This is a genomic window from Streptomyces sp. 2131.1 (genome assembly GCF_900105515.1).
Taxonomy (GTDB): Bacteria; Actinomycetota; Actinomycetes; order Streptomycetales; family Streptomycetaceae; genus Streptomyces; species Streptomyces drozdowiczii.
On sequence record NZ_FNSY01000001.1, the window covers coordinates 5308703 to 5366373 of the forward strand.

The window sequence follows — 57671 nt, forward strand, 5'->3', positions numbered from 1 at the left end:
ATCGCACCCGTGGCATCCATCACACCTGAACGCCCGAACATGGAGAAGAACGCACCGGTGATCATGCCCAAGGTCGTGTCCGAGCGGGAGCCCTACCGGATCACCACGCTGCACCCCAGGACCTACAACGAGGCCCGTACCATCGGGGAACACTTCCGTGAGGGCACTCCGGTGATCATGAATCTCACGGAGATGGACGATACGGACGCGAAGCGACTTGTCGACTTTGCCGCGGGACTCGTCTTCGGTCTCCATGGCAGCATTGAACGAGTGACACAGAAGGTGTTCCTGCTGTCTCCTGCTAACGTCGATGTCACGGCGGAGGACAAGGCCCGTATCGCAGAGGGCGGATTCTTCAACCAGAGCTGAGAACACGACACCGGGAACGACCCGGCCGAGAGGCCGGCGCTACGAGAGCCAGGGGAGAGGGAAGCGCGAGAGATGGGCGTCGCACAAAGTGTTGTCTACATCGCGTTGATGTGTTTCCTCATCGTGCTGATCTTCCGGCTCGTCATGGACTACGTCTTCCAGTTCGCACGTTCATGGCAGCCGGGCAAGCCGATGGTGGTCGTCCTCGAGACCACGTACACGGTCACCGATCCACCGCTCAAGCTCCTGCGGCGGTTCATCCCGCCGCTGCGTCTCGGGGGCGTGGCACTCGACCTGTCCTTCTTCGTTCTGATGATCATCGTTTCCATCCTGATCAGCATCGTGATCAGGCTGTGAGCGATACGGTCCTGCCGACTGCCGACGACTACGTAGAGGTGAAGAAGAGATGCCGCTGACTCCCGAGGATGTGCGGAACAAGCAGTTCACGACGGTCCGCCTCCGAGAGGGCTACGACGAGGACGAGGTCGATGCCTTCCTCGACGAGGTCGAGTCGGAGCTGACCCGCCTGCTCCGTGAGAACGAGGACCTGCGCGCCAAGCTGGCCGCCGCCACGCGTGCCGCCGCGCAGAACCAGCAGCAGGGTATGCGCAAGCCGCCGGAGCAGCAGGACCGGCCGGGTGCCCCGGTGCCCGCCGCCATATCGGGCCCGCCGGTCCAGCAGCAGCCCCCGCAGATGGGTCCCCCCCAGCTGCCCGGTGGTGCTCCGCAGCTGCCCGCCGGTCCCAGCGGCCACGGCCCCCAGGGTCCGCACGGTCCCGGTCCGCAGGGCCCCCACGGCCCCGGCCCGATGCAGGGCGGTCCCATGGGCGGACCGATGGGCGGCCCCATGGGCGGTCACAACCCGCAGCAGCAGATGCAGCAGATGCAGCAGCCGCCGCAGATGCAGCAGCAGGGCCCCGGTGGCGACAGCGCCGCCCGTGTCCTGTCCCTCGCCCAGCAGACCGCCGACCAGGCGATCGCGGAGGCCCGTTCCGAGGCCAACAAGATCGTCGGCGAGGCCCGCAGCCGCGCCGAGGGCCTGGAGCGGGACGCCCGCGCCAAGGCGGACGCGCTGGAGCGGGACGCGCAGGAGAAGCACCGCGTGGCGATGGGCTCGCTGGAGTCGGCCCGCGCGACGCTGGAGCGCAAGGTCGAGGACCTGCGCGGCTTCGAGCGCGAGTACCGGACCCGTCTGAAGTCCTACCTGGAGAGCCAGCTGCGTCAGCTGGAGACCCAGGCTGACGACTCGCTGGCTCCGCCGCGCACCCCGGCCGCCGCTTCGCTGCCGCCGTCGCCCTCGCTGGCTCCGGCCGGTGCGGGCGCCATGGGTCACACCATGGGCGGCAACCATGGCGGTCAGCCGATGGGCGGCGGCAACCCGTCCATGGGCGGTGGCCCGTCGTACGGCGGTCAGCAGCAGATGTCCCCGGCGATGACGCAGCCGATGGCGCCGGTGCGGCCGCAGGCGCCGCAGCCGATGCAGCAGGCGCCGTCGCCGATGCGGGGCTTTCTGATCGACGAGGACGACAACTGAGCGGGGCGCGCTCGTTGGGCGCGTAGCCGTCGGCAGGCTGAGGGCCGGGCCCCGGGGTTTTCCCCGGGGCCCGGCCCTTTTGCGTACGCGGCCCGCTGCTCGGGGCTTGTTCCCCACCCCGCCCCTTCCCGTAACCGGGGCTCCGCCCCGGACCCCGCGCCTCAAACGCCGCGAGGCTGAAGGTTGCGGCGGGGCCGGAACGGGAGAGGGCCCGGCCGGAACGTTCTCCGGCCGGGCCCAGGGCGCGGGTTACGCCTGCGTCTTGCGGAGGCGGAACGTCAGGGACAGGCCCTCGTCCTCGAACGGGGCACCGTACGCGCCGTCCGCCTCGCCCTCCGCGTAGTCCAGCGCCAGCACCTCGTCCGCGATGAGCGCCGCGTGCTCGGTGAGGGCCTCCGTCGTCGCGGGGGACGTGGAGGTCCACCGGACGGCGATGCGGTCCGCGACGTCGAGGCCGCTGTTCTTGCGGGCCTCCTGGATCAGGCGGATCGCGTCACGGGCCAGGCCCGCCCGCCGCAGCTCCGGGGTGATCTCCAGGTCCAGGGCGACCGTCGCGCCCGAGTCGGAGGCGACGGACCAGCCCTCGCGCGGGGTCTCCGTGATGATGACCTCGTCGGGGGAGAGGGTGACCGTCTCGCCGTCGACCTCCACCGAGGCCGTGCTCTCGCGCAGGGCCAGCGACAGGGCCGCCGCGTCCGCGTTCGCGACCGCCTTGGCCACCGCCTGGACGCCCTTGCCGAAGCGCTTGCCGAGCGCCCGGAAGTTCGCCTTGGCCGTGGTGTCGACGAGCGAGCCGCCCACCTCGGAGAGAGAGGCCAAGGAGGAGACGTTCAGCTCCTCCGTGATCTGCGCGTGCAGCTCCGGCGAGAGGCGCTCGAAGCCCGAGGCGGCGACCAGGGCGCGGGAGAGCGGCTGACGGGTCTTGACGCCCGACTCGGCACGCGTGGCCCGGCCCAGCTCCACGAGGCGGCGTACGAGCGCCATCTGCGCCGAGAGGGCGGGGTCGATCGCCGCCGGGTCCGCCTTCGGCCAGGACGACAGGTGCACCGACTCCGGCGCGTCCGGGGCGACCGGCACGACCAGGTCCTGCCAGACCCGCTCGGTGATGAACGGGGTCAGCGGGGCCATCAGCCGGGTCACCGTCTCGACGACCTCGTGCAGCGTGCGCAGCGCCGCCTTGTCGCCCTGCCAGAAGCGGCGGCGGGAGCGGCGCACGTACCAGTTGGACAGGTCGTCGACGAACGCGGACAGCAGCTTGCCGGCGCGCTGGGTGTCGTAGCTCTCCAGCGCCTGGGTGACCTGGTCGACCAGGGTGTTCAGCTCGCCGAGCAGCCAGCGGTCCAGGACCGTGCGGTCGGCGGGCGCCGGGTCCGCGGCCGAGGGCGACCAGTCGGTCGTACGGGCGTACAGGGCCTGGAAGGCGACCGTGTTCCAGTACGTGAGGAGCGTCTTGCGGACGACCTCCTGGATCGTGCCGTGGCCCACCCGCCGGGCCGCCCAGGGCGAGCCGCCGGCCGCCATGAACCAGCGCACCGCGTCGGCGCCGTGCTGGTCCATGAGCGGGATCGGCTGGAGGATGTTGCCCAGGTGCTTGGACATCTTCCGGCCGTCCTCGGCGAGGATGTGGCCCAGGCAGACGACGTTCTCGTAGGACGACTTGTCGAAGACCAGCGTGCCGACGGCCATCAGCGTGTAGAACCAGCCGCGGGTCTGGTCGATGGCCTCCGAGATGAACTGCGCCGGGTAGCGGCTCTCGAAGATCTCCTTGTTCTTGTACGGGTAGCCCCACTGCGCGAACGGCATCGAGCCCGAGTCGTACCAGGCGTCGATGACCTCCGGGACGCGGTACGCCTCCAGTTGGCAGCTCTCGTGGGTGCAGGTGAACGTGATCTCGTCGATGAACGGCCGGTGCGGGTCCAGGCCCGAGAGGTCCGCGCCCGACAGCTCGCCCAGCTCCGCGCGGGAGCCCACGCAGGTGAGGTGGCCGTCCTCGCAGCGCCAGATCGGCAGCGGGGTGCCCCAGTAGCGGTTGCGGGAGAGCGCCCAGTCGACGTTGTTGGTCAGCCAGTCGCCGAAGCGGCCGTGCTTGACCGAGTCCGGGAACCAGTTGGTCTTCTCGTTCTCCTGGAGCAGCCGCTCCTTGACCGCCGTCGTACGGATGTACCAGGAAGGCTGCGCGTAGTACAGCAGCGCGGTGTGGCAGCGCCAGCAGTGCGGGTAGCTGTGCTCGTACGGGACGTGGCGGAAGAGGAGGCCGCGGTCGTTCAGGTCCTCGGTCAGGGCCTCGTCGGCCTTCTTGAAGAAGACGCCGCCGACCAGCGGCAGGTCCTCCTCGAAGGTGCCGTCGGGGCGGACCGGGTTGACCACCGGCAGGCCGTACGCCTTGCAGACCAGGAGGTCGTCGGCGCCGAAGGCGGGGGACTGGTGGACCAGACCCGTACCGTCCTCGGTCGTCACGTACTCGGCGTTGACGACGTAGTGCGCCTCGGCCGGGAAGTCCACGAGGGCGAAGGGGCGCTCGTACGTCCAGCGCTCCATCTCGCGGCCCGTGAACGACTGGCCGGTGAGCTCCCAGCCCTCGCCGAGCGCCTTCTCGACCAGCGGCTGCGCGACGACGAGCTTCTCCTCGCCGTTCGTCGCGACGACGTAACGGACTTCGGGGTGCGCGGCGACGGCGGTGTTGGAGACCAGGGTCCACGGGGTCGTCGTCCAGACCAGCAGCGCCGCCTCGCCGGCCAGCGGGCCCGAGGTGAGCGGGAAGCGCACGAAGACCGAGGGGTCGACGACCGTCTCGTAGCCCTGCGCCAGCTCGTGGTCGGACAGGCCGGTGCCGCAGCGCGGGCACCAGGGGGCGACACGGTGGTCCTGGACCAGCAGGCCCTTGTTGAAGATCTCCTTCAGCGACCACCACACGGACTCGACGTACTCGGGGTCCATCGTGCGGTACGCGTCGTCGAGGTCGACCCAGTAGCCCATGCGGGTCGTCAGCTCGGCGAAGGCGTCGGTGTGCCGGGTCACGGACTCGCGGCACTTGGCGTTGAACTCGGCGATGCCGTACGCCTCGATGTCCTTCTTGCCGTTGAAGCCCAGCTCCTTCTCGACCGCCAGCTCGACCGGCAGGCCGTGGCAGTCCCAGCCGGCCTTGCGGCCCACGTGGTAGCCCTGCATGGTCCGGAAGCGGGGGAAGACGTCCTTGAAGACGCGGGCCTCGATGTGGTGGGCGCCGGGCATGCCGTTGGCGGTCGGCGGGCCCTCGTAGAAGACCCACTCGGGGCGGCCCTCGGACTGGTCGAGGCTCTTGTCGAAGACCTTGTTCTCGCGCCAGAAGTCGAGCACGGCGTGCTCGAGCGCGGGCAGGTCGACCTGGGCGGGTACCTGGCGGTACTGCGGCGATGTCATGTGCGGGCTTCCTCCGGCGGACGTCTTCCACTTCCGTCGGAGGGACGAGAACCGGCTCCGGTCCCCGCGGTACCACCCTCCTTGGCCCCGGGCGTGCGCCCCGGGCCCCCTCATTGGGGTGCGATGCCGGTTCTACTGGCCCCTCGGGGGCTTTCTTCCGGCGGCTCCGGGGTGATCTTCACGACGCGCTCGCCCCCGGGCTCCCACCGTCCCCGGGTCGCTGCTGGCTGCGTACGACGCTACTCGTCCCATCCACGCCTCTCGCTGGGGCCAGTGTACGGGCCCGGGGGCAGGGCGTCCGACCGGTTTACGCGGGGCCCGGCGTGACCCGAATGGCCACACGGGCCGTACGGACCCGGGGCGCGGCCCGGCGCGCGCCGGAAAGCCGGATTACCCGGCGGGGAGCTGGGCACAACGGATGCAGGCGCGCAGTGATCCGGAGACGGGGAGGGGCGGTGCGGCGGCGTGCCCCGTTGCCGCGGGGCCGGGGTCGACTTATCGTCCCAGCACGACTCGCGAGCAAGATCACAATGCGTGAAGGGGCCGCGGCCATGGTGGAGAAGAAGCCCGGCAGGAAGGCGCCGGCGAAGAAGGCCGCGGCGAGGAAGACGGCGTCCGCCGCTACGGCGGCGGACGGGAAGCCGGAGTCCGCCGGGCACGCGGAATCCGGCGGGGACACGGCGTCCACCGGGAAGAAGGCCTCCGCCGAGAAGGCGGCGGGCCGGAAGACCACGGCGAAGAGGACCGGGGCCGCCGAGGCCCCGGCGAACACGGGGGCGGCCGAGGCCGCCGAGCAGACGGGAGCCCACACGGTGGTAGCCAAGAAGAGCGCGGCCGGTACCCGGACCGCGGGCGGGGACACGGCACCCGTGCCGCCCGCCCGGGTCTCCACGGCCCCGGGAGACCTGGCCGTACGGCCGGGCGAGGACCCCTGGACGCCGGAGGAGGTCGCGTCCGCGCGGGACGAGCTGACCGGGGAGAGCACCCGGCTCCGCAACGAGCTGGAGGCGTCGGGACTGGCGCTGGCCGGGCTGATGCGGGACTCCGGCGACGGGGCGGGCGACGACGAGGCCGACACCGGCACCAAGAACATCACCCGCGAGCACGAGATGCAGCTCGCCGCCAACGCCCAGGAGATGCTGGACCAGACCGAGCGCGCCCTGGCCCGGCTGGAGGCCGGTACGTACGGGCTCTGCGAGGTCTGCGGCAAGCCGATCGGCAAGGCGCGGATGCAGGCGTTCCCCCGCGCCACCCTGTGTGTCGAGGACAAACAGAAGCAGGAGCGACGAGGCTGATCCGCACTGGTGTGTCGTACCCTCGTTCTCTGTCGGGAACTAGCTTGAGGGACTCACGTGGCAGAGGCGGAGCGCATCATCGGTACGCCGGACATCACCGGGGCTGAGGGAAGCGGAGAGACCGGGCCGGACGGCGCGGCCGCTTCCCCGGACCCGGTCGCGCCGGAGGCGGCGGACACCGGTGCCACGGCCGCGGACGCGGCGGTCGACCGTTCGCCGGCCACCCGCCGCCGGCGGATCATCCTGCTGTTCTGCGTCGCGGTCGTCGCCTACCTGCTCGACCTCGGCAGCAAGATGCTCGTCGTGGCGAAGCTGGAGCACCAGGAGCCGATCGAGCTCCTGGGCGACTGGCTCAAGCTCGACGCCATCCGCAACGCGGGCGCCGCGTTCGGCTTCGGCGAGGCGTTCACGATCATCTTCACGATCATCGCGGCGACCGTCATCGTGGTCATCGCGCGGATCGCGCGCAAGCTGTACAGCCTGCCGTGGGCCATCGCGCTCGGCCTGCTGCTCGGCGGAGCGCTCGGCAACCTCACCGACCGCATCTTCCGGGCGCCCGGCGTGTTCGAGGGCGCGGTGGTGGACTTCATCGCCCCCGCCCACTTCGCCGTCTTCAACCTGGCCGACTCCGCGATCGTCTGCGGCGGCATCCTGATCGTCCTCCTCTCCTTCAAGGGCCTGGACCCCGACGGCACCGTGCACAAGGACTAGTCGGCCGGGCACAGGACCGGCCCGGCGCGAGGACCGGCGGGCGCAAGGCATACTCGACTGGTGAGTACGCAACCCGAGGTCCGCACCCTGCCCGTCCCCGATGGCCTGGAGGGCGAGCGCGTCGACGCCGTCATCTCCCGGATGTTCGGTTTCTCCCGCACCAAGGCCGCCGACCTGGCCGCCGCCGGCAAGGTGCAGGTGGACGGCTCGGTGGTCGGGAAGTCCGAGCGGGTGCACGGCGGTGCCTGGCTCGAAGTGGAGATGCCGCAGGCGCCCGCACCGGTGCAAATCGTCGCCGAGCCCGTCGAGGGCATGGAGATCGTCCACGACGACGACGACATCGTGGTCATCGCCAAGCCCGTCGGCGTGGCCGCGCACCCCAGCCCCGGCTGGACCGGCACCACCGTCATCGGCGGCCTCGCCGCCGCCGGGTACCGGATCTCGACCTCCGGCGCCGCCGAGCGCCAGGGCATCGTGCACCGCCTCGACGTCGGCACCTCCGGGCTGATGGTCGTCGCCAAGTCCGAGCGTGCCTACACCTCGCTGAAGGCCCAGTTCCGCGACCGGGTCGTCGAGAAGAAGTACAACGCGCTGGTCCAGGGCCACCCGGACCCCATGAGCGGCACCATCGACGCCCCCATCGGCCGCCACCCCAACCACGACTACAAGTGGGCGGTCGTCGCTGACGGCAAGGCATCGGTGACGCACTACGACCTCATCGAGGCGTACCGGGCCGCCAGCCTCCTCGACATCAAGCTGGAGACCGGCCGCACCCACCAGATCCGGGTGCACATGTCCGCCCACCGCCACCCCTGCGTCGGCGACCTCACCTACGGCGCCGACCCCACCATGGCCAAGCGCCTCGGCCTGACCCGGCAGTGGCTGCACGCGGTCAGGCTGGGCTTCGAGCACCCCGCCGACGGGAGCTGGGTCGAGTTCACCAGCACCTACCCCGACGACCTCCGGCAGGCGCTGGACCGGATCGCGGCGGAGAGCCAGTGAGGGCCGGGCCGCTCGCGTACACCACCCGGACCGTCACGGACGAGCAGGACCGCGCCGCGTGCTTCCAGGTGCGCAAGGAGGTCTTCGTCGGTGAGCAGAACGTGCCCGAGGAGATCGAGTACGACGCCTTCGACGCGGACGCGGTGCACGTCATAGCCGTCGCGGCCGACGGCACCGCGCTCGGCACCGGCCGGCTGCTGCACGGCCCCGCCGCCGCGGCGCACAACGGCGTGGACACGACCGTCGGCTCGCTGGGCCGGCTCGCGGTCGGCAAGGAGGCGCGCGGCCTCGGGGTCGGCGCCGCCCTGGTGCGGGCCGTCGAGGACGCCGCCCGGAACCGGGGCCTGGCCGCCGTCGACCTGCACGCCCAGACGCACGCCCTCGGCTTCTACGAGCGCCTCGGCTACGAGCCGTACGGCCCCGAGTTCATGGACGCCGGCATCCCGCACCGGGCGATGCGCCGGGCGATCTGACGCCCCGCCGCACCCCCTGACCCCGGCGGGCAGGGGGCGCATGGCAGGGTGAGGGGCGACGGCGGGGCGGAGACCGGGCCCGGCCGGAGCGCTTCGGAAGGCACCCCGTGGACCAGATGTCACTGCTGCTCCTGCTGCTGCTCGGAGCCGTGGTCACGGTTCCGCTCGGCGACCGGCTGAAACTGCCCGCACCGGTCCTGATGACGCTCTTCGGGGTCGTGCTGGCCTTCGTCAGCTTCGTGCCGAACGTGGACATCCCGCCGGAGATCATCCTCCCCGCCCTGCTGCCCCCGCTGCTCTACGCCTCGGTGCAGCGGACCTCCTGGCGGCAGTTCGCGGCGAACAAGCGGCCCATCTTCCTGCTGGCCGTCGCCCTGGTCTTCCTCACGACCGCCGCCGTCGCCGCGGTGGCCCACACGATCGTGCCCGGGCTGCCGCTGGCCGCCGCCGTCGCGCTCGGCGCGCTCGTCGCCCCGCCCGACCCGGTCGCCGCGACCGCCGTCGCCGGCTCCGTCGGGCTGCCCCGCCGGCTCGTCTCCATCCTGGAGGGCGAGGGGCTCTTCAACGACGTCACCGCGATCGTTCTGTACCACGTGGCCATCGCGGCCGCCGTGAGCGGGACCTTCTCGCTGCCCGAGGCGTTCGGGCTGCTCGCGCTGTCCGCCGTGGTCGCCATCGCGGTCGGGATCGCGCTCGGCTGGCTCACCATCAAGCTGATGGGCCTGCTCGGCGACGCCACCCTCCAGGTCGGACTGACCCTGCTGGTGCCGTTCGTCAGCTACGTGCTCGCCGAGGAGCTGATGGGCTCCGGCGTGCTCGCCGTCCTGATGACCGCGATCTTCCTCGCCGAGCACACCGCGGACGCCGACGACGTCCTCGGCCGGCTCACCGGACGCACCTTCTGGGAGATCGTCGACACCCTCGTCACCGGGATCGCCTTCGGGCTGATCGGCCTCGAACTGCACAACGTGTTCGGCACGGCGGACGGCCGGGAGCTGGAGATGGTCGGCTGGGGCCTCGCCGTCGTCGCGGTCGTCGTCGGCGTACGGCTCCTCTATCTGCTCCCGGCCACCTGGCTGGCCAAACGGCTGCACACCCGGCGGGACGTCAGCGAGGAGATCCCCACCAGCTGGCGGGAGACCGTCATCATGTGGTGGGCCGGGATGCGCGGGGTGGCCTCCGTGGCGCTGGCCCTCGCGATCCCGCTGGAGACGGACGACGGCAAACCGTTCCCCGGCCGCGACGAGATCGTCTTCATCGCGTTCTCCGTGATCATGGTGACCCTGGTCTTCCAGGGGCTGACGCTGCCCTGGCTGGTGCGGAAGCTCGGGGTGCGCGCGGACACCGACGCCGAGGCGGCCCTGGAGAAGGACCTCGCGATCCGGGCGGCCAAGGCGGCCCGCCGACGGCTCAAGAAGATCGAGGAGACCGAGGACCTCCCCGAGGACGTCGTCGAGCGGCTGCACCGGCTCGCGTACGACGTGGGGGCGCGGATCAGCCCCGAGATGGTCGACGACGAACGGCGCGACGCCTACGCCAAGCGCGTCGAGCGGTTCCAGGCGGTCAGCCGCATCCAGCGCGAGATGATGTCGGCCGCCCGCCACGCGGTGCTCTCCGCCCGCAGCGAGCCCGGCTCGGACCCCGAGGTCGTCGACCGGGTCCTGCGGCAGCTGGACGTGCGCAGCCTGCGCTGAAGGGGCTCAGCCACGGCCCGTGCGCGGTGTCCTGTTCCAGCTGCTCATGGACTTCTCGTCCCGGCCGTTCAACGACACCGCCGGCCACGCGTCGCCGGGCGGGAGCACGGCGGGGGCCGTCGCCACCCGCGGCAGCGCGTACGGGTGGTGGTCGCGCAGCCAGCCGATCATCTGCTCCCGGACCGCGCATCGCGCCGTCCAGATGTCGTCCGCGTCCTTCGCCGTGACCACCGCGCGCACCTCGATCGTCGTCGGCGTGGTGTCCGTGACCGCCAGGGACCAGTTCCGGCCGTCCCAGGCGGCGCACTCGCCGAGGATGTCCCGCAGCTTGTCGCGCATCGCCTCGATCGGCGCCGAGTGGTCGAGATGGAAGAAGACCGAACCGGTCATCTGCACACCGCCGCGCGACCAGTTCTGGAACGGCTTGCCCGTGAAGTACGAGACCGGCATCGTGATCCGCCGCTCGTCCCACGTACGCACCGCGAGGAAGGTCAGCGTGATCTCCTCGATCGTGCCCCACTCCTCGTCCACCACCACCGTGTCGCCGATCCGCACCATGTCGCCGAAGGCGATCTGGAGTCCGGCGAAGAGGTTGCCGAGCGTGGACTGCGCGGCGACACCGGCGACGATGCCGAGGAGTCCGGCCGACGCCAGCATCGAGGTGCCGACGGTCTGCATCGCGGGGAACGTCAGCAGCATCGCGGACACCGCCACGGTCGCCACCACCGCGATGACCACTCGCTGGATCAGCGTCACCTGCGTGCGCACCCGGCGCACCCGCGCCGGGTCACGGTTGTGGGCCGCCGCGTAGCGCGCGTACACGGAGTCGACGACCGCGACGGCGATCCGCACCACCAGCCAGGCCGACGCCCCGATCAGCACCAGCGTCAGCATCCGGGCGATGCCCACCCGGTGGTCCCGGACCGCGCCGAGCCCCGTGTGGGCGTACGTACCGCGCAGCAGCGCCGCGCACATGACCAGCTGGAACGGGATCCGGCAGCGCCGCAGCATCCCCCACAGCGGGGTCTCGTGGTGACGGGCGTCGGCACGCCTGAGCAGCAGATCGAGCAGCCAGCCCGCCGCCAGGGTGATCACGATCGCCCCGCCGAGGACGATCAGCGGCCGCAGAACGTTCTCCATGCTGTCGCTCTCCATCCTTTCGAACGCAACTGGCACCATGGGCCTCATGAACATCATGCTTTTCCACTCGATGTACGGTCTGCGCCCCGCGGTCCACGCGGCAGCCGACCGGCTGCGCGCCGCCGGGCACGAGGTGCGCGTGCCCGATCTGTTCGAGGGGCACACCTTTGATTCGGTGGAGGAAGCGGAGGCGTTCCGGGAGGAAACGGGCAAGGAGGAGCTGCTGAAGCGGGCCGTGCTGGCCGCCGCGCCCTACTCCGACCAGGGCCTCGTGTACGCGGGCTTCTCGCTCGGCGCCTCGGTCGCCCAGACCCTGGCGCTCGGCGACGAGAAGGCGCGCGGGCTGCTGCTTTTCCACGGCACGTCTGACATCGCCGAGAACGCCTCGGTGGACGAACTGCCCGTGCAGCTGCACGTGGCGGACCCGGACCCGTACGAGACCCCGGACTGGCTGAACTCCTGGTACCTGGACATGCAGCGGACCGGGGCGGACGTGGAGGTCTACCGCTACCCGGGCGCCGGGCACCTGTTCACCGACCCTGAGCTGCCGGACTTCGACCGGGAGGCGGCGGAGCTGGCCTGGAAGGTCGCGATCGGCTTCCTCGCCACGCTGTGACGCGCGAAGGGCTCCGCGCGGATCGCGCGGAGCCCTTCGAGGGATGCGGGAGGGTCAGCCCTTCAGCGCGGCGGTCATCGCCGTGTTGTAGTCCTCGACCGTCATCGGTGCGTTCTTGCCGTCGCCGCCGGTGATCTTCTTGCCGTCCATGACGAGGGTCGGTGTGCCCGTCACGTCGTCCTTGTTCTCGTCGAAGCTCTTGGACATCTTCAGGGCCCAGGCGTCGTACGTGCCGTCCTCGACGGCCTTCTGGAAGTCCTTGTTGCCCTTGAGGTCCTTCACCGAGTCGGCCACCTTGATCAGGTAGCTGTCGTCCTTGAACTTGTCGTCCGACTCCTCCGGGTGGAACTCCGCCGAGTACAGGGCGCTCTTGTACTCCAGGAACGCGTCCGTGCTCACGTTCAGGGCGGCGCCGAGCGCGCTCAGGGCGTTCTTGGAGCCCTCGCCGCGGTTGCCGATGACGCCGTCGCCGAGGCTGTCGCCGTCGATGAACGACGCGCCTATGTACTGGATCTTGTACTTGCCGTCCGCGACGTCCTTGGTGACGGTCGGGCCGACGGTCTGCTCGAACGAGGCGCAGATCGGGCAGCGCGAGTCCTCGTACAGCTTGAGGGTCTTCTTGGCGCTGTCCTTGCCGATGACGACGGTGGTGCCGTTGGTGCCCGAGGTGTTCTTGGGCGCGACCACCGTCTTGTCGTCCTTGAGGGCGTCCCAGTGGTCCGGCTTGTTCAGCTGCGCCACCGCGAAGCTGATGCCCGCGACGACGGCGAGGCCGGCGACGACCGAGACGCCGACGACGACCTGCCGGCGGGCCTTGTCCTTCTTCGCCTGGCGCTCGCGCTCCGCGCGCAGCCGCTCGCGGGCGGCGGACTTGTTGGCGTGGTTGTTGCGCTGGCTCATGGTGGTGTTCTCCGTGGGGTGTGGGTCGTACGGTCCGGGGTTCGCATTGCTCAGAGGGCACAGGCCCCGAGCGGCGGACCCCTCCGTCCCACGGAGTGCACGAGCAGGCGGGCGTGGGCCGGCGTGCGCGGCCCGGACACGGCGGCGAGCGCCTTGCGGTGCACGGAGCGGCCGGCCGTGCCCACCACGGCCACGGCGATCAGCAGCGGGCGGAACGCCATCAGCGCGCACGCCCCCAGCAGCCCGGCGAGCGCCAGCTCACCGCGGTGCAGCCAGACGGCGGCGAGCAGCCCGACCGTGACGTGGGCGGCCAGCAGCAGCCAGGGCATCAGCGGACCGGGGGAGGCGAGCAGTGCGGCGGCGCCCCGGCCGCCCGCGGTCACCGAGGCCAGCGGGGTGCCGACGTCGCCGAGCTGTGCGGTGCCGACGTCGCCGCCGCCGCACAGGACGTCCACGCCGACCGAGCGCAGGGGGCCCGCTATCGGGCCGCCCGCCGCCCCGTAGCAGAGGTGCTGGCCGCTGGTGAAGAACGTGTCGGCGGCCAGCTCCAGCGGGACAAGGAGTCCGGCGATCGCCCCGAAGCCGCGCTGGCGTCCGGCCAGCGCGTAGGCCGCGGCGAAGACGGCGACGGCCAGCACGGCGACGGGCACCAGCGGCAGCGCGACCTGCGAGAGCAGGACGTGGGACGCGGCGGAGAGCGTCACGACGAGCGCTGTGAAAAGCGCCGCGCGTGCCGCTCTGAGCTGCGTCCCGGATATGTCCATCGCCCAGGAGTGTCGCATGCGAACCTGTAAGCGACCCCTAAAGGTTCTGTTTCTTGGGCGGCTACAGACCCGGGATGCGGCCGTTGCGGAAGAGGTCCACGAAGATCTGGTGGTCCGCGCGGGCCCGCGCCCCGTAGCTGTGCGCGAAGTCCACCAGGAGGTCCCCGAAGCCCTCCTCGTCGGCAGCGATGGCCGCGTCGATCGCGCGCTCCGTGGAGAACGGGACCAGCGAGTGGCCGCTCTCGTCGTCCGCCGCCGAGTGCATCGTGGCCGTGGCCCGGCCGAGGTCGGCGACGACCGCCGCGATCTCGTCGGGCTCGTCGATGTCGGACCAGTCCAGGTCGACCGCGTACGGCGAGACCTCGGCGACCAGCTGGCCGGCCCCGTCCAGCTCGGTCCAGCCCAGCCACGGGTCGGCATGGGCCTGGAGGGCGCGCTGCGAGATCACCGTGCGGTGGCCCTCGTGCTGGAAGTAGTCGCGGACGGCCGCGTCCGTGACGTGCCGGGAGACGGCCGGGGTCTGCGCCTGCTTGAGATAGATCACGACGTCGTTCTCCAGGGCGTCGCTGTTGCCCTCCAGCAGGATGTTGTACGAGGGCAGGCCCGCCGAGCCGATGCCGATGCCGCGCCGGCCCACGACGTCCTTGACCCGGTAGGAGTCGGGCCGGGTCAGGCTCGACTCCGGCAGCGTCTCCAGATAGCCGTCGAACGCGGCCAGCACCTTGTACCGCGTGGCCGCGTCCAGGTCGATCGCGCCGCCGCCCTCGGCGAACCGGCGCTCGAAGTCGCGGATCTCGGTCATCGAGTCCAGCAGCGAGAACCGGGTCAGCGAGCGGGCGACGCGCAGGGCGCCCAGGAGCGGGCCCTCGGCGGTGTCGAGGGTGAACGGCGGGACCTCGTCGTTCTTGGCGCCCGTCGCCAGGGCGTGGATGCGCTCCCGGTAGGCCGCCGCGTAGATCCGGACCAGCTCGGTGATCTGCTCGTCGCCCAGCGCCTTCGCGTACCCCAGCAGGGCGACCGAGGCGGCGAAGCGCTTGAGGTCCCAGGTGAAGGGGCCCACGTACGCCTCGTCGAAGTCGTTCACGTTGAAGACGAGGCGGCCGTTGGCGTCCATGTAGGTGCCGAAGTTCTCCGCGTGCAGGTCGCCGTGGATCCAGACCCGGCCGGTGCGGTCGTCCAGATACGGGCCGCCGTGCCGCTCGCGCTCCAGGTCGTCGTAGAACAGGCAGGCCGTGCCCCGGTAGAACGCGAAGGCCGAGCCCGCCATCTTGCGGAACTTGACCCGGAAGGCGGCCGGATCGGCCGCCAGCAGCTCACCGAAGGCGCTGTCGAAGACCTCGAGAATCTGCTCCCCGCGCCGCTCCGCGCCGGTCTGCGTGTCCGACATCTCTGGGTGCCTCCTGGTACCTGGCCTGGCTGATGACGTGCATGACAAAAGGGACGGGTGGCCCCGTCCTTCCAACGCGCGACCGTATCGCGGAGTGCCCGTCGCCGCGCTCCTCGGAGACGTAGACTTCCACGCTGTCCCCCCAGACATCCCGAGACGTCACCCGTCCCGTCATCCACATTTCCCCGGAGGCACAGCGCCGTGACCAAGCCGCCCTTCACGCACCTTCACGTCCACACCCAGTACTCGCTGCTGGACGGTGCCGCGCGGCTCAAGGACATGTTCAACGCGTGCAACGAGATGGGCATGTCCCACATCGCGATGACCGACCACGGCAACCTGCACGGGGCGTACGACTTCTTCCACTCGGCGCAGAAGGCGGGCGTGACGCCGATCATCGGCATCGAGGCGTACGTCGCGCCCGAGTCGCGCAAGCACAAGCGGAAGATCCAGTGGGGGCAGCCGCACCAGAAGCGCGACGACGTCTCCGGTTCCGGTGGTTACACCCACAAGACGATCTGGGCGGCCAACGCGACGGGGCTGCACAACCTCTTCAAGCTGTCCTCGGACGCCTATGCCGAGGGCTGGCTCCAGAAGTGGCCGCGTATGGACAAGGAGACCATCTCGCAGTGGTCCGAGGGTCTGATCGCGTCCACCGGCTGCCCCTCCGGCGAGGTCCAGACGAGGCTGCGGCTCGGCCAGTTCGACGAGGCGGTGCAGGCGGCCTCCGACTACAAGGACATCTTCGGCGAGGGGCGCTACTTCCTGGAGCTGATGGACCACGGCATCGAGATCGAGCGCCGGGTCCGCGACGGGCTCCTGGAGATCGGCAAGAAGCTCTCCATCCCGCCACTCGTGACGAACGACTCGCACTACACGTACGCCTCCGAGGCGACCGCTCACGACGCCCTGCTGTGCATCCAGACCGGCAAGAACCTCTCCGACCCGGACCGCTTCCGCTTCGACGGCACCGGCTACTACCTCAAGACCACCGAGGAGATGTACGGCGTCGACTCCTCCGACGCCTGGCAGGAGGGGTGCGCCAACACCCTGCTGGTCGCGCAGCAGATCGACACCGCCGGGATGTTCGAGAAGCGCGACCTGATGCCGAAGTTCGAGATCCCCGAGGGCTACACGGAGGTCACCTGGTTCCAGGAGGAGGTCCGGCTCGGGATGAACCGCCGTTTCCCCGGCGGCGTCCCCGAGGACCGGCAGAAGCAGGTCGAGTACGAGATGGACATCATCATCCAGATGGGGTTCCCGGGGTACTTCCTGGTCGTCGCCGACTTCATCATGTGGGCCAAGAACAACGGCATCGCGGTCGGCCCCGGCCGAGGCTCCGCGGCCGGCTCGATCGTCTCGTACGCGATGGGCATCACCGACCTCGACCCGATCGAGCACGGACTGATCTTCGAGCGGTTCCTCAACCCCGAGCGCGTCTCCATGCCCGACGTCGACATCGACTTCGACGAGCGCAGGCGCGTCGAGGTCATCCGGTACGTCACGGAGAAGTACGGCGCCGACAAGGTCGCCATGATCGGCACCTACGGCAAGATCAAGGCCAAGAACGCGATCAAGGACTCCGCCCGCGTCCTCGGCTACCCGTACGCCATGGGCGACCGGCTCACCAAGGCCATGCCCGCCGATGTCCTCGGCAAGGGCATCGACCTCAACGGCATCACCGACCCCAGCCACCCGCGCTACAGCGAGGCGGGCGAGATCCGGGGGATGTACGAGAACGAGCCGGACGTCAAGAAGGTGATCGACACCGCGAAGGGCGTCGAGGGCCTGGTCCGGCAGATGGGCGTGCACGCCGCCGGCGTCATCATGTCCAGCGAGCCGATCGTCGACCACGCCCCGGTCTGGGTGCGCCACACCGACGGCGTCACCATCACGCAGTGGGACTACCCGCAGTGCGAGTCGCTCGGCCTCCTCAAGATGGACTTCCTGGGGCTGCGCAACCTGACGATCATGGACGACGCCATCAAGATGGTGAAGTCCAACAAGGGCATCGACCTGGAGATGCTCGCCCTCCCGCTCGACGACCCCAAGACCTACGAGCTGCTCTGCCGCGGTGACACGCTCGGCGTGTTCCAGTTCGACGGCGGGCCGATGCGCTCCCTGCTGCGCCAGATGCAGCCCGACAACTTCGAGGACATCTCCGCCGTCTCGGCCCTCTACCGGCCGGGCCCGATGGGCATGAACTCGCACACGAACTACGCCGAGCGCAAGAACGGCCGCCAGGAGATCACCCCGATCCACCCGGAGCTGGAGGAGCCCCTCAAGGAGGTCCTCGGCCTCACCTACGGCCTGATCGTGTACCAGGAGCAGGTGCAGAAGGCCGCCCAGATCGTCGCCGGGTACTCGCTCGGCGAGGCCGACATCCTGCGCCGCGTGATGGGCAAGAAGAAGCCCGAGGAGCTGGCGAAGAACTTCGTGCTCTTCGAGGCCGGCGCCAAGAAGAAGGGCTTCTCGGACGCGGCGATCAAGGCGCTCTGGGACGTGCTGGTCCCGTTCGCCGGGTACGCGTTCAACAAGGCGCACTCCTCCGCGTACGGCCTGGTCACCTACTGGACCGCGTACCTCAAGGCGAACTACCCCGCCGAGTACATGGCCGCCCTGCTGACCTCGGTCAAGGACGACAAGGACAAGTCCGCGGTCTACCTGAACGAGTGCCGGCGCATGGGCATCAAGGTGCTCCCGCCGAACGTCAACGAGTCGGAGTCCAACTTCGCCGCCCAGGGCGACGACGTGATCCTGTTCGGGCTGACGGCCGTCCGCAACGTCGGCCAGAACGTCGTGGACTCGATCATCCGGTGCCGCAAGGCGAAGGGGAAGTACAGCACCTTCCCCGACTTCCTGGACAAGGTCGAGGCCGTCGTCTGCAACAAGCGGACCGTGGAATCGCTCATCAAGGCCGGCGCGTTCGACGAGATGGGCCACACCCGCAAGGGACTCGTCGCCCACCACGAGTCCATGATCGACAACGTGGTGCAGGTCAAGCGCAAGGAGGCCGAGGGGCAGTTCGACCTCTTCGGCGGCGGCGAGGAGGACAGCGACGAGCCGGGCTTCGGGCTCGACGTGGAGTTTTCCGACATCGAGTGGGAGAAGTCCTACCTGCTGGCCCAGGAGCGCGAGATGCTCGGGCTCTACGTCTCCGACCACCCGCTCTTCGGCATCGAGCACGTCCTGAGCGACAAGTCGGACGCCGCGATCTCGCAGCTCACCGGCGGCGAGCACAGCGACGGCGCGATCGTCACCATCGGCGGCATCATCTCGGGCCTCCAGCGCAAGATGACCAAGCAGGGCAACGCCTGGGCCATCGCCACCGTTGAGGACCTGGCCGGTTCCATCGAGTGCATGTTCTTCCCCGCCACCTACCAGCTGGTCTCGACGCAGCTCGTCGAGGACACCGTCGTCTTCGTCAAGGGGCGCCTCGACAAGCGCGAGGACGTGCCGCGCCTGGTCGCCATGGAGATGCAGGTCCCCGACATCTCCAACGCGGGCACCAACGCGCCCGTCGTCCTGACGATCCCCACCGTCCGGGTCACCCCGCCCATGGTCAGCAGGCTCGGTGAGGTGCTGAGCAGCCACCGGGGCGACACCGAGGTACGCATCCGGCTCCAGGGCCCCCGCAAGACCACGGTGCTCCGGCTCGACCGGCACCGGGTGAAGCCGGACCCGGCGCTCTTCGGCGACCTGAAGGTGCTGCTCGGGCCGTCCTGCCTGGCGGGCTGACTTCCGTTCACGCGAACGGGAGGGGCGGCTCCGCTCGCGCGGGGTCGCCCCTCCCGGTGTGCCGGCCCAGGGCCTTTCCGGCCGATCAGGGCCGGACAGGCCCTCACGGGAGTCCGGTCAGTTGTGGCCGAAGCGCCGCTGATGCTTGCGCGCAACATCGGCAGGGCTGCCCTGCGCCTGCGACTCCATCGAGCTCCGCGCCTCGGTGGCCGTAGCGCGTGCCTCCTGAGCACCGCGCTCCGACTGCGAAGCGCGGTCCTGCTGGCTGCCCTGCTTGCGGTTCTTGTTCTTGGCCATGGTGTTCCTCCTGTAAGGACTCTCGGGGCCAGGACACCGTCAGATTCACATAATCGGATAAACATCGCATGTCGGATCATTACCGTGCGTAGCGGCGAGGTATGATGCGCGCTTTTCGCGATCCGCCACGCCGATGATCGAGTTCCGGCCGTCAACCCCGGCGCCGTCGGGCAGACTCGAAGGAACCTTGAGAAAACCCGATCCCGAATGCCTGGAAGAGGGTGGAGCGCGTGGACCGTTGCGTCGTCCTGGTGGACGCCGGCTATCTGCTGGGCGCAGCCGCGAGTCTGCTGGCAGGAGAGCCCGCCCGGTCCCGCATCACCGTCGACCACGCGGCCCTCATCCAGCAGCTGCGCGAGCGCGCCGAGGCCGACACCGAACAGCCGCTGCTGCGGATCTACTGGTTCGACGGCGCCCCCGACCGCGTCCCGCAGCCCGAGCACCGCAGGCTGCGCGTCATGCCCCGGGTCACGGTCAGGCTCGGAGCGCTCACCCGAAGTGACGGACGCTGGGCGCAGAAGGGCGTCGACGCCGCGATGCACGCCGAGCTGACCGAGCTCGCCCGCAACCGCGCCTGCTCCGACGTGGTCCTGGTCACCGGCGACGGCGACCTGCTGCCCGGCCTGATGTCCGCCAAGGAGCACGGCGTCGCCGTCCACCTCTGGGCCGTCCAGGCCGCCGACGGCGACTACAACCAGTCCGAGGACCTGGTCGCCGAGGCCGACGAGCGCCGCGTCCTGGACCGGGCCTGGATCACCCAGGCCGTCCGCGCCAAGGAGACCGGCGGCGCCTGCGCCCCTGCGCCCGTGACGCGCCCCGAGATCGCCGCGATCCTCTCCGCCCCGCTGCCCGAGTCGGCCCTCGCCGCCTCCGCCGAGCGCGCCGCCCGGGCCTCCGCCCGGGCGGAGGAGGCCCCCGACGACGAGGAGGCGGCCCCCCGGCCCGACGAGAGCGCCGCCCCGCCCGCCCACGGCCACGGCTCCAAGGGCGTCCCCACCCCGAAGGACCTCGCCGGTACCCTGCGCGGCCCGCTGGGCCAGCCCGAGCGGCCCCCGGCCCCGCAGCCCGCGGCGACCCTGCGCTGGTCGTCGGACCGGGGCTGGGTGGAGCGCGGCGGCCCGCTGGGCGAACCCCCGGAGACCGCGTCGCTGCCCACCCTCGCGCAGCTCACCAGCGCCGAACAGCGCTGGGCCGACCGCGAGGAGGACATCACCACGGTCGGCGGCGACCCCTTCGAGGTGGGCCAGGTCTTCGCCCGCCGCTGGATGGAACGGCTCCCGGAGGCCGGCCACCTGCCGAAGCTCTCCGTCCTCTACCCGCGCATCCCGCACCGCATCGACGGTGAGCTCCTGCGGTACGCGGCCCGCTTCGGCCTCCTCGCCCACAAGGACGACCAGATCGACGAGCACGACCGGTACGCGATCCGGGCGGGCTTCTGGCGCGAGATCGACGTACGGGCGGCGGCCGACCACGCCCCGGCGGCCGAGCGGGCGGCGGAGAAGGCCGGGAAATCCGGGGCCGCCGGAGACTGAGGCCACATTCGGCCGAGGACCGCTCAACCCGCCCGGCGTTCGCCGCGTTGATGTCCGATCGGTGCGGCCCCGGGCGTAATGCCGGTCCCCGGACCCCGTACCCTCGTACCTCGTGAGTACGGGGACAGCACAGGCGCCGACGGCGAGCGGCACCGTGTGCGCGGTGCGTGATCTGGTCAAGACCTACCCCCCGGCCCGGGGCCGCCGAGGCACGCCCGCGACCCCGGAAGTACGCGCCACCGACGGCATCAGCCTCGACGTCCGGCGCGGCGAGATCTTCGGACTGCTCGGGCCCAACGGAGCCGGCAAGTCCACCCTCGTACGGCAGCTCACCGGTCTGATGCGGCCCGATTCCGGCAGCGTCGACATGCTCGGCCACGACCTCGTACGCCACCCCGAGCGGGCCTCCCGGCTGATCGGCTACCTCGGGCAGGAGTCCACCGCGCTCGACGAGCTGACCGTCGCCCTCGCCGCCGAGACCACCGGACGGCTGCGCGGCCTGCCGGTGCGCGAGGCGCGGGCCGAGCGCGACGCCGTCCTCGACGAACTCGGTCTCGCCGACATCGCGGGACGGCCCCTGAAGAAACTTTCCGGCGGCCAGCGCCGGCTCGCCTGCGTCGCCGCCGCGCTCGTCGGGGAGCGCCCGGTGCTCGTCCTGGACGAGCCGACGACCGGCATGGACCCGGTGGCCCGGCGCGCCGTCTGGGCCGCAGTCGACCGCCGGCGCGCCGAGCGCGGCGCCACGGTCCTGCTCGTCACCCACAACGTCATCGAGGCCGAGACCGTCCTCGACCGGGTCGCCGTCATCGAACGCGGCAAGGTCATCGCCTGCGACACCCCCGCCGGGCTCAAGGAGCGCGTCGCCGGGGAGGTCCGGGTCGAGCTGGTGTGGCGCGAACGCGCCCCCCTGGAGCTCCCCGAGGTCGCCGCCCTGCGCGCGTCCGCGCAGGAGTCCGGGCGCCGCTGGGCGCTGCGGCTCGCGCCCGACGAGGCGCGGGCGGCGGTCGCCGCGGTGACCGGTGGCGCGGCCTTCGCCGCGCTCGACGACTTCAGCCTGGCGACGCCGAGCCTGGAGGACGTCTACCTCGCGCTCGGCGGCGGCGCTACCAAGGGACTGGTGAAGGCATGAGCGGAATCGGTGCGGTGGCCGGGGCGGCCGCGACGCTCGCCCCCCGGGCCCGGCTGTTCCCCTCCCTCGCGGCCGTCTACCGTGCCCAGCTCTCCCGGGCCCGGGTGGCCCGCATCCCGCTGCTGTTCGTGGCGACCTTCCAGTCCATCGGCATCATGATCCTGATGCGCGGGGTGGTGGACGGCGGCTCCGAGGCGAGGGCCGTCGTCGCCGGGTCCAGCGTCCTGGTCGTCGCCTTCGTCGCCCTGAACCTGCTCGCCCAGTACTTCGGCCAGCTCCGGGCGGGCGGCGGGCTCGACCACTACGCCACCCTGCCCGTGCCGCCCGCCGCAGTCGTGCTCGGCGCGGCCGGGGCGTACGCCTCCTTCACCGTGCCCGGGACCGTGGTCACGGCGGTGACCGGCAGCGTGCTGTTCGGGCTGCCGATGGTCCACCTGTGGGTCCTCGTGGCCGTCGTGCCCCTCTCCGGCGCGGCGCTCTCCGGCCTCGGCGCGGCGCTCGGGCTCCTCGCCCCGCGCCAGGAACTCGCCACGCTGCTGGGGCAGCTGGGCATGTCCGCCGCGCTCCTGCTGGGCGTCCTGCCGGCCGACCGGCTGCCCGGGCCGATCGGCTGGGCGCGCGATCTGCTTCCCTCCACGTACGGGGTCGAGGCGCTGTCCCGGTCCTTCGACGCCCACCCCGACTGGGCGGTCGTCGCCCTCGACCTGGCGGTCTGCGCCGTCGTCGGCGTGGTCTCGCTCGCCGTGGCGACCTGGGCGTACCGCAGGGCAGCGGTCCGGTGAGGCGCGGCGCGCGGGCGCCTGGCACGATGGCACGGTGACCGCACCTCTGACGCCGCCGCACCGGCCCTCCTCCGACGACAACCACGCCTGGCAGAAGCCGGAGGGCGGTGAGCCCGCCGGAACCCCCGGCCCGTACGGCTCCCACTGGGTCCCGTCGTCGGCCGCGGACCGGGAGGAGCTGCGCGCGGACCTGCGGCGTGCGGGCGTCGTCGCGGCCGTGGTGACCGTCGCGGGCGTCCTGATGGGGCTCCTGTGGCTGTGGCTGGCGCCCCGGGTGCCGCTCGTCTCCGACAGCACGGCGGTCTTCCTCAACGACAGCGAGGGCGAGGAGGCGATCGGCGCCGACGGCACGTTCGCCCTCCTCGGGCTGGCGTTCGGGGCGGTCTCGGCGGGCCTGGTCTTCTGGTTCCACCGGCGCGGCGGGATCTGGCTGACGGTGGGTCTCGCGGTCGGCAGCGTGCTCGGGTCGGTGCTGGCGTGGCAGCTCGGTACGCGGCTGGGGCCCACTTCCGATGTGGTCGCGCATGCACGTGAGGTCGGCAAAGGGGTGGTGTTCGACGCGCCGCTGGAGATGCATGCGCATGGGGTGCTGCTGGCTTGGGGGCTGGCGGCGATGGTGGTGCATCTGGCGCTCACCGCGGCTTGGGGGCCGCGGGATTTCGAGGGGGAGTGGGGGACGGGGGCGCCTTCGGCGCCGTCGTGGCCGGGTAAGGCTGCCGCGCCGTCCGACGGGGCGTAAGGGGCCGCCGCGCGGGGCCTTTCCCCACTCCGCCCCTTCCCGGAACCGGGGCTCCGCCCCGGACCCCGCGCCTCGAACGCCGGCGGGGCTGGAGGGGGCGGCGCATCCAGCCCGTCCGGCGTTTGAGGACGGAACCGGTGCGCGGGGGGCCCGAACCTCGCGGTGCCGGGCAACCGGGGGCTCCGCCCCCCACTCAGCCTCGGCCGATGTCCGCGAACACCGCGTCCGTCAGGGCTGCCAGGTCCTCGGGGGACAGCTCCACCTCCAGGCCCCGGCGGCCCGCCGAGACGCAGATCGTGGTGTGGGTGCGGGCCGACGCGTCCAGGACCGTGGGGAGGCGTTTGCGCTGGCCCAGGGGGGAGATGCCGCCGCGTACGTAGCCCGTGGTGCGTTCCGCCGCGGCCGGGTCCGCCATCGTGGCGCGTTTGCCGCCGACGGCAGCGGCCAGGGCCTTGAGGTCGAGGGAGCCGGCGACCGGGACGACCGCGACCGTCAGGCGGCCGTCCACGTCGGCGACCAGGGTCTTGAAGACGCGGTCGGGAGAGACGCCGAGGGCCTGGGCCGCCTCCTCGCCGTAGGAGGGCGACGCCGGGTCGTGCTCGTACGCGTGCACGGTGAACTCCGTGCCCGCAGCCGTCAGGGCGACCGTGGCGGGCGTGCCACCGGACTGGGACTTCTTCTGCTTCTTCGCCATGGGATCAGTTGAGGTGCGTCGGGCCGACGGTCAGGTCCACCGCCGGGAGGGAGGGCAGGTGCCGGATGACCGCGGTCTCCGCGCGCAGGATGCGCAGCTCCTCGCGGAGCCGGGTCGCGGTGTCCGGGGCCTGGAGGAGCCGCTGCTTGGCGGGGACGTCCAGAACCACCGTGGAGGCGACCAGGTACGAGACGACCGACGGGTCGTCCGGCAGCTCCGCGCCCGTGGTCAGGGAGCGCTCGCTCGCACCGGCCAGCCGCTTCTGGTAGCCACGGAAGGCGCGCAGGACGCCCTCGGCGAGCGGGCCCGCCTCGTCGCCCGGGTCCTCCTCCAGCTCCTCCAGCTCGGCCATGAGGAACGGGCCGCTCGCGTCCACCGAGAGCAGCCTGACCCGGGTGGTGCCGGTGGCCAGGACCTCGAAGCTGCCGTCCGCGCGTTCCCGGACGGTCGCCGCGTCGGCGACGCAGCCCACCCGGTGCAGCGACTGGAGGGGGTCCGCGCCGAAGCCGTCCGCCGGACCGCGTTCGACGTGCGTACGCACCGCCTCCGGCATGCCCAGACCCGTGACGGCGGTCTCCCGGCCGTCACGGATGGCGACCACGGCGAACCGGCGCGGTTCGTCCTCGTCGATGGTCAGGAGTTCGCGCATCATGGCGCGATATCGCTCCTCGAAGACGTTGAGGGGCAGCACGAGGCCCGGGAACAGCACCGCGTTCAGCGGAAACAGAGGCAGGCGAGCGGTGGTCACAGCGGTCAAGCGTAATGGCCGCGCGCCCGTCCCTGCCCGGCCCCTTGCCGCAGCGGCGTCGCGGACGCCACCTGAACGCGTGCGCCGTCCCGTGCCTCCAGGAAACGGCCCAGCGGATCTCCGGACACCGACGACCACGGGAACGAGGACGCGTGCGGGCCGATCCGGCCGAACTGTTCCAGCGCCTCGGCCCACCGGCCCCGCGCCACCAGGACGTACGCGAGCAGGTTGCGCACCTCGGCCGGCCACAGGTCGCCCGGCGCGAAGGCCGCCGACAACGAGATCGCCAGGTCCGCCGCCGCGTCGATCCGCTCCTCCTGCACCGAGGTCGGCCGGGCGTCCGGGGCACCCTCGGTCAGCATCGCGAACGCCGCGCGCAGCGGCAGCGCCTGGACCAGCGAGCTGGGCACCGAGTCCTCGGCGGCCCGTTCGGCGAAGTCGAAGCACTCGCGGTGCGAGCCGTACCAGGCGGCCGAGAGGTACTGCAGGGCGGCGACATGGCATCCGTAGTGGTGCGTGGAGCGCTGGAGGGCCTCCTCCCACAGCGCCTCGAACGTGGTGTGCGTGGCCTGCGTGCCCCGGGCGTGGTCCAGCGCCAGGCGCCAGGGCACCGGGTCCCGGGGATCGCCCTCCGCGGCCGCCGTGATCAGCGGCCCCACGTCGCGCAGCTGCTCGGCGCGCGCCGGGGACTCCCAGGCGCGGTCGACCGCCAGCTGCGCCTTGACGAGCAGGGCGTCCGGATCGCGAGGGGCGGCGGCCAGCCAGTCCCCGAGCCAGCCGTCCCGGTTGCGGGCGAACGCGACGAGCCGTCTCAGGTAGCGGTCCCGGCTCTCCCACTCGGCCGCGTCCCGGGTGGTCGCCAGGAGCTTCGCGGCCGGTTCGTACTCCCCGGCGGCGGCGGCCACCAGCGCGGGCGACAGCCGTTCGTCGGGGGCGTCGAGCAGCACCGCGTGGTCCGCGGGCAACCCGGTGGAGAGCACCGGGGTGTGCCGGATCACGCGCGCGGTTCGGATCAGAGCGCGGAGGAAAGGCATGGTGCAGACCATTGAAAAGCGCAGGTGGAGGCCGCGCCAAGGGGAGCGCTGTGAAGCTTTGGTGCCGACTGGATGGGTTGCCCGGGCATCAGTCAAGGGGGAGTAAAAGAATGCGGGGTTTCTGGCTGGTTCTCACGGGTGCTGGGCAGAAGGTCCGTGGTCTGTCACGGCGCCGCCCGGCCCCGCCGTGGCGGGGCGGAAGCCGCTCCCGCCCGCGCCTCCGGCTCAGCCGCGGCGCAGCAGCCGGGAGGCGCCCGCCGCGACCGTGGTGGCCAGTATCCATCCCACCAGGATCAGCGCGGCCGCGATCCACTGCCAGCCGCCCTCCATCCGCCAGTAGCCGTCCTGGCCGAGATCGATCACCGGGATGAGCAGATCCAGCGCGTACAGCGCCGCGTTCCACTGGGGGTGTTCCGCGCCCTTGAGCGACGCCGGGTGGTACCGCGAGAACGCCAGCGTGCCCGCCGCCCACAGCACCGCCATCCACACCGCGGCCCTTCCCGGCCGGTAGCCGTACGCCACCGTCCAGTCCTGGAGGTAGCCCCAGAGCTTCCCGGCCGGCGGCAGCGTCTCGCGGCGTCGGCGCTGCTTGGCGAGCAGCACCTCCCGGGCGTCCGCGTCCTCGCCGCAGCTGCGGAGCACCGCCGCCAGCCGCTCGTACGGCTCCGGCACGTACTCCGGGGTCGCCGCCGCCACCCACTCCAGGCGCCTGGAGAGCGGGAAGTGCCCGTACGGGACGAGGTTCTCGTACACGAACCCGCCCATCGCGAGGCCCCCGGGACCGGGCCAGCTCGACGACACGTCGATCAGCGTCACGACCTTCGCGCCGTTGAGCACGACCCGGCCGCGCACCGGGCGCTCCGGGTTGAACCGCAGCTCCGGGGTGACCGTCCGGCGCAGCGACAGCTCCTCGTGCGTGTCCAGCACGAACACCGCCTTGTGGAGGTCCACCGCGTCCCCGAACCTGCCGTCGTCCAGCCGCACCCCGCCCCGGCAGCGGAACACCTGCGAGCGGGTGCCGTGGGCCGGGGTCGGCGAGGTGGCGATGCCGTACGGGGGAGTGGTGCCCTGGTTCCCCGTGTCCACGCTGACCCACGCCTCGCTCATGTACAGCGTCCGCTCCACGCTGAGCTGGGGGGCGTTCAGCGCGCGGCGGCCCCGGGCGGCGCGCAGCCGGCTGCCGCGCAGGCTCAGCGAGCCGCCCACCTTCGCGCCGCGCAGACTCAGCTCGCCCAGCATGTCGGCCATCTCCGCCTGGAGATCCTGGGCGACCGCGAGGCCGTCCCCGAGCAGGGCCCGCCCCTGCCGGTCGGGCCCGACCTCGATCTGGTTGATCAGCAGGTCCGTGCCGATCTGCGCGTCCGTGAGCCGGATGCCTCGCTCCACCCGGCAGCGCGGCAGGTGCAGATCGCCCTCCGTGCGCAGCCGGGCCGCCTCGAAGCGGGGCACCGCGCACCCCACAAGACGCAGCGTCGTGAAGTGGCACTCGGGGAACGCCACCTCCTCGTCGAACCGGCAGCCGGTCAGCTCCACGTACGGATCGACGCGCCCGCCCGCCAGGTCCAGCTTTCCCGTGATCCGTACGCCCCAGAGCTTCAGCGCCGTCACCCGGCCGGGCCGGGCCGGCGGGCCGCTCAGCAGGAGCCGGGCGACGACCCGGGCGTCCACGCTGCGCTCGGGGCCCCACTCGTGCGGGGCGAACGGATCGTCGAGGGCCCTGTCGCGGGCCCGTAGGTCGTAGGTGGTGCCGTTCCGGAAGGACTGCCACATGCCCAGCTCCGCCGCGCTGAGGCCGTCCGGGAGATCATCGTCGTGCCGCTCCGTCACCGGTGCCCCTTTCGTTCGGAGGCGTGATCCCGTTATTCCCTCTGGGTGACCGGATGAACGCACATAGTCAGCCGTCACACGGACGGCATGTATCAGCCAGTGATACGGCCGTCCGGTCACGCGCGGCGGTCTGCGAGAATTGCGGTGTGATCTCTCGAATCGATCTGCGCGGCGATGCCCTCCCCGAGGGTGGCGCCCTGCGCGACCTGCTGCCCCGTGCCGAGTTCGACGTGGAAGCCGCCCTGGAGACGGTGCGGCCCATCTGCGAGGACGTACGCCATCGTGGCTCGGCGGCAGTGATCGACTGGGGAGAGAAGTTCGACGGCGTCCGGATCGAGTCGGTCCGGGTGCCCGCCGCCGCCCTCGCCCGGGCGCTGGAGGAGCTGGATCCGGCCGTCCGCGCCGCCCTCGAGGAATCCGTACGCCGCGCCCGCCTCGTCCACAGCGCCCAGCGCCGCACCACGCACACCACCCAGGTCGTCCCCGGCGGGACCGTCACCGAGAAGTGGGTGCCCGTCGACCGCGTCGGGCTCTACGTGCCGGGCGGCCGCGCGGTCTACCCGTCCTCCGTCGTGATGAACGTCGTCCCGGCCCAGGAGGCGGGCGTCCGCGGCCTCGCCGTGTCCTCGCCGCCGCAGAGCGGGTTCGGCGGACTGCCGCACCCCACGATCCTGGCCGCCTGCGCCCTGCTCGGCGTCGACGAGGTGTACGCCGCCGGCGGCGCCCAGGCCGTCGCGATGTTCGCGTACGGCACCGAGGAGTGCCTGCCCGTCGACCTGGTCACCGGCCCCGGCAACATCTACGTCGCCGCAGCCAAGCGCCTCCTCAAGGGCCGGATCGGCATCGACGCCGAGGCCGGCCCGACCGAGATCGCGATCCTCGCCGACGCCACCGCCGACCCGGTGCACGTCGCCGCCGACCTCATCAGCCAGGCCGAGCACGACCCGATGGCCGCCGCGGTGCTGGTCACCGACTCCGAGGAGCTGGCCGCCGCCACCGAGGCCGAACTCGCCCCCCAGGTCGCCGCGACCAAGCACGTCAAGGACCGCATCGAGCCCGCGCTCGCCGGCCGGCAGTCCGCGATCGTCCTGGTCAACGACCTGGAGGACGGACTGACCGTCGTCAACGCGTACGCCGCCGAGCACCTGGAGATCCAGACCGCCGACGCCGCCGCCGTCGCCGACCGCGTCCGCAACGCCGGGGCGGTCTTCGTCGGCCCCTGGTCGCCCGTCTCGCTCGGCGACTACTGCGCCGGCTCCAACCACGTCCTGCCCACCGGCGGCTGCGCCTGCCACTCCTCGGGCCTGTCCGTGCAGTCCTTCCTGCGCGGCATCCACATCGTCGACTACACGCGCGACGCGCTCGCCGAGGTCACCCACCACGTGGTGACCCTCGCCGAGGCGGAGGACCTCCCCGCCCACGGCGCCGCGCTCAAGGCCAGGTTCGGGTGGAAGGTTCCCCAGCAGTGACGAACAGCAACGCCCCGGGGCCCACGGCCAACCCGTGGGACGCCCTGCCGATCCGCGACGAACTGCGCGGCCAGTCCCCGTACGGAGCGCCCCAGCTCGACGTCCCCGTACGGCTCAACACCAACGAGAACCCCTACCCGCTGCCCGAGGCGCTCGTCGACCGCATCGCCGAACGGGTCCGCGAGGCCGCCCGCGACCTCAACCGCTACCCCGACCGCAACGCCGTCGAACTGCGCACCGAGCTCGCCCGCTACCTCACCCGCACCGCCGGGCACCGCGTCGAGGCCGCCAACGTCTGGGCCGCCAACGGCTCCAACGAGGTCCTCCAGCAGCTGCTCCAGACCTTCGGCGGGCCCGGCCGCACCGCGATCGGCTTCGAGCCCTCGTACTCGATGCACGCCCTCATCGCCCGGGGCACCGGGACCGGCTGGATCTCCGGGCCGCGCAACGAGGACTTCACCATCGACGTGGACGCCGCCCGCGCGGTCGTCGCCGAGCGCCGCCCCGACGTCGTCTTCATCACCTCCCCCAACAACCCCACCGGCACCGCCGTCGACGCGGACACCGTCCTCGCGCTGTACGACGCCGCGCAGGCCGCCAAGCCGTCGATGGTCGTCGTGGACGAGGCGTACGGCGAGTTCAGCCACCACCCCTCGCTGCTCCCGCTGATCGAGGGCCGCCCCCACCTGGTGCTCTCGCGCACCATGTCGAAGGCGTTCGGCGCCGCCGGGCTCCGCCTCGGGTACCTGGCCGCCGACCCCGCAGTGGTCGACGCGGTGCAGCTGGTCCGGCTGCCGTACCACCTGTCCTCCGTCACCCAGGCCACCGCGCTCGCCGCCCTGGAGCACACCGATACGCTCCTCGGGTACGTCGCGCAGCTCAAGAGCGAGCGCGACCGGCTCGTCACCGAGCTGCGGGCCCTCGGCTTCGACGTGACCGAATCGGACGCCAACTTCGTCCAGTTCGGCCGCTTCGCCGACAGCCACACCGCCTGGCGGCAGATCCTCGACCGGGGCGTCCTGGTCCGGGACAACGGCGTACCGGGATGGCTGCGGGTCTCCGCGGGGACCCCGGCAGAGAACGACGCGTTCCTCGACGCGGTTCGCGAAATGAAGAAGGAGCACGACGCATGAGCCCCCGCGTAGGCCGCGTGGAACGCACCACCAAGGAAACGTCCGTGCTGGTCGAGATCAACCTCGACGGCACCGGCAAGGTCGATGTCGCGACCGGCGTCGGCTTCTACGACCACATGCTCGACCAGCTCGGCCGGCACGGTCTGTTCGACCTCACCGTCAAGACCGACGGCGACCTGCACATCGACTCGCACCACACCATCGAGGACACCGCCCTCGCGCTCGGCGCCGCCTTCAAGCAGGCGCTCGGCGACAAGATCGGCATCTACCGCTTCGGCAACTGCACCGTCCCGCTGGACGAGTCGCTCGCCCAGGTCACCGTCGACCTCTCCGGCCGCCCCTACCTGGTGCACACCGAGCCCGAGAACATGGCGCCGATGATCGGCGCGTACGACACGACGATGACCCGGCACATCCTGGAGTCCTTCGTCGCCCAGGCGCAGATCGCGCTGCACGTCCACGTCCCGTACGGGCGCAACGCGCACCACATCGTGGAGTGCCAGTTCAAGGCGCTCGCCCGCGCCCTGCGCTACGCCAGCGAGCACGACCCGCGCGCGGCCGGCATCCTCCCGTCCACGAAGGGCGCCCTGTGACCGGCCTCAACACCATCCTGATCCTGGTCGGCCTGTTCCTGGCCGGCGGGGTCTACTCCTTCTCCAAGCAGGGCATGCCCAAGGGCGTCATCGTCCTGCTCGCCATCGCGTCGCTGATGTGCCTGGTGGCGGGCGTCCTGCGCATCCAGGGACTCTGGGACTAGGAAGCGACACGTGGATACGAAGAAGAAGGTCGTCGTCTTCGACTACGGCTTCGGCAACGTCCGTTCCGCCGAGCGCGCCCTCGCCCACGTCGGTGCGGACGTCGAGATCACCCGCGACTTCGACGCCGCGATGAACGCCGACGGGCTGCTGGTGCCCGGTGTCGGCGCGTTCTCGGCGTGCATGGAGGGCCTGAAGAAGGCCCGCGGCGAGTGGGTCATCGGCCGCAGGCTGGCAGGCGGACGCCCCGTCATGGGCATCTGCGTCGGCATGCAGATCCTGTTCGAGCGCGGCATCGAGCACGGCGTGGAGACCGAGGGGCTCGACGAGTGGCCCGGCACGGTCGGCCCGCTCCAGGCCGACGTCGTCCCGCACATGGGCTGGAACACCGTCGAAGCCCCCGAGGACTCCCAGCTGTTCGCCGGACTCGACGCCGGCGCCCGGTACTACTTCGTGCACTCCTACGCGGCGCACGACTGGAGCCTCGAAGTCACCAACGCGAAGATCCGTGCCCCCCGGGTCACCTGGGCCACGCACGGCGAACGGTTCGTGGCGGCCGTCGAGAACGGCGCGCTGTGGGCCACCCAGTTCCACCCCGAGAAGTCCGGCGATGCCGGCGCCCAGCTGCTGACCAACTGGATCGAGACGCTGTAATGCCGAAGCTTGAACTGCTCCCCGCCGTAGACGTCCGCGACGGCCAGGCGGTCCGCCTGGTGCACGGCGAGTCCGGCTCCGAGACCTCCTACGGCTCACCGCTGGAGGCCGCACTCGCCTGGCAGCGCTCCGGCGCCGAGTGGCTGCACCTCGTCGACCTGGACGCCGCCTTCGGCACCGGTGACAACCGCACCCTCATCGCCGAGGTCGCCGGCGCCATGGACATCAAGGTCGAGCTGTCCGGCGGCATCCGCGACGACGCCTCGCTCGCCGCCGCCCTCGCCACCGGCTGCCGCCGCGTCAACCTCGGCACCGCCGCCCTGGAGACCCCCGAATGGGTCGCCAAGGTCATCGCCGAGCACGGCGACAAGATCGCCGTCGGCCTCGACGTGCGCGGCACCACCCTGCGTGGCCGCGGCTGGACCCGCGACGGCGGCGACCTCTACGAGACGCTGGCCCGCCTCGACTCCGAGGGCTGCGCCCGCTACGTCGTCACCGACATCGCCAAGGACGGCACGCTCCAGGGCCCCAACCTGGAGCTCCTGAAGAACGTCTGCGCCGCCACCGACAAGCCCGTCGTCGCCTCCGGCGGCGTCTCCTCGCTCGACGACCTGCGGGCCATCGCCTCGCTGGTCCCGGCGGGCGTCGAGGGCGCGATCGTCGGCAAGGCCCTGTACGCGAAGGCGTTCACCCTCGAAGAGGCGCTGGAGGCGGTCTCCGCATGACCGACTCCGCATCCGTGCGCCGCGTCTCCTCCGGCGCCCCGTGGGAGGAGAAGTTCGGCTACTCCCGCGCGGTCGAACTCCCCAACGGCCTGGTGCTCGTCTCCGGTTGCACGTCGGTGGTCGGCGGCGAGATCGCCGCGGGCGGCCCGTACGACCAGACCGTCACCGCCTTCGGCGTCGCCTTCGACGCGCTGAAGGAGCTGGGCCTCGGCCGCGAGGACGTCGTCCGCACCCGGATGTACGTCATGCACGCCCGGGACACCGAGGAGGTCGGCCGCGCCCACAAGGAGCTGTTCGACGCCGTACGCCCCGCCGCCACCATGATCGTGGTCTCCGGCTTCGTCGACCCCAGCCTCGTCGTCGAGGTCGAGGTCGAGGCGTACCGGGCGGGTGCGCGATGAGCCTCGCCGTACGCGTCATCCCCTGCCTCGACGTGGACAACGGCCGGGTCGTCAAGGGCGTCAACTTCCAGAACCTGCGCGACGCGGGCGACCCCGTCGAGATGGCGAAGCTGTACGACGCCGAGGGCGCCGACGAGCTGACCTTCCTGGACATCACCGCGTCCAGCGGCGACCGGGAGACCACCTACGACGTGGTGCGCCGCACCGCCGAACAGGTCTTCATCCCGCTCACCGTCGGCGGCGGCGTCCGCACCCCGGACGACGTCGACAAGCTGCTGCGGGCCGGCGCGGACAAGGTCGGCGTCAACACCGCGGCCATCGCCCGCCCGGAGCTGATCCGGGAGATCGCCGAGCGCTTCGGCCGCCAGGTCCTGGTGCTCTCGGTGGACGCCCGGCGCACCCCCGACGGCTCGTTCGAGGTCACCACGCACGGCGGCCGCCGGGGCACCGGCATCGACGCCGTCGAGTGGGCCCACCGCGCCGCCGAGCTCGGCGCCGGCGAGATCCTGCTCAACTCGATGGACGCCGACGGCACGAAGGACGGCTACGACACCGAGATGATCGCCGCCGTCCGCAAGCACGTCCGCGTCCCCGTCATCGCCTCCGGCGGCGCGGGCCGCCTCGCGGACTTCGCGCCGGCCGTCGACGCCGGGGCCGACGCGGTCCTCGCCGCGTCCGTCTTCCACTTCGGCGACCTGCGGATCTCCGAGGTCAAGGGCGCGCTCTCGGAGGCCGGCCACCCGGTGCGCTGACCGGCCGGTTGTGCGCGCGCACAGACATGGGGCGCCCTTCCCTGGGAGGGCGCCCCATCGCCGTACGCGCGCCTTCCGGTACCTGGCGGCCCCCGTCTAGCGTGCCCGGCGTGACTCCCCCCACGACCGTGCACCGTCCGCTCCGGCTGTACGGCCGCAGCGGCGAACTCGCCGTACTCGAAGCCTTGTTGGCGCGCCTCTGCCACGGCGACGGCGGCGCGCTGGTCCTGACGGCCCCGCCGGGCTCGGGCCGTACGGCCCTTCTCGCCCACGCCGTCGCCGCGTACCGCGACCGGGGCGCGGGCCCGGCCCTCCATGTCGTCGGCGCACCCGACGAACGGTGGGTGCCGTACAGCGGGTTGCACGCGTTGCTGTGCGCGGCGGGCCCCGCGCCCGGCGACCCGGACCGCGTGCTGCGCGACGGCCTCCCGCCCGCCGCGTTCCTCGCCCTCCTCCGGCGGTTCGGCGGCGGGCGGCCCCTCCTGGTGTGCGTGGACGACGCCCACCTCTGGGACCCCGACTCCCGTGCCGCCCTCGCCTTCGCCGCCCGCCGGCTCGGGCCGGGCAGCCGGGTCGCCGTGCTGATCGCCGCCGGGGAGGAGGCCGGCTTCGCCGGGCTGCCCGCCCTCCGCCCCGGCTCCCTGGACGACGAAGCGGCCTCCGCGCTCATGGACCGGCTCACCGGGGCGGACCGGGCCGATCCGGCGGTGCGGGGCGCCCTGCTCCGGGAGGCGGCCGGGAACCCCGGGCTGCTCACCGCGCTCACCGCCCGCCTCACCCCGGCCCAGCTCGCCGGGCGGGTTCCGCTGCCGCACCCGTTGCCCGGCGGGGACGACGTCCTGGCCGCCCACGCCGACCGCGTCGGCCACCTCCCCGCCGCCACCCGGACCCTGCTCCTGATCGCGGCCGCCGCGCACGCGCACGAGCCGGAGGGGGCGGGAGCCGACCTCACCCTCGTCCGTCGCGCCGCCGCGGCGGCCGGTGTCCCGCCCGCCACGTCCGACCTGGCCCCGCACCCGTCGGGCGGTACGGCCGGTGCGCTCCGACGGGCCGGCGACCGCGTCCACTTCGGCGAGCCCCTGCTGCGCCGCGCCCTCCTGCACCGGGCGCCACCGGACCGCCGCCGCGCGGTGCACGACCTGCTCGCCGGCCTGCTCGCGCCCGGGTCGGCCGCCCTGATCCAGCGGGCCTGCGCGTCCGCCGGCCCCGACGCCGCGCTCGCCGCCGCGCTGGAGGCGGCCGCGGCCCCGCCGCTCCCGCACGCCGACCGCGCGACCGCCCTCAGCCACGCCGCCGCGCTGACCCCGGACGAGGCGGATGGGGCCTGCCGTTCGGATCAGGGCGGACCCCGCGAGCCCGGCCTGATCCGAACGGCAGGCCCCGGGGCCGCCCGGTACGCGGCGGCGGCCGAGCAGTACCGCCTCGCGGGGGAGCCGGGGCGGGCCCGCACCGCACTGGCACGGGCCGGCGCCGCCCCCGGCCCCGCCCACCACGTACGCGGCCTGCTCACCCTCGCCGACGGACCCGCCCCCGACGCCCACGAGGCCCTGCTCACCGCCGCCGCCCTGCTCGCCCCGCACAACCCCGGGCGCGCCCGGAACGCCCTGCTGGGGGCCGCCGAGGCCGCCTGGTCGGCGGGGGACGCCCTCGGGTACCTCGACGCGCTGACCCGTATCCCCGCGGAGGCCGCCGACCGGGACCTGACCCACTACCGGGACGGGATGTGCGCCGTGCTGCGCGGGCGGATCGGTGCCGGGCACCTGCTGCTGCGCCGCTGCCTCGTCTCCGGCGCCCACGACCCCGGGGCGCTGTTACGGGCCGGAGCGGCCGGTCTTGTCCTCGGCGACCTCGACGCCGCCTGCCGGGCCGGGACCCGCGCGCTCGCCGCCGTACACGCGAGCGGTGCCGACGCCCTGCTGCCGCGGGCCCTGGAACACCTCGCCTACGCGGAGCTGCGCGCCGGGCGGCACGCCCGGGCCCGAGCCCACGCGCTGGACGGCCTGCGCGCGGCACGCCGTACCGGGGGGCTCAACGCCGCGGCCCACCTGCACGCCGTACTCGCCCTCGCCGCCTCCGTGGAGAGCGGGACGCGGGAGTGCGCGGCGCACGCCGGTGCCGCGCTCGCGGGTGCCGCGCCGCACGGGCTCGTCCAGGCGGAGACCCTGGCCACCTGGGCGCTGGCGCGCGCCGACCTGGCGGCCGGGCGCCCGGCGGAGGCGGCGGTGCGGCTCGATCCGCTGGTCCGGCCCGGGCCCCGGCGCGGACACTTCGCCACCCGGATGCTCGCAGTGCCCTGTTACGTCGAGGCGTCCGTGCTGGCCGGGCGGACGGTCCGGGGCAGGGGAGCGGAGCCGGTGGCCGAGGCGGTGGCGGAGTTCGCCGTGTGGGCGACGCGCACCACGGACCCCCAGGTCCCCGCCCAACTCGCCCGCTGTCGGGCCCTGCTGGCGCCGGTGGGCGAGGCCGCCGGGCGGTACGGGGAGGCGCTCGCCCATCACGACCGGGCGGGCGGTGACTTCGAACAGGCCCGTACCCGGCTGCTGTTCGGATCCTGGTTGCGCAGGCGCCGCCGTACCCGCGAGGCCCGCGAGCCGTTGCGGGACGCCCTGGTCGGGTTCGAGCGGTGCGGGGCCGCGGCCTGGGCCGCCAGGGCGAGCGGCGAACTGCGGGCCGCCGGTGAGGCGGTGGAGGCCCCGGGCCCGTCGGGAACGGCCGCCCAGCTGGCCGCGCTCACCCCGCAACAGGCGCGGATCGCCCGCTGCGTGGCCGAGGGGGCCACCAACCGGGAGGTCGCGCGGCGGCTCTCGGTGAGCACGCGGACCGTCGACCACCACCTGCGCAACGTGTTCGCCGCCCTGGGCGTGCGCTCGCGGACGGAGCTGGCCGGGCTGCTGGGCGGGGGCACGTAGTTCCGTACGGGACGACAAGGTTGCAGGACCGTGATGAGAAGGAGGCCGCACACCTCTAGGTACCGACTGGGCGGTATGTCATTCTGCGGGCGTCAGGATCATTCGGTGCGCCCGCGGCTCCGTCGTGGGCGGGGCGTGCCGGAGCCGGCCGTTCACCGAGCCGGCCGAATCCCGGTGGAGGCCGCCATGCCACAGGTCGTACATTCACGGGTCAGGGCGCTGCACACGCCGCCGCCCGTCGTCCCGGTCCCGCGCCGCTTCCGTTCGCTGGCCGATCGCGAGGCCGTCGCCGTCCTGCACCGGGCCGCCCGGGTGCTGGTGGCGGCGCTCCCGGAGCTGACGGACCGGATGGTGGAGGCGCTGCGGGAGCGGGAACCCGGCTACCGTGCCGCGATCGAGGCCGACCCGGCGGAGATATGGCAGGAGGTGCACCACTCGCTGCGGCACAACGTGGGTTCGCTCATCCAGCCCCGTGAGTTCCGGGAGGCCGCACACCGCACATCGCGGTGGATCGGCGAGGTCCGGGCCGAGCAGGGAGTGCCGCTGGACGCGGTCCTGCACGCGTTCCGGATGGGCGGGGCGATGGTCTGGCAGGACCTGGTGGACGAGACCGCCCGCCGCCACCCGGAGGACATCCGGCTGCTGGTCCACGTCGCCGCGGACGTCTGGAACTTCGTGGACGAGCACTGCGCGATCGTCGCCGACGCCTATCGCAGGGCGGAACGCCGCCTCGCCTGGCGCCGGGAGAACCGGCACCGCCTGATGACGGCCGCGCTGCTCGACGGCACCGCCCAGATCGCCGACCTCCCGGACACGGCGGCGGCCCTCGGCCTGCTGGAGGACGGCCGGTACGCGGTGCTCGCCCTGCGCGACGCCCGCCGCTCGCCGCACGGCACGGCGCACCCGCCCCTGGAGCTGCCCGCCGCCACGGACGCCGTGTGGCACGCGGGGCCCGAGGCGGAGTACGCCGTCCTGTCGCTGGGCCGGGCCGGCGGCACGGACCCGGCGGACGCCCTCGCCGCGCTGGCCGCCGGCCTGCGCCTGCCGCCCGGGGCCCGGGCCGGCATCGGCTCGGCGGTGGACGGCCTTGCGGCGGTCGGGGACGCCCGGCGCCTCGCGGACACGGCGCTGCGGGCCTGCCCGGCGCACGGCGGGACCGTTCTGCTCGACGAGCACCTGCCCGCCGCCCTGGTGGTCTCGTCCCCGGCGCTCGGCGCGGCCCTCGCCGACCGGGTGCTCGGGCCCCTGGACCGGCTGGACGCGGCGGACCGGGACGTGCTCATCGAGACGCTCACCGCATGGTTCGACGCCGACGGCTCGGCGCCCCGGGCGGGCGCCCGCCTCTACTGCCACCGCAACACGGTCCTGAACCGCCTCCGCCGCTTCGAGCAGCTCACCGGCCGCTGCCTGACCCGCCCTTCGGACGCGACCGAGGTCTCCCTGGCCCTGACGGCCCGCCGCCTGCTGGCGGACTGACCGCTGCCGGACCGAGGGGGCGCGGGGCGTGCGGGGCGCGTCCTGTGCCGCCGCACAGTCCCCGCCCGTACGGCCTGTACCCCCGCCGCGCCCCGGGGCGACCCGCTGTACGCCGGGCCGGGGGCCTGATGCCGTAACCGCATGCCTTCTCCGCACCTGATTCCCCGCACCGCCCCGGGGCCCCGGCTCACCACCCCCGGGCCCCGGCGGTGACCGGCGGCATCGACGCCCGCTCGCTCGCGGTCGTCGTGTTCCTCGCGTTCGTCGCCGTCTCGCTGCTGCTGTGCGGGCTGGCCGCCGCCGACCAGGACGATCCGGAGCACTTCTACGCGGGCGGCGGCTCCGCGCTCGGCCCGGCCGGGAGCGGGCTCGCCGTCGCCGGGGACTACCTCTCCGCCGCCACGCTGCTCTCGACCACCGGGTCCGTCGCGCTGGCCGGGTTCGACGGGGTGCTGTTCGCCCTGGCCACGGTCGTCTCGCTGGTCCTGGTGATGCGGGTCCTGGCCGAACCGATGCGCCGCAGCGGGGTGTTCACGCTCGGCGACTTCCTCGCGGACCGGCTCGGCGACCCCTCCGTGCGCCGCGCCCTCGGCATCACGACGCTGGTGGTCCTCACCCCGCTGCTCCTGGTCCAGCTCGCGACCGCGGGGCGGGTGATGGCCGCCATGTTCGGGCTGCCCGACGGCGCCCTCACCAGCTGCACCGTGGCCGGCGGCGCCCTGATGGTCTGCTACTCCGCGGTCGGCGGCATGCGGGGCACCGGGTACGTGCAGATCCTCAAGGTCGCGGTCGTCCTCGCGGCGGTGACCCTGCTCGCCGGTCTGGTGCTCGCCCGCTTCGGCTGGAATCCGTTCGCCCTGTTCGACGCCGCGCGTCACGGCAGCGGGGCCGGCGGCGCGTACGCCCGCCCCGGGCTCCAGTTCGGCCACGGACTCGCCGGCACCCTGGACCTGCTGGGCTTCCAGCTCACCCTGCTCCTCGGGGCCGCGTGCATGCCGCACGTCACGATGCGGCTGCACCCGATGCGCGACCGCCGGACGGTGCGCCGCGCCACCGTGTGGGCGGTGGTCCCGGTGGCCGTGCTGTGCGCCGGGATCGTCGTCGCCGGACTCGGCGCGTCCGCGCTGCTCGGGCACGAGGCCATCCAGCGGGCGGACCCGGCCGGCGGCACCGCGCTGCTCATGGTGACCGGCGCCCTCGACCCGGGCGCAGGCGGGCCGCGCGAGAGCCTGCTCTTCGCGTGCGTGGCCTGCGCGGTCTTCGTCACCACACTGGCCGCCGTCGCCGGGATCACCCTCGCCGCCGCCTCGTCCCTGGCCCGCGACTTCGCGGCGAGGAGCAGGGCGCGCACGGCGGGGCGCTCCGGCCGGTCCGCCGTGCGCGAGATCCTGCGGGCCCGCCTCGCGGTGGTCCTGACCGGCGCGGTCGCCGTCTGGGCGTCCACGTACACCCATGACCGCAATCCGCAGGTGCTGCTCTCGCTCTCCTTCGCGGCGGCGGCCTCCGTCCTGCCGCCGGTTCTGCTGTACGCGCTGTTCCGGCCGGGCTTCACCGCGCGCGGGGTGCGCTGGACGGTGTACGGGACGCTGCCGCTCATCGCGGTGCTGATGGTGTTCTCGCCCGCGTTCTCCGGCACGCCCGTCGCGCTCTTCCCGGCCCGCGACTTCCACTGGTTCCCGCTGCAGACGCCCGGCCTGCTCACGATCCCGGCGGGCTTCCTGCTCGGACATCTGGGCTCCCGCCGCAGCCGGAAGCGGACCCCGGCCAGGCGTACAGCTTTTATTTCGCAATAAATATTGCACAACTTTCCTTTCCTTCCTACGCTCGGGGTATGGCACGCGACGCATCACGCCGGGTTTCCGACCTCGGCACCCTCAAGGCATTCGGGCACCCCCTGCGGATGAAGCTCTACCGGGCCCTCTGCATCGCCCGGCAGGCCACCGCTTCCCAGCTGGCCGAGCAGGTCGACGAGGCGGTCTCGCTCGTCAGCTACCACCTGCGCAAGCTCGCCGATCACGGTCTGATCGAGGAGGCCGACCGCGAGGGCAGGGACGGCCGAGAGCGCTGGTGGCAGCCTGCTTCGGAGGGGCTGACCTTCCACGACGAGGACTTCAGTGACGCGCCCGAGAAGGCCGCCACCCACGCGGCCGTCGGCCGGCTCTCGTACGACCAGCACGTCGAGATGTACCGCCGCCACCTCGACGCGTACCGCACCTGGCCCGCCGAGTGGCGCCGCGCCTCCTTCAGTTCCGAATTCCTCGCCCGGCTGACCGCCGACGAGCTCGCCGCCCTCGCCTCCGAGATGAACGACCTCATCAGGCGCTACGAGCAGCAGGGCCGCGCCCGTGAGGAGGCGGGCGACAGCGAGAACCGCGAGAACGTCGCGCTCCACGTGTACGGCTTCCCGTTCCGCGCCTGACCCGGCCCTCCGAGAGGACGAGACCGTGACCGCCACCCTGCCCGCCCCCGAACAGGCCCCCGCCCGCCCGGCCCACCGCGACGGCAACGTCCTGCGCTGGCTCGGCGCGTACACCGCGTCCATGATCGGCGACAGTGTCTACTACATGGCCCTGGCCTGGGCCGCCGCCCGTACCGGCAGCGCCTCGCAGACCGGACTGGTGCTCGCCGCGGGCTCCATACCCCGGGCGGTGCTCCTGCTCGGTGGGGGAGTGCTCGCCGACCGGCTCGGCCCGCGCCGCGTGGTCGTGGGCAGCGACACCGCCCGCTGTCTGGTGATCCTCGGCCTGGCCGGGACCCTGCTGCTCACCTCGCCCACGGTGTGGATGCTGATCGCCGTCGCGCTCGTCTTCGGCGCCGTCGACGCCCTGTTCCTGCCCGCCGTCGGCGCCCTGCCGCCCCGGATCACCACCGCCTCCCAGCTCGCCCGCGTCCAGGGCATGCGCGGTCTCGCCACCCGTACCGCCAACGTCGTCGGAGCCCCGCTCGGCGGCGTTGCCGTCGCCCTCGGGGGCCCGGTCCTCGCCTTCGCCGCGGCCGGAGTCCTCTTCGCCGTGTCGCTCCCGCTCCTGCTGGCCGTACGCATGGGCGCGCTGCTCGCACCGGAGACGGCCGCGCCCACTGGAACTGCCTGGAGCGAACTGGCCGACGGGCTCCGCCACATCCGCCGCCACCCCCTCCTCGGGCCGCTGATGCTCGTCGTCGCCGTCAGCGAACTCGGCTTCGTCGGCCCACTCAACCTCGGCCTCATCCTGCTCAGCGACGAACGCGGCTGGGGTGCCTCCGGCATGGGCTGGGTCGTCGCCGCCTTCGGCATCGGCGCGGGCGCCTCCGCCCTGCTCCTCGCCGTGCGCGGCCGGGTGGCCAGGGCCGGACTGGTCATGTGCCTGACCGTCCTGGTCGGGTCCTTCGCCATCGCGGCCCTGGCGTACGTGCCCTCCGTACCGCTCGCCGCGACCGTCGCGGTCCTCGTCGGACTCTTCGCCGGCCTCGGCGGCTCGCTGTGCGGCGCCCTCGCGCAGACCGTCACCGACCCGGCCTACCTGGGCCGCGTCACCTCGGTCTCCACGCTCTTCACGCACGCTCTCGCGCCGCTCAGCTACCCCGTCACCGGTGCCGCCGTCGCCCTCTGGGGCACCGGCCCGGTGTTCGTCGCCAGCGCCGCCCTGTGCGTCGCAGGCGCGGGCACCGGCCTCCTCATGGCCCCGCTCCGCCGGGCGGAACTCCCGCGCTGAGACCGCAGCGGGGCCTACGCACCCGGGCTACATGCCCAGCTTCGCCTTGGTCACCCGGCCGATCGCGTCCGGCTCGCCCTCCAGCTCCACCCGTGCCGCCTCCTGCCGCCCGAACGCGAACAGCAGCAGCTCGCCCGGCTCACCGGTCACCGTCACCACCGGCGTCCCCCGGTGCGCCACCGCGGTCTGTCCGTCCGGGCGGCGCAGCACCAGGCCCACGGGCGCCTTGCGGCCCAGGACCCGCGCCCCCTTCTCCGTGCGCGCCCACAGGACGTCCGCGAAGACCGGGTCCAGCTCACGGGGCGACCAGTCTGGCTGTGCCCGGCGCACGTCCTCCGCGTGGATGTAGAACTCCACCGTGTTCGCCGCCTCGTCCAGCTGCTTCAGGCCGAACGGGGACATCCGGGGCGGTCCCGTACGGATGAGCTGGATCAGCTCCTCGTACGGCTTCTCGGTGAACTCGGCCATGACCCGGTCCCGCCGGCCCTTCAGCGGGCCGATGAGCGTTCCGGCGGCCGCGTCGGGCCGCCGCTCCCGTACCACCACATGGGCCGCGAGATCCCGGGCCGTCCAGCCGTCGCACAGGGTCGGAGCCTGCGGACCCGCCGCCTCCAACAGGTCGGCGAGCAGGAGACGTTCACGCTTCGCATGGGTCGACATGCCCGCCAGCGTACGACCCTCGCCCCCCGTCCGCCCAGTGGACGCACGCCCGGACACCCCGCGCCACCACGGCACAATGGAGCCCATGACCAGCACGCCCACGCCCGGCACCCCCCGGCCCGCCAGCGACCTCGATCCCGCCATCGCCGCCCGCCTCAAGCGCGGCGCCGACGGACTGGTCCCGGCCATCGCCCAGCAGTACGACACCGGCGAGGTACTGATGCTGGGCTGGATGGACGACGAGGCGCTGCACCGCACCCTCACCACCGGCCGCTGCACCTACTGGTCGCGCAGCCGCCAGGAGTACTGGGTCAAGGGCGACACCTCCGGGCACATCCAGCTGGTCAAGTCCGTCGCCCTGGACTGCGACGCCGACACCGTCCTCGTCAAGGTCGACCAGACGGGCGCCGCCTGCCACACGGGCGACCGCACCTGCTTCGACGCCGACGTCCTGTTCCTCGGGGGTGTCTGACCGGCCAGGGCCGGCCAGACACCCCCAGGCCAGTAAGGTCTGCCGCCATGGACCTCGACACGTTCCGCAAGCTGGCCGTCGACCGGCGCGTCATCCCCGTCACCCGCCGCCTCCTCGCGGACGGCGACACCCCCGTCGGCCTCTACCGCAAGCTCGCGGGCGAGCGCACCGGCACCTTCCTCCTCGAATCCGCGGAGAACGGCCGCACCTGGTCGCGCTACTCCTTCATCGGCGTACGCAGCGCCGCCACGCTCACCACCCGCGACGGCGAGGCCCACTGGATCGGCACCCCGCCCGTCGGTGTCCCGGTCGACGGCGACCCGCTGCACGCCCTGCGCGCCACCATCGAGGCCCTGCACACCCCGCACGACCGCGAGACCGGTCTGCCGCCCTTCACCGGCGGCATGGTCGGCTACCTCGGCTACGACATCGTGCGCCGCCTGGAGAAGATCGGCGAGAGCGGCGGCGACGACCTCAAGCTCCCCGAGCTGACCATGCTGCTCACCTCCGACCTGGCGGTCCTGGACCACTGGGACGGCAGCGTCCTGCTCATCGCCAACGCCATCAACCACAACGACCTGGCCACCGGCGTCGACGAGGCGCACACCGATGCGGTCGCCCGGCTCGACGCGATGGAGCGGGACCTGCGCCGCCCCGTCGAGAACGCCCCCGCCGCCCTGCCGGCCTCCGAACTGCCCGAGTACACCGCGCTCTGGGGCGGCCAGGCCTACCAGGACGCCGTCGAGGACGTGAAGGAGCGCATCCGGGCCGGCGAGGCCTTCCAGGTCGTGCCTTCCCAGCGCTTCGAGACCCCGTGCACGGCGAGCGCCCTCGACGTCTACCGGGTGCTGCGCGCCACCAACCCCTCGCCGTACATGTACCTCTTCCGGTTCGACGGCTTCGACGTCGCCGGCTCCAGCCCGGAGGCCCTGGTCAAGGTCGAGGACGGCCGGGCCATGCTCCACCCCATCGCCGGCACCCGGCACCGCGGCGCCACCCCGCAGGAGGACCAGGCCCTCGCCGACGAACTCCTCGCCGACCCCAAGGAACGCGCCGAGCACCTGATGCTCGTCGACCTCGGCCGCAACGACCTGGGCCGGGTCTGCGAACCGGGCAGCGTCGAGGTCGTCGACTTCATGTCCATCGAGCGCTACTCGCACGTGATGCACATCGTCTCCACCGTCACCGGCCGGGTCGCCGAGGGCCGCACCGCCTTCGACGTGCTGACCGCCTGCTTCCCCGCCGGCACCCTCTCCGGCGCCCCCAAGCCCCGCGCCCTCCAGATCATCGAGGAACTGGAACCCACCCGCCGGGGCCTGTACGGGGGCTGCGTCGGCTACCTCGACTTCGCCGGGGACTCCGACACCGCCATCGCCATCCGCACCGCGCTGCTCCGCGACGGAACCGCGTACATCCAGGCCGGCGCGGGTGTCGTCGCCGACTCCGACCCGGTCGCGGAGGACACCGAGTGCCGCAACAAGGCGGCGGCGGTCCTCCGAGCCGTCCACACCGCCAACCGCCTCGGCGGCGCCTGAGCGGCACGCACAGGGGCGAGGTGGGGCGTTCCCGGCCGGTGAGGGATAGTGGAGTACGTGAGTGCCGTCCCCGTACCCCAGCCCCGCGCCGAAGCCGCCACCGCGCCCGACAGCGCGGGCAGCCGCCGCACCCTGGCCGCCGGCCTGCTCCTCGGGGCGGCCGGCGCGACCGTCGTCCTCCTCGCCTCCGGGCAGACCTGGGCCGAGGGCAAGGCCCCGGTCGGCGGCGGAACGCTGCCGCTGAGCGCCGACGGGCAGGACGTCACCGGGCTCCCCGCCGCCCTCGCGATCGTCGCCCTGGCCGCCCTCGTCGCCGTCTTCGCCGTACGCGGCGGCGGCCGCCGCGTGGTTGCCGGACTCCTCGCGCTCAGCGGCCTCGGCGCCGCGCTGAGCGCCTTCCTCGGCGCGTCCGACAGCGGAGCCCTCGACGAGCAGGCCGCGCGGACCACCGGCGACACCGCGGCCACCATCACCGCCCTCAGCCACACCGCCTGGCCCTACGTCACGGGCGCGGGCGGCCTGCTGATCCTGCTCGCCGGCCTGCTCGCCCTGCGCTACGGCAGCCGCTGGCCCACCATGTCCGGGCGCTACGAACGCGACGGCACGCCCCGCCCCCGCAAGGCGCCCCGCGCCCCCGACCCGGACCGGCCGGAGGATCTGTGGAAGGCCCTGGACCGCGGCGAGGACCCGACGCGCGAGGCATGACCCCCAGCTCACGTCCTACCCGCACGTACGGGACAATGACAGTGAGCTGGCACAGCGGCACGGGCCGTGGGGACAGCGACCCGAGCGATTCCAACAGCGCAACACCAACGAGGAGCAACTCATGGCGGGCAGCAGCCACGGACACACCCCGGCCGCCTGGACCGGTGTCATCATCGCCTTCATCGGCTTCTGCGTCGCGGGCGTCTTCATGGTCGCGGCCAACCCGCTCGGCTTCTGGGCCGGCATGGGCGTCGTCCTCATCGGTGGTGTCGTCGGCCTCGCGATGAAGGCCGCGGGCCTCGGCATGCCGAAGGAGTCGGCCGAGCTGACCGCGGCCCGGGCGCGCGCCGGCCAGGCGCAGACCTCCTGACCGGGAGACGTACGCATGCGAGGCGCAGCCCGGACCGGGCTGCGCCTTTCCGCGTCTGCGGCGACAATCACCGGGTGGACGCAACGCCTACCCCCGCCGCCCCTTCGGCCCCCGGCCCCGGCCCGGTGACCGCCGCCCCCGGACCGCCGGTCTTCCCCCGCGCCCCCTCGGGGGCGTCCCGGCTGCGCCGCGTCGCCGTCCCGGCGGGCGTGCTGGCCGCCGTAGTCGGAGCCTTCGGATACGTCGCCACCGTCGACCCGAACGAGCCCGGCCACTACCCCGTCTGCCCGATGCTGCGGTTCGCCGGGATCTATTGCCCCGGCTGCGGGGGCCTGCGCAGCGCCCACGCCTTCGCCCACGGCGACCTCGCCGCCGCCTTCGGCGCCAACGCCCCGGCCGTCGTCGGCTACGGGATCTTCGCCGTCCTGTGGGCCGTGTGGCTGGTCCGCGAGGTCCGCGGCAGGCCCCTGCGCATCGCGCTGCGGCCGGTGCACTGGTGGGCGATCGGGGCCGTGCTGCTGATCTTCACCGTCGTCCGGAACCTGCCCTTCGGATCCGCGCTCGCCCCGTGAAGTCCCAGGTTGTGGGACGGCACGTGGCCGAATGCGGGCCCAGCGGCCCGCTGCGGATACCATCGGAGTGGCTGACCCTGTGGCCTGTTACGTTTCCTTGTCACCGTTCCGGAAGGGGACCGCTCGCGTGAGTGTGCTCGACGAGATCATCGACGGCGTCCGCGCCGACCTCGCGGAGCGGCAGGCGCGCGTCAGCCTCGACGAGCTCAAGGAACGCGCCGCCCGCGCCCCCCGTGCCAAGGACGGCGTCGCCGCCCTGCGCGGCGAGGGCGTCACCGTCATCTGCGAGGTCAAGCGCTCCAGCCCCTCCAAGGGCGCGCTGGCCGCCATCGCCGACCCGGCCGCGCTCGCCGCGGACTACGAGGCCGGCGGGGCGTCCGTCATCTCCGTCCTCACCGAGGAGCGCCGCTTCGGCGGCTCGCTGGCCGACCTGGAGGCCGTCCGCGCCAAGGTCGACATCCCGGTCCTCCGCAAGGACTTCATCGTCACCTCGTACCAGCTGTGGGAGGCGCGCGCGTACGGCGCCGACCTCGCTCTGCTGATCGTCGCCGCCCTCGAACAGGAGGCGCTGGTCTCCCTCATCGAGCGCGCCGAGTCCATCGGCCTCACGCCGCTGGTCGAGGCCCACGACGAGGAGGAGGCCGAGCGCGCCGTCGAGGCCGGGGCCCGGATCATCGGCGTCAACGCCCGCAACCTCAAGGACCTCAAGGTCGACCGCTCCACCTTCGAGCGCGTCGCCCCCGAGATCCCCGACCACATCGTCAAGGTCGCCGAGTCCGGCGTCCGCGGCCCGCACGACCTGATCGCCTACGCCAACGCCGGCGCGGACGCCGTGCTCGTCGGCGAGTCCCTGGTCACCGGCCGCGACCCGCGGACCGCCGTCGCCGACCTGGTCGCCGCAGGCGCCCACCCGGCCCTGCGCCACGGGCGGGGCTGAGCCCGGACGTGTCCCCCCTCCCGCACCCCGAGCCCATGCGCTGCGCCCTGCCCTCGTGGCACCGCGGCTGCCGGGCTCCGGCGCGCCGTGTGCACGGCCGTCGGGTGCGGTACGTGATCGGCGCCGAACCCGGTCAGGTCAACGGCATGCGATGGCGCACGGGGCCCGCGCAGCAGAGCGAGCCCCGGCCGCCGCACCACCCCGCCCGCGAGGGCGCGCGCTGACGTGCGGCCGAAACCGCCCCGGTCACGGACCGGGGCGGCGCTCCGCTCGTGCGGCGCAGACGGTGAAACCACCCCTGCCATCACGAGGAGCACGTCCCGTATGTCTTCCGACTTCTTCATTCCGGACCCCGAGGGTCTGATCCCCAGCGCCGAGGGCTACTTCGGCGCGTACGGCGGAAAGTTCATCCCGGAGGCGCTCGTCGCCGCCGTGGACGAGGTCGCCGTCGAGTACGAGAAGGCCAAGTCCGACCCCGCCTTCGCCGCCGAGCTCGGCGAGCTGATGGTCCACTACACCGGCCGGCCCAGCGCCCTCACCGAGGTGCCCCGCTTCGCCGAGCACGCCGGCGGCGCCCGGGTGTTCCTCAAGCGCGAGGACCTCAACCACACCGGCTCGCACAAGATCAACAACGTGCTGGGGCAGGCCCTGCTGACCCGGCGCATGGGCAAGACCCGCGTCATCGCGGAGACCGGCGCCGGACAGCACGGCGTCGCCACCGCGACCGCCTGCGCCCTGTTCGGCCTCGACTGCACCATCTACATGGGCGAGATCGACACCCGGCGCCAGGCGCTGAACGTGGCGCGCATGCGGATCCTCGGCGCCGAGGTCATCGCCGTGAAGTCCGGCTCCCGCACCCTCAAGGACGCCATCAACGAGGCGTTCCGCGACTGGGTCGCCAACGTGGACCGCACTCACTACCTCTTCGGTACGGTCGCGGGCCCGCACCCCTTCCCGGCGATGGTCCGCGACTTCCACCGCGTCATCGGCGTGGAGGCCAGACGGCAGATCCTGGAGCAGGCCGGCCGGCTGCCGGACGCCGCCGTGGCCTGCGTCGGCGGCGGCTCCAACGCCATCGGCCTCTTCCACGCCTTCGTGCCCGACGCGGACGTCCGCCTCATCGGCTGCGAGCCGGCCGGCCACGGCGTGGAGACCGGGGAGCACGCGGCGACCCTGACCGCGGGCGAGCCCGGCATCCTGCACGGCTCGCGCAGCTACGTCCTCCAGGACGACGAGGGCCAGATCACCGAGCCGTACTCCATCTCGGCGGGCCTGGACTACCCGGGCATCGGGCCCGAGCACGCGTACCTCAAGGACGTGGGCCGCGGCGAGTACCGTGCCGTCACCGACGACGCGGCCATGCAGGCCCTGCGCCTGCTCTCCCGCACCGAGGGCATCATCCCGGCCATCGAGAGCGCGCACGCGCTGGCCGGGGCCCTGGAGGTCGGCAAGGAGCTGGGCAAGGACGGGCTGATCCTGGTCAACCTGTCCGGGCGTGGCGACAAGGACATGGACACTGCGGCCCGCTACTTCGGGCTGTACGACACGGACGCCGCCGTGGAGGCGGACGCCGACAGCGCGAACGCGGAGATCGAGGGGGACGTCCGGTGAGCGGCAACATCGAACTGCTGAACACGACGCTCGCCGCCGCGCGGGCCGAGGACAGGGCCGCGCTCATCGCGTACCTGCCGGCCGGCTTCCCGACCGTCGACGGCGGCATCGAGGCCGTCAAGGCCGTCGTGGCGGGCGGCGCCGACGTCGTCGAGGTGGGGCTGCCGCACAGCGACCCGGTCCTCGACGGCCCGGTGATCCAGACCGCCGACGACATCGCACTGCGCGGCGGCGTGCGGATCGCCGACGTGATGCGCACGGTGCGCGAGGCGCACGAGGCGACCGGGGCGCCGATCCTCGTCATGACGTACTGGAACCCGATCGACCGGTACGGCGTCGAGCGCTTCACCGCCGAGCTGGCCGAGGCGGGCGGCGCCGGGTGCATCCTGCCCGACCTGCCGGTCCAGGAGTCCGCGCTGTGGCGCGAGCACGCCGGGCGGCACGGCCTCGCCACCGTCTTCGTCGTCGCGCCCAGCAGCAAGGACGCCCGGATCGCGACCATCACCGACGCGGGCTCCGGCTTCGTCTACGCCGCCTCCCTGATGGGCGTCACCGGCACCCGTGCCTCGGTCGGCGCCCAGGCCCGGGACCTGGTCCGGCGCACCCGCGCCACCACCGAGCTGCCGGTCTGCGTCGGCCTCGGCGTGTCCGACGCCGCCCAGGCCGCCGAGGTCGCCGGCTTCGCCGACGGCGTCATCGTCGGCTCGGCCTTCGTCAAGCGGATGCTGGACGCCCCCGACGAGGCGGCCGGTCTCGCGGCCGTCCGCTCGCTGGCGGCCGAGCTTGCCGAAGGTGTTCGAAAGCGCTGACACCCGGGGTAACCCGAACGGGTGGAGATCGGTCCGGGGAGGCACGCGAGTGCCTCCCCGGGTCGTTTGCGCGGTGTGAGCGAGAAGAACGAACAGGGTAAGAGGGCCGCGCGAGACCGGCTGATCCAGCAGCGCGAGCAGGCGAAGGCGCGCGACCGCCGGCGCCGCACGCTGATCGTGTCCACGGCCGTGGTGGGGGTGCTGGGCCTGGCCGCCGTCGTCGGCGTCATCGCGGCGAACACGGGCGGCAAGAGCGACAAGTCCAAGGCGTCCGGGCCCGCCGTCGCTCCCTCGGGCGCGACCGGCAAGGACGCCCTGGCGATCCGGGTCGGCGCGGACGACGCCCCGTCCACCCTCACCATCTGGGAGGACTTCCGCTGCCCGGTCTGCGCCCAGTTCGAGAACGCGTTCCGCGACACGATCCACGAGATGGAGCGCAGCGGCCAGATCAAGGTCGACTACCACCTCGCCACGATCATCGACGGCAACATGGGCGGCAGCGGCTCCCTCAAGGCGGCCAACGCGGCGGCCTGCGCGCAGGACGCCGGCAAGTTCTCCGCGTACCACGACGTGCTGTACCGCAACCAGCCGCCGGAGACCGACGACGCCTTCGGGGACAACGACAAGCTGATCGACCTCGCCAAGAAGGTCGACGGGCTGGACACCCCCGGGTTCCGCAGCTGCGTCGAGGACGGCAAGCACGACGCGTGGGTGCAGAAGTCCAACAAGGCCTTCAGCGACGGCGGCTTCCAGGGCACGCCCACCGCCCTGCTCAACGGCGAGTCGATCTTCCCGAAGAAGGGCGACGAGGCGATCACCGAGGCCAACCTGAAGAAGTGGGTCGAGGAGGCCAACAAGGGCAAGAAGCCGGGCACCGCGACGCCCGCGCCGTAGGTCACGGCACGGGGCCGATCGGGGGAACCGATGACCCGCTCGTTACCCAGACGTTGCCGGGCGGGTTGTCCTACCTCCCGCCCGGCAGGGTAGCGTCGACGCTGCCATGAACCTTGCCTACATTCCCAGCCCGTCGACCGGCGTGATCGATCTCGGACCGATCCCGCTCCGCGGCTACGCGTTCTGCATCATCATCGGTGTCTTCGTCGCCGTCTGGTTCGGCAACAAGCGCTGGGTCGCCCGAGGAGGCACCGCCGGCACCGTTGCCGACATCGCCGTCTGGGCCGTGCCCTTCGGGCTGGTCGGCGGCCGGCTCTACCACGTCATCACCGACTACCAGCTGTACTTCAGCGACGGTGAGGACTGGGTCGACGCCTTCAAGATCTGGCAGGGCGGCCTCGGTATCTGGGGTGCGATCGCGCTGGGCGCGGTCGGTGCCTGGATCGGCTGCCGCCGCCGCGGGATCCCGCTGCCCGCCTGGGCCGACGCCCTCGCCCCCGGCATCGCCCTCGCCCAGGCGTGCGGCCGCTGGGGCAACTGGTTCAACCAGGAGCTGTACGGCAAGGCGACGGACGTCCCCTGGGCGCTGAAGATCAGCGAGGGCCCGAACCGGGTCGCGGGCACCTACCACCCGACGTTCCTGTACGAGTCCCTGTGGTGCGTCGGCGTGGCGCTCCTGGTGGTCTGGGCCGACCGCCGCTTCAAGCTCGGGCACGGGCGGGCGTTCGCGCTGTACGTCGCGGCGTACTGCGCGGGCCGGGCGTGGATCGAGTACATGCGCGTCGACGAGGCCCACCACATCCTGGGCCTGCGGCTGAACGTGTGGACCGCGATCATCGTGTTCGTGCTGGCGGTGACGTACATCGTGGTCTCGGCGAAGGTCCGGCCGGGGCGCGAGGAGATCGTCGAGCCGCAGGCGCCGGAGGCGCCGGAATCCTCGGACGAGGCGGACGAGGCCGAGGCGGACGAGCCGGAGGCCGCGGAGGCGGACACCGACGCGAAGCCGGACGCGGACGTGGATTCGCCGAAGGCGGACGGTACGGCCGAGGCCGCGAAGGGCTGACGTCGCGCGCCAGCTGGGTGAGGGGCCGCCGAGATTCTCGGCGGCCCCTTCGCCGTCGTCGGGTGTCCTCAATCGCCGGACGGGCTTGATGTGGCGCCCGCCGTCGAATCTGTCCCGTCGGCTGACGTGGGCGGTGCGGCGAAAATCCAGCCCGTCCGGCGATTGAGGACAAAGGGGTCAGGTGGAGTGCCGGCTCACCGCTTTCGTTCGGCCAGCGCCAGCGTCCGCCGCGCCTGCGCAACCACCGCCGCGTCGACGAAGCGGCCGTCCGGCAGGGCCTGGGCGCCCGTCTGGTCGCGGGCCGCTTCGATGATCTCCCAAGCGGCCTCGACCTCCTGCGGGGTCGGGCGGAAGGCGCGTTCGATCACCGGGAGCTGGCGGGGGTGGATCGCCGCCCGGCCCAGGAAACCCAGGGCGCGCCCGTGGGCGCAGGAGGACCAGAGGCCGTCCAGGTCCCGGACGTCCGCGAAGACGGACTGCGTCGGCGGGGCCAGTCCGGCCGCCCGGGCCGCGACCACCACCCGGCTGCGCGACCAGTCGAGCCCCGCGTCCTCCCGTACGCCGAGGTCGGCGCGGAGGTCCGCCTCGCCCAGGGCGATGGCGCGGACCTGGGGGTGGGCGGCGGCCACCGAGTACGCGTGCTCGATGCCGAGGGCCGACTCCAGCAGCGGGCAGAGGGCGACCCCGGGGGCCAGCGCCGCGACGTGGTGCACGGACGCGGCGTGGGTGATCTTCGGCAGCCGCAGCCCGCCGAGCCCCGGCAGCCCGGCCAGCGCCAGGACGTCCGCCTCGTCGTTGACCCGCACATGCACCGGCGGCGCCGCGCCGGACGGCGGGTCGGACAGCAGCTCCACCGTCGCGGCGCGGGCGTACTCCTTGCGGTCGGGGGCGACCGCGTCCTCCAGGTCCACGATCACCACGTCCGCCCCCGAGGCGGCGGCCTTGCGCACGACGTCCGGCCGGTCCCCGGGCACGTACAGCAGGGTGAGGGGCGCCGCCGCGTTCACAGCACCCGCTCCGCCCGCAGGGCCGAGATCTCGGGCCCGCTCAGCCCCAGCTCGGCGAGGATCTCCTCGGTGTCGGCGCCGTGCGGGCGCCCCGTCCAGCGGATCGCCCCCGGGGTCCGGGAGAGACGGAAGAGGACGTTCTGCATCCGCAGCGGGCCCAGCTCCGGATCGTCGACCTCGGTGACCGAGTCCAGCGCGCGGTACTGCGGGTCCTCCATGACGTCCCGGACGTCGTGGATGGGCGCGATGGCGGCCTCCGCCTTCTCGAACGCGGACAGGGCCTCATCCCGGGAGTGCCGGGCGATCCAGTGGCCGACGGCCTCGTCCAGCTCGTCGCTGTGCTCGGCGCGGGTGGAGCCCGAGGCGAACCACGGCTCGTCGATCAGGTCCGGCCGCCCGACCAGCCGCATCACCCGCTCCGCGACGGACTGCGCGGAGGTCGAGACGGCCACCCACTGCCCGTCCGAGGTGCGGTAGGTGTTGCGCGGGGCGTTGTTGCGCGACCGGTTCCCGGTGCGCGGCTGCACGTAACCCAGCTGGTCGTACCAGAGGGGCTGCGGGCCGAGCACGGTCAGGATCGGCTCGATGATCGCCATGTCGACGACCTGCCCCTCTCCGGTGCGGTCCCGGCCGGCCAGCGCGGCCATCACCGCGTACGCCGTGGCGAGCGCGGCGATCGAGTCGGCGAGCCCGAACGGCGGCAGGGTCGGCGGCCCGTCCGGCTCCCCGGTGATCGCCGCGAAGCCGCTCATCGCCTCGGCGAGCGTCCCGAAGCCGGGCCGGTGGGCGTACGGGCCGAACTGGCCGAAGCCCGTGACGCGTACCAGCACGAGCCGCGGGTTGACGGCGTGCAGCTCGTCGGGGCCGAGACCCCACCGCTCCAGCGTGCCCGGCCGGAAGTTCTCGATGATCACATCGGTGTCCGCAGCGAGCCGCAGGAGCAGATCGCGGCCCTCCGGGGCGGAGAGGTCGAGCGTCAGGTTGCGCTTGTTGCGGCCGAGGAGCTTCCACCACAGGCCGACGCCGTCCTTGGCGGGGCCGTGGCCCCGGGACGGGTCGGGGCGCGTCGGGTGCTCGACCTTGATCACCTCGGCGCCGAAGTCGCCGAGCATCGTCGCGCAGAGCGGGCCCGCGAAGAGCGTGGCGAGGTCGACGACCCGCAGTCCGGTCAGCGGCGGCGCCGCGGGGGCGCTCACGCGGCGTCGATTTCGCTGCGGTACGGCATGGAGACCGAGGCGCCCGGCTTCTGCACGCAGAGCGCGGCGGCGGCCGAGGCCCAGGCGATGGCCTGCGGGATCGGCCGCCGTTCGCCGAGCGCCACGGCGAGGGTGCCGACGAAGGTGTCCCCGGCGCCGGTGGTGTCGACGGCGGTGACGTCCGGGGCGGGGAAGTGGATGGTCCGGCTGCCCCGGGCCGCGTACAGGCAGCCCTTCGAACCGAGCGTGATGAGCACCGCCGGGACCTGTCCGAGCAGGATCTCCGCCGCGGCGTGCGGGTCGTCGTAGCCGGACAGTTCGGCCGCCTCGTGCTCGTTGGGGACCAGCAGGTCGACGTGGTCGAGGAGCTCGGAGGGCAGCTCCTGCACGGGAGAGGGGGTGAGCACGGTCCGTACGCCCTGGGCGTGGCCGGCCCGCGCGCCCTCGATCACGGCGGACATGGGCAGCTCCAGCTGGAGCAGCAGCAGGTCCGCCTCGGCGATGGCGGCCATCTCGCCCGGACCGAGCGCGGTCACGGTCCCGTTCGCGCCGGGGATGACCACGATCGCGTTGGAGCCCTTGGCGTCGACCACGATGTGCGCGGTGCCGCTGGGACCCTCGGCGGTGTGCAGCAGATCGGTGTCGACGCCGGAGTGCTCCAGGTTCTCCCGCATCCGTACGCCGTACTCGTCGTCGCCGACCGCGCCGATCATCAGCACGTCGCCGCCCGCGCGGGCGGCGGCCACGGCCTGGTTGGCGCCCTTGCCGCCGGGGATGGTGCGGAACTCCCGTCCGGTGACGGTCTGTCCGAGCTCCGGGGCCCGGTCGACGTAGGCCACCAGATCCATATTGGTGCTGCCGAGCACCGCGATCCTGGTCATGGGCGGAGTGCCTCCTCGTGGGTGAGCCGGTGGGTCAGGTCGGCCAGCGTGTCGAAGCCGGTCCCGTCGAAGCCGGGGACGGACGTGGCGAGCCGGTTCTTCAGCGGGGTCGTCCACCGCTCGGGCAGCGCGTCCGGCCGCCCGGCGAGCAGACCGGCGAGCGAACCGGCGGTCGCGCCGTTGGAGTCGGTGTCCCAGCCGCCGGACACCGCCTTGCAGACGGAGCCGGTGAAGTCGCCGTCGGCGTGGGTGAGGGCGGCGGCCAGCAGGGCCGCGTTGGGCAGCACATGCACCCAGTGATACCTGCCGTACGCCGCGTGCAACCGGTCGACGACCGTATCGAAGTCCCGTTCCTCGCGGGCCGCGGCGATGCCGTCGCGTACCGCGCGCGCGTACCTGGAGCGCGGCGGCACCACGCGCAGGCCCGTGGCGAGGCAGCCGTGCACGTCGGTCTCGCCCGCGGCGGCCTCGGCCAGCGCCGCCGCCGTGAACATCGCGCCGTAGACGCCGTTCCCGGTGTGGGTGAGGACCGCGTCGCGGTACGCCTGCTCCGCCGCGCCGGCCGGGTCGTCGGGCCGGGTCCAGCCGTGCGCGTCGGCCCGGATCTGCGCGCCGATCCACTCCCGGAACGGGTTGCGGCACCGGGCGGTGTCCGGCGGCTCGATGCCGTCGAGCAGATTGCGGTACGCGATGCGCTCGGCGGTGAACGTACGCCCCGCCGGGAGCTCGTCGAGCCACAGCCGGGCCAGGTCCGCGGTGGTGAACGAGGTGCCGTGCCGCTGGAGCAGCAGCAGGGCGAGCAGCGGGTGGTTGAGGTCGTCGTCCTCGGGCATCCCGTCGATGTTCTCGGCGAGCGAGGTGGACGCGGAGCGCCGGTTCCACGGGTAGGTGGCGGCCAGCGGAGCCGGCAGGCCCCGGGCGGTGAACCAGGTGTCCAGCGGCCAGTTGCCGGTGGCCCGGGCCAGGGCGCGGATGCCTTCCAGCGGCAGCTTCTCGACCGGTTTGCCCAGCAGACAGCCGGCGGCGCGGCCCAGCCAGGCCGCGTGCAGCCGCTCCCGGCCGGCCGGCCGTACGCGCCGGGCGTGAGGCCACTGCGGGCAGGCGGCCCTGATCGCGTCCAGGCCGTCCGGCTCGTCGGCGGCCAGCGGGGACTCCAGCAGGGCGAGTTCGTCGAGCAGCCGTTCGGCGACCGCGCGCAGGCCGGGCGGGGCACCGGGGGCGGAGGCGCCGGCGCGCTCCGGGGCTGGGGAGCCGCCGGCCTCGTACCAGCGGCGGGCGAGAGCGCGCGCGTCGCGGCCGTCCTCGCCGGCCTGCCGCAGCTCGTGGCCCACCAGGTCCTCCGGCTGCACCCAGGTCACGCGCACCTCTGCGGTCACGGGGTGCCCGCCAGCGTCGCGAAGGCGGCCTCGTGGGCGCGGCGGCGGGCGGTGTCCCGGGCGAACACCTCGCGGGCCACCTCCGCCAGCGTCCGGGCCGGGGCGCGCAGATCGAGGCGGCTGGCCTCTGCGACCGTGGCCGCCCAGTCCGCGGGGACGGCCCGCTCGCCGTGGAGCGCGCCCGCGAGCGCGCCGCTCATGGTGGCGATCGAGTCGCAGTCGCGGCCGTAGTTGACCGAGCCGAGCACCGCCTGCCGGTAGTCCCCTCCGGCCACGAGCAGCATGCCGAGCGCGACGGGCAGCTCCTCGATGGCGTGCAGCCGGGACGGGCGGCGGGCACCGAGCGAGGGGGCGCGGTAGTCGGGGCCGACGGTGTCGAAGGGAGCGACGGCCTCGCGCAGCGGGGCGATCGCGGCCTCGAAGTCCTGGTGGCGGGCGGCGGTTTCGCAGACGGCCTCGATGGCGGAGCGGGTGCCGTCCTTGGCGAGGGACAGGCACGCCTCGACGACCGACGCGGGGGTCGCCCCGGGCGCGCAGGCGGCGGCGACGCCCGCCGCGAAGACGCCTGCCGCCTCCCTGCCGTAACTCGACTGATGGGCTCCCGCGACGTCGATCGCCTCGGCGTACGCCGCCCCCGGGTGGGCGGCGTTGACCAGACCGACCGGGGCCATGTACATCGCCGCCCCGCAGTTGACGATGTTCCCGGCGCCCGCCTCGCGCGGGTCGACGTGGCCGTAGTGCAGCCGGGCGACGATCCACTTCTCCGCCAGGAAGACCCGCTGGAGCGGCAGCGCCTCCGCCTCCAGCTCCGGAATCCAGCGCGGCTCGCCGATCATCTCCGGTACGAGGTGGTCGGCGACCGCGTACGCGTCGAGGTGGCCGCGCACCTTCCCGTACACCCGGACCAGCGCGTGGGTCATCAGGGTGTCGTCTGTGACGTGCCCATCTCCCTTGTGGTACGGGGCGATCGGGCGGGCGGTCCGCCAGTCGTCGCCGTCCCAGGGGCCGACGATCCCGGTGACCCCGCCCCCGTGGCGGGCCGCGATCTGCTCCGGTGAGCGGCCCTCGACCGGGCCGCCCAGCGCGTCGCCGACCGCGGCGCCGACGAGGGCGCCCGCGATCCGGTCATCGAGCGTGGGCGTCGTGGCTGTCGTGGGGGAGAGGGACGCCGCGGCTGTCGTGGGGGAGGAGGGGGACGTCGTGGGCGCCAGGGGCACGGTGGAGGTCATGTCCGAATTGTCCACCCCGGGACGCCGGTTCCGTGGCTGCCAGCAGCCCGGCGAGTTCGATCAGATCCGTGCCCGCGAGGCGGGGCAGCGCGCAGCCCGCCAGCGTCCGGCAGGTCTCCCGCCAGCCGTCGGGCACGGAGGCGATCGAGCCCAGCGCCCCGGTCAGCGCCCCGGCCAGGGCGGGCGCCGAGTCCGCGACCCGGGACAGGCAGGCCGCCGCGGGCACGGCCTGCGCGATGTCGCCCCGGGAGGCGGTGGCCAGCGCGAGGGCGACCGGTACGGTCTCGGCGGCGGCGATCCCGTAGCTGTAGACGTGGTCCACGATCTGGTGCTCCAGGACCGGTACCAGGGCGAATGCGCCGGCCCGCTCCCCGGCGAACTCCCGGGCGATCCGGACCGCGTGGGCCGCGTTGCGGGCGATCTCGGTGCCGTCGGGAAGCTGGGCGAGCGCGGCGTTCACCGCCGCGTCGACGTCCGCCCCGCCGAGCGCCTCGGCACTCGCGGCGGCCATCGCCCGCGCCCCGTGCACCCCGTCGCCGTCCTGGGTGAAGCGCGCGTCGTACTCCGCGAGGTCCGCCGCCGCG

54 protein-coding genes (2 of these 54 running past the window's edge) are annotated in these 57671 nt (G+C 73.0%); 37 read left to right on the forward strand and 17 right to left on the reverse strand.

The window, feature by feature from the left end:
* From BLW14_RS23860 to BLW14_RS23870, 3 genes are all read left to right on the forward strand, one after another.
* Positions 1-369 carry the 3' portion of a cell division protein SepF gene (locus BLW14_RS23860; RefSeq protein ID WP_018104459.1) on the forward strand. It extends 249 nt beyond the left edge of the window, so only the last 369 of its 618 coding nucleotides appear in the window; its start codon lies beyond the left edge, outside the window; the stop codon is at positions 367-369.
* Positions 370-441: 72 nt separating this feature from the next.
* Positions 442-726, forward strand: a complete 285-nt coding sequence (locus BLW14_RS23865; RefSeq protein WP_093709231.1) for a YggT family protein — start codon at positions 442-444, stop codon at positions 724-726.
* A 49-nt stretch (positions 727-775) separates the two neighbouring features.
* Entirely contained in the window at positions 776-1903 is a 1128-nt protein-coding gene (locus BLW14_RS23870; protein WP_018518689.1) for a DivIVA domain-containing protein, read from the forward strand.
* A 249-nt stretch (positions 1904-2152) separates the two neighbouring features.
* Here the strand turns inward: BLW14_RS23870 and ileS are convergent, their stop codons facing one another.
* On the reverse strand, positions 2153-5302 hold the full coding sequence (gene ileS / locus BLW14_RS23875; protein ID WP_093709232.1) for an isoleucine--tRNA ligase: 3150 nt from the start codon (positions 5300-5302) through the stop codon (positions 2153-2155).
* Positions 5303-5853: 551 nt separating this feature from the next.
* Here ileS and BLW14_RS23885 point away from each other — a divergent pair.
* From BLW14_RS23885 to BLW14_RS23905, 5 genes are all read left to right on the forward strand, one after another.
* Positions 5854-6597: a TraR/DksA family transcriptional regulator gene (locus BLW14_RS23885; protein ID WP_093709233.1), complete on the forward strand. Its 744-nt coding sequence runs from the start codon at positions 5854-5856 to the stop codon at positions 6595-6597.
* A gap of 57 nt (positions 6598-6654) precedes the next feature.
* Positions 6655-7308 (forward strand): signal peptidase II, encoded by a 654-nt coding sequence (gene lspA / locus BLW14_RS23890; RefSeq protein WP_093709234.1) that lies wholly within the window; start codon positions 6655-6657, stop codon positions 7306-7308.
* A gap of 60 nt (positions 7309-7368) precedes the next feature.
* Complete coding sequence (locus tag BLW14_RS23895) at positions 7369-8310, forward strand: RluA family pseudouridine synthase (RefSeq protein WP_093709235.1); 942 nt, start codon at positions 7369-7371, stop codon at positions 8308-8310.
* Positions 8307-8783, forward strand: a complete 477-nt coding sequence (locus BLW14_RS23900; protein ID WP_093709236.1) for a GNAT family N-acetyltransferase — start codon at positions 8307-8309, stop codon at positions 8781-8783. Before BLW14_RS23895 ends, BLW14_RS23900 begins: the two co-directional genes overlap by 4 nt.
* Before the next feature lie 107 nt (positions 8784-8890).
* On the forward strand, positions 8891-10477 hold the full coding sequence (locus tag BLW14_RS23905; protein WP_093709237.1) for a Na+/H+ antiporter: 1587 nt from the start codon (positions 8891-8893) through the stop codon (positions 10475-10477).
* 6 nt (positions 10478-10483) lie between these two features.
* Here the strand turns inward: BLW14_RS23905 and BLW14_RS23910 are convergent, their stop codons facing one another.
* A complete protein-coding gene (locus BLW14_RS23910) occupies positions 10484-11617 on the reverse strand; it encodes a mechanosensitive ion channel family protein (protein WP_093710834.1) in 1134 nt (377 codons plus the stop codon).
* Between the two features lie 37 nt (positions 11618-11654).
* On the opposite strand from BLW14_RS23910, the gene BLW14_RS23915 reads away from it, so the two are divergent.
* Entirely contained in the window at positions 11655-12233 is a 579-nt protein-coding gene (locus BLW14_RS23915) for a dienelactone hydrolase family protein (protein WP_093709238.1), read from the forward strand.
* A gap of 54 nt (positions 12234-12287) precedes the next feature.
* On the opposite strand, the gene BLW14_RS23920 is transcribed toward BLW14_RS23915, so the two are convergent.
* The 3 genes from BLW14_RS23920 to BLW14_RS23930 form a co-directional block, all read right to left on the reverse strand.
* A complete protein-coding gene (locus tag BLW14_RS23920; protein WP_093709239.1) occupies positions 12288-13133 on the reverse strand; it encodes a thioredoxin domain-containing protein in 846 nt (281 codons plus the stop codon).
* A gap of 50 nt (positions 13134-13183) precedes the next feature.
* Positions 13184-13897 (reverse strand): hypothetical protein, encoded by a 714-nt coding sequence (locus BLW14_RS23925; protein ID WP_177154240.1) that lies wholly within the window; start codon positions 13895-13897, stop codon positions 13184-13186.
* A 61-nt stretch (positions 13898-13958) separates the two neighbouring features.
* The gene (locus BLW14_RS23930; protein ID WP_093709241.1) at positions 13959-15284 is read right to left on the reverse strand and encodes a DUF2252 domain-containing protein; all 1326 of its coding nucleotides are present in this window, start codon (positions 15282-15284) and stop codon (positions 13959-13961) included.
* A gap of 201 nt (positions 15285-15485) precedes the next feature.
* Here BLW14_RS23930 and dnaE point away from each other — a divergent pair, with 201 nt between their 5' ends.
* Positions 15486-19022, forward strand: coding sequence for a DNA polymerase III subunit alpha (dnaE, locus tag BLW14_RS23935; RefSeq protein WP_093709242.1), 3537 nt, complete (start codon positions 15486-15488; stop codon positions 19020-19022).
* A gap of 117 nt (positions 19023-19139) precedes the next feature.
* On the opposite strand, the gene BLW14_RS23940 is transcribed toward dnaE, so the two are convergent.
* Positions 19140-19319: a hypothetical protein gene (locus BLW14_RS23940; protein ID WP_093709243.1), complete on the reverse strand. Its 180-nt coding sequence runs from the start codon at positions 19317-19319 to the stop codon at positions 19140-19142.
* A gap of 221 nt (positions 19320-19540) precedes the next feature.
* Here BLW14_RS23940 and BLW14_RS23945 point away from each other — a divergent pair, with 221 nt between their 5' ends.
* From BLW14_RS23945 to BLW14_RS23960, 4 genes are all read left to right on the forward strand, one after another.
* Positions 19541-20851, forward strand: a complete 1311-nt coding sequence (locus BLW14_RS23945; protein ID WP_093709244.1) for an NYN domain-containing protein — start codon at positions 19541-19543, stop codon at positions 20849-20851.
* 154 nt (positions 20852-21005) lie between these two features.
* The gene (locus BLW14_RS23950; RefSeq protein ID WP_093709245.1) at positions 21006-21980 is read left to right on the forward strand and encodes an ABC transporter ATP-binding protein; all 975 of its coding nucleotides are present in this window, start codon (positions 21006-21008) and stop codon (positions 21978-21980) included.
* Positions 21977-22762 (forward strand): ABC transporter permease, encoded by a 786-nt coding sequence (locus BLW14_RS23955; RefSeq protein WP_019520985.1) that lies wholly within the window; start codon positions 21977-21979, stop codon positions 22760-22762. Before BLW14_RS23950 ends, BLW14_RS23955 begins: the two co-directional genes overlap by 4 nt.
* 34 nt (positions 22763-22796) lie before the next feature.
* A complete protein-coding gene (locus BLW14_RS23960; protein ID WP_093709246.1) occupies positions 22797-23501 on the forward strand; it encodes an ABC transporter permease in 705 nt (234 codons plus the stop codon).
* A 193-nt stretch (positions 23502-23694) separates the two neighbouring features.
* Here the strand turns inward: BLW14_RS23960 and ybaK are convergent, their stop codons facing one another.
* The 4 genes from ybaK to BLW14_RS23980 all read right to left on the reverse strand — a co-directional run bounded on the left by ybaK (position 23695) and on the right by BLW14_RS23980 (position 27804).
* Positions 23695-24195, reverse strand: coding sequence for a Cys-tRNA(Pro) deacylase (gene ybaK / locus BLW14_RS23965; RefSeq protein WP_093709247.1), 501 nt, complete (start codon positions 24193-24195; stop codon positions 23695-23697).
* Positions 24196-24199: 4 nt separating this feature from the next.
* Positions 24200-24943, reverse strand: a complete 744-nt coding sequence (locus tag BLW14_RS23970; protein WP_093709248.1) for an LON peptidase substrate-binding domain-containing protein — start codon at positions 24941-24943, stop codon at positions 24200-24202.
* A 5-nt stretch (positions 24944-24948) separates the two neighbouring features.
* Positions 24949-25989 carry a hypothetical protein gene (locus BLW14_RS23975; protein ID WP_177154083.1) on the reverse strand — a complete coding sequence of 347 codons (1041 nt, stop codon included), beginning with the start codon at positions 25987-25989 and terminating at the stop codon, positions 24949-24951.
* 213 nt (positions 25990-26202) lie between these two features.
* On the reverse strand, positions 26203-27804 hold the full coding sequence (locus BLW14_RS23980; protein WP_093709250.1) for an oxidoreductase: 1602 nt from the start codon (positions 27802-27804) through the stop codon (positions 26203-26205).
* A 146-nt stretch (positions 27805-27950) separates the two neighbouring features.
* Here BLW14_RS23980 and hisD point away from each other — a divergent pair, with 146 nt between their 5' ends.
* The 13 genes from hisD (at position 27951) to BLW14_RS24040 (ending at position 41770) form a co-directional block, all read left to right on the forward strand.
* Entirely contained in the window at positions 27951-29273 is a 1323-nt protein-coding gene (gene hisD, locus BLW14_RS23985; protein WP_093709251.1) for a histidinol dehydrogenase, read from the forward strand.
* On the forward strand, positions 29270-30406 hold the full coding sequence (locus tag BLW14_RS23990) for a histidinol-phosphate transaminase (RefSeq protein ID WP_093709252.1): 1137 nt from the start codon (positions 29270-29272) through the stop codon (positions 30404-30406). Before hisD ends, BLW14_RS23990 begins: the two co-directional genes overlap by 4 nt.
* Entirely contained in the window at positions 30403-30999 is a 597-nt protein-coding gene (hisB, locus tag BLW14_RS23995; RefSeq protein ID WP_093709253.1) for an imidazoleglycerol-phosphate dehydratase HisB, read from the forward strand. The genes BLW14_RS23990 and hisB overlap by 4 nt, the downstream gene beginning before the upstream one ends.
* A complete protein-coding gene (locus BLW14_RS34600) occupies positions 30996-31163 on the forward strand; it encodes a hypothetical protein (RefSeq protein ID WP_018518714.1) in 168 nt (55 codons plus the stop codon). The genes hisB and BLW14_RS34600 overlap by 4 nt, the downstream gene beginning before the upstream one ends.
* 10 nt (positions 31164-31173) lie before the next feature.
* On the forward strand, positions 31174-31815 hold the full coding sequence (gene hisH, locus BLW14_RS24000) for an imidazole glycerol phosphate synthase subunit HisH (RefSeq protein ID WP_093709254.1): 642 nt from the start codon (positions 31174-31176) through the stop codon (positions 31813-31815).
* Positions 31815-32540: a bifunctional 1-(5-phosphoribosyl)-5-((5-phosphoribosylamino)methylideneamino)imidazole-4-carboxamide isomerase/phosphoribosylanthranilate isomerase PriA gene (priA, locus tag BLW14_RS24005; protein WP_093709255.1), complete on the forward strand. Its 726-nt coding sequence runs from the start codon at positions 31815-31817 to the stop codon at positions 32538-32540. Before hisH ends, priA begins: the two co-directional genes overlap by 1 nt.
* On the forward strand, positions 32537-32941 hold the full coding sequence (locus tag BLW14_RS24010; protein WP_093709256.1) for a RidA family protein: 405 nt from the start codon (positions 32537-32539) through the stop codon (positions 32939-32941). Before priA ends, BLW14_RS24010 begins: the two co-directional genes overlap by 4 nt.
* Positions 32938-33693 carry an imidazole glycerol phosphate synthase subunit HisF gene (gene hisF, locus BLW14_RS24015; RefSeq protein WP_093709257.1) on the forward strand — a complete coding sequence of 252 codons (756 nt, stop codon included), beginning with the start codon at positions 32938-32940 and terminating at the stop codon, positions 33691-33693. The genes BLW14_RS24010 and hisF overlap by 4 nt, the downstream gene beginning before the upstream one ends.
* Positions 33694-33821: 128 nt before the next feature.
* On the forward strand, positions 33822-36602 hold the full coding sequence (locus BLW14_RS24020) for a helix-turn-helix transcriptional regulator (protein ID WP_093709258.1): 2781 nt from the start codon (positions 33822-33824) through the stop codon (positions 36600-36602).
* A 186-nt stretch (positions 36603-36788) separates the two neighbouring features.
* Entirely contained in the window at positions 36789-38078 is a 1290-nt protein-coding gene (locus tag BLW14_RS24025) for a PucR family transcriptional regulator (RefSeq protein WP_093710835.1), read from the forward strand.
* 209 nt (positions 38079-38287) lie between these two features.
* Positions 38288-39871 carry a sodium/solute symporter gene (locus BLW14_RS24030; RefSeq protein WP_093709259.1) on the forward strand — a complete coding sequence of 528 codons (1584 nt, stop codon included), beginning with the start codon at positions 38288-38290 and terminating at the stop codon, positions 39869-39871.
* Between the two features lie 38 nt (positions 39872-39909).
* A complete protein-coding gene (locus BLW14_RS24035; protein ID WP_093709260.1) occupies positions 39910-40497 on the forward strand; it encodes an ArsR/SmtB family transcription factor in 588 nt (195 codons plus the stop codon).
* A 25-nt stretch (positions 40498-40522) separates the two neighbouring features.
* Positions 40523-41770, forward strand: a complete 1248-nt coding sequence (locus BLW14_RS24040) for an MFS transporter (protein WP_093709261.1) — start codon at positions 40523-40525, stop codon at positions 41768-41770.
* A 27-nt stretch (positions 41771-41797) separates the two neighbouring features.
* On the opposite strand, the gene BLW14_RS24045 is transcribed toward BLW14_RS24040, so the two are convergent.
* Positions 41798-42430: a TIGR03085 family metal-binding protein gene (locus tag BLW14_RS24045; protein ID WP_093709262.1), complete on the reverse strand. Its 633-nt coding sequence runs from the start codon at positions 42428-42430 to the stop codon at positions 41798-41800.
* Positions 42431-42515: 85 nt separating this feature from the next.
* Between BLW14_RS24045 and hisI the strand changes: the two genes are divergently transcribed.
* The 10 genes from hisI to lgt all read left to right on the forward strand — a co-directional run bounded on the left by hisI (position 42516) and on the right by lgt (position 51398).
* Positions 42516-42902, forward strand: a complete 387-nt coding sequence (hisI, locus tag BLW14_RS24050) for a phosphoribosyl-AMP cyclohydrolase (protein ID WP_093709263.1) — start codon at positions 42516-42518, stop codon at positions 42900-42902.
* 47 nt (positions 42903-42949) lie between these two features.
* Complete coding sequence (locus BLW14_RS24055; protein ID WP_093709264.1) at positions 42950-44437, forward strand: anthranilate synthase component I; 1488 nt, start codon at positions 42950-42952, stop codon at positions 44435-44437.
* A gap of 48 nt (positions 44438-44485) precedes the next feature.
* Positions 44486-45142, forward strand: coding sequence for a TIGR02234 family membrane protein (locus BLW14_RS24060; RefSeq protein ID WP_093709265.1), 657 nt, complete (start codon positions 44486-44488; stop codon positions 45140-45142).
* A 121-nt stretch (positions 45143-45263) separates the two neighbouring features.
* Positions 45264-45512 carry an HGxxPAAW family protein gene (locus BLW14_RS24065; protein WP_093709266.1) on the forward strand — a complete coding sequence of 83 codons (249 nt, stop codon included), beginning with the start codon at positions 45264-45266 and terminating at the stop codon, positions 45510-45512.
* Between the two features lie 125 nt (positions 45513-45637).
* Positions 45638-46084 (forward strand): DUF2752 domain-containing protein, encoded by a 447-nt coding sequence (locus BLW14_RS24070; RefSeq protein ID WP_093709267.1) that lies wholly within the window; start codon positions 45638-45640, stop codon positions 46082-46084.
* A gap of 127 nt (positions 46085-46211) precedes the next feature.
* A complete protein-coding gene (gene trpC, locus BLW14_RS24075) occupies positions 46212-47021 on the forward strand; it encodes an indole-3-glycerol phosphate synthase TrpC (protein WP_018518730.1) in 810 nt (269 codons plus the stop codon).
* Positions 47022-47345: 324 nt separating this feature from the next.
* The gene (gene trpB / locus BLW14_RS24085) at positions 47346-48632 is read left to right on the forward strand and encodes a tryptophan synthase subunit beta (RefSeq protein WP_093709269.1); all 1287 of its coding nucleotides are present in this window, start codon (positions 47346-47348) and stop codon (positions 48630-48632) included.
* On the forward strand, positions 48629-49441 hold the full coding sequence (gene trpA / locus BLW14_RS24090) for a tryptophan synthase subunit alpha (protein ID WP_093709270.1): 813 nt from the start codon (positions 48629-48631) through the stop codon (positions 49439-49441). Before trpB ends, trpA begins: the two co-directional genes overlap by 4 nt.
* A gap of 75 nt (positions 49442-49516) precedes the next feature.
* The gene (locus BLW14_RS24095; RefSeq protein WP_093709271.1) at positions 49517-50335 is read left to right on the forward strand and encodes a DsbA family protein; all 819 of its coding nucleotides are present in this window, start codon (positions 49517-49519) and stop codon (positions 50333-50335) included.
* Positions 50336-50441: 106 nt separating this feature from the next.
* Entirely contained in the window at positions 50442-51398 is a 957-nt protein-coding gene (gene lgt, locus BLW14_RS24100) for a prolipoprotein diacylglyceryl transferase (RefSeq protein ID WP_093709272.1), read from the forward strand.
* Positions 51399-51592: 194 nt separating this feature from the next.
* Here the strand turns inward: lgt and BLW14_RS24105 are convergent, their stop codons facing one another.
* The 6 genes in view from BLW14_RS24105 to BLW14_RS24130 are tightly spaced (each overlapping or abutting the next) and all read right to left on the reverse strand, a layout consistent with a single transcriptional unit that may run on beyond the window.
* Positions 51593-52405, reverse strand: a complete 813-nt coding sequence (locus tag BLW14_RS24105) for an HpcH/HpaI aldolase/citrate lyase family protein (RefSeq protein WP_093709273.1) — start codon at positions 52403-52405, stop codon at positions 51593-51595.
* On the reverse strand, positions 52402-53601 hold the full coding sequence (locus BLW14_RS24110; protein ID WP_093709274.1) for a CaiB/BaiF CoA transferase family protein: 1200 nt from the start codon (positions 53599-53601) through the stop codon (positions 52402-52404). The genes BLW14_RS24105 and BLW14_RS24110 overlap by 4 nt, the downstream gene beginning before the upstream one ends.
* Positions 53598-54482 (reverse strand): ribokinase, encoded by an 885-nt coding sequence (rbsK, locus tag BLW14_RS24115; protein WP_093709275.1) that lies wholly within the window; start codon positions 54480-54482, stop codon positions 53598-53600. Before rbsK ends, BLW14_RS24110 begins: the two co-directional genes overlap by 4 nt.
* Positions 54479-55858: an ADP-ribosylglycohydrolase family protein gene (locus tag BLW14_RS24120; protein WP_093709276.1), complete on the reverse strand. Its 1380-nt coding sequence runs from the start codon at positions 55856-55858 to the stop codon at positions 54479-54481. Before BLW14_RS24120 ends, rbsK begins: the two co-directional genes overlap by 4 nt.
* A complete protein-coding gene (locus BLW14_RS24125; protein ID WP_093709277.1) occupies positions 55855-57087 on the reverse strand; it encodes an ADP-ribosylglycohydrolase family protein in 1233 nt (410 codons plus the stop codon). The genes BLW14_RS24120 and BLW14_RS24125 overlap by 4 nt, the downstream gene beginning before the upstream one ends.
* Positions 56984-57671, reverse strand: the 3' portion of a protein-coding gene (locus BLW14_RS24130) for an ADP-ribosylglycohydrolase family protein (protein WP_093709278.1). The gene runs 599 nt beyond the window's last position; the window shows 688 of its 1287 coding nt (coding positions 600-1287); its start codon lies beyond the right edge, outside the window; it ends in the stop codon at positions 56984-56986. The genes BLW14_RS24125 and BLW14_RS24130 overlap by 104 nt, the downstream gene beginning before the upstream one ends.

Bases quoted from the DNA above. Each gene is read 5' to 3' on its own strand.
- BLW14_RS24125 (WP_093709277.1), bottom strand. From the start codon at position 57,087: ATGACCTCCACCGTGCCCCTGGCGCCCACGACGTCCCCCTCCTCCCCC.
- BLW14_RS23910 (WP_093710834.1), bottom strand. From the start codon at position 11,617: ATGGAGAACGTTCTGCGGCCGCTGATCGTCCTCGGCGGGGCGATCGTG.
- rbsK (WP_093709275.1), bottom strand. From the start codon at position 54,482: ATGACCAGGATCGCGGTGCTCGGCAGCACCAATATGGATCTGGTGGCC.
- BLW14_RS24010 (WP_093709256.1), top strand. From the start codon at position 32,537: ATGACCGACTCCGCATCCGTGCGCCGCGTCTCCTCCGGCGCCCCGTGG.
- BLW14_RS24065 (WP_093709266.1), top strand. From the start codon at position 45,264: ATGGCGGGCAGCAGCCACGGACACACCCCGGCCGCCTGGACCGGTGTC.
- hisI (WP_093709263.1), top strand. From the start codon at position 42,516: ATGACCAGCACGCCCACGCCCGGCACCCCCCGGCCCGCCAGCGACCTC.
- BLW14_RS23865 (WP_093709231.1), top strand. From the start codon at position 442: ATGGGCGTCGCACAAAGTGTTGTCTACATCGCGTTGATGTGTTTCCTC.
- BLW14_RS24045 (WP_093709262.1), bottom strand. From the start codon at position 42,430: ATGTCGACCCATGCGAAGCGTGAACGTCTCCTGCTCGCCGACCTGTTG.
- trpB (WP_093709269.1), top strand. From the start codon at position 47,346: ATGTCTTCCGACTTCTTCATTCCGGACCCCGAGGGTCTGATCCCCAGC.
- BLW14_RS23870 (WP_018518689.1), top strand. From the start codon at position 776: ATGCCGCTGACTCCCGAGGATGTGCGGAACAAGCAGTTCACGACGGTC.
- hisF (WP_093709257.1), top strand. From the start codon at position 32,938: ATGAGCCTCGCCGTACGCGTCATCCCCTGCCTCGACGTGGACAACGGC.
- BLW14_RS23930 (WP_093709241.1), bottom strand. From the start codon at position 15,284: ATGTCGGACACGCAGACCGGCGCGGAGCGGCGCGGGGAGCAGATTCTC.
- BLW14_RS23885 (WP_093709233.1), top strand. From the start codon at position 5,854: ATGGTGGAGAAGAAGCCCGGCAGGAAGGCGCCGGCGAAGAAGGCCGCG.
- BLW14_RS24035 (WP_093709260.1), top strand. From the start codon at position 39,910: ATGGCACGCGACGCATCACGCCGGGTTTCCGACCTCGGCACCCTCAAG.
- ybaK (WP_093709247.1), bottom strand. From the start codon at position 24,195: ATGGCGAAGAAGCAGAAGAAGTCCCAGTCCGGTGGCACGCCCGCCACG.
- priA (WP_093709255.1), top strand. From the start codon at position 31,815: ATGCCGAAGCTTGAACTGCTCCCCGCCGTAGACGTCCGCGACGGCCAG.
- BLW14_RS23915 (WP_093709238.1), top strand. From the start codon at position 11,655: ATGGGCCTCATGAACATCATGCTTTTCCACTCGATGTACGGTCTGCGC.
- BLW14_RS23975 (WP_177154083.1), bottom strand. From the start codon at position 25,989: ATGGTCTGCACCATGCCTTTCCTCCGCGCTCTGATCCGAACCGCGCGC.
- ileS (WP_093709232.1), bottom strand. From the start codon at position 5,302: ATGACATCGCCGCAGTACCGCCAGGTACCCGCCCAGGTCGACCTGCCC.
- BLW14_RS23955 (WP_019520985.1), top strand. From the start codon at position 21,977: ATGAGCGGAATCGGTGCGGTGGCCGGGGCGGCCGCGACGCTCGCCCCC.
- BLW14_RS23925 (WP_177154240.1), bottom strand. From the start codon at position 13,897: ATGGACATATCCGGGACGCAGCTCAGAGCGGCACGCGCGGCGCTTTTC.
- hisB (WP_093709253.1), top strand. From the start codon at position 30,403: ATGAGCCCCCGCGTAGGCCGCGTGGAACGCACCACCAAGGAAACGTCC.
- lgt (WP_093709272.1), top strand. From the start codon at position 50,442: ATGAACCTTGCCTACATTCCCAGCCCGTCGACCGGCGTGATCGATCTC.
- BLW14_RS24055 (WP_093709264.1), top strand. From the start codon at position 42,950: ATGGACCTCGACACGTTCCGCAAGCTGGCCGTCGACCGGCGCGTCATC.
- BLW14_RS24025 (WP_093710835.1), top strand. From the start codon at position 36,789: ATGCCACAGGTCGTACATTCACGGGTCAGGGCGCTGCACACGCCGCCG.
- BLW14_RS23920 (WP_093709239.1), bottom strand. From the start codon at position 13,133: ATGAGCCAGCGCAACAACCACGCCAACAAGTCCGCCGCCCGCGAGCGG.
- BLW14_RS23940 (WP_093709243.1), bottom strand. From the start codon at position 19,319: ATGGCCAAGAACAAGAACCGCAAGCAGGGCAGCCAGCAGGACCGCGCT.